This window comes from Phocaeicola barnesiae DSM 18169 = JCM 13652 (assembly GCF_000374585.1).
Classification (GTDB): Bacteria; Bacteroidota; Bacteroidia; order Bacteroidales; family Bacteroidaceae; genus Phocaeicola; species Phocaeicola barnesiae.
The window spans coordinates 1-57,671 of the sequence record NZ_KB894654.1 but is presented as its reverse complement, the minus strand read 5'-3'; the positions used below and the strand labels follow the sequence as shown (position 1 = coordinate 57,671).

At 49.9% G+C, this 57,671-nt stretch carries 48 protein-coding genes (1 of these 48 running past the window's edge); 32 read left to right on the top strand and 16 right to left on the bottom strand.

Going from position 1 to position 57,671, the window contains the following annotated elements; all coding sequences use genetic code 11:
- From C510_RS0112015 to C510_RS0112000, 4 genes are all read right to left on the bottom strand, one after another.
- On the bottom strand, window positions 1-1,867 hold the 5' portion of the coding sequence (locus C510_RS0112015; RefSeq protein WP_018711592.1) for a cytochrome c biogenesis protein CcsA. The gene continues 401 nt to the left of window position 1, outside the view; 1,867 of the gene's 2,268 nt are visible here — the first part of the coding sequence; it begins with the start codon at window positions 1,865-1,867; its stop codon lies beyond the left edge, outside the window.
- A gap of 169 nt (window positions 1,868-2,036) precedes the next feature.
- On the bottom strand, window positions 2,037-3,722 hold the full coding sequence (locus C510_RS0112010) for a di-heme oxidoredictase family protein (protein ID WP_018711591.1): 1,686 nt from the start codon (window positions 3,720-3,722) through the stop codon (window positions 2,037-2,039).
- Between the two features lie 64 nt (window positions 3,723-3,786).
- Window positions 3,787-4,986 carry an imelysin family protein gene (locus C510_RS0112005; protein WP_018711590.1) on the bottom strand — a complete coding sequence of 400 codons (1,200 nt, stop codon included), beginning with the start codon at window positions 4,984-4,986 and terminating at the stop codon, window positions 3,787-3,789.
- Window positions 4,987-5,040: 54 nt separating this feature from the next.
- Window positions 5,041-6,372 carry a hypothetical protein gene (locus tag C510_RS0112000; RefSeq protein WP_018711589.1) on the bottom strand — a complete coding sequence of 444 codons (1,332 nt, stop codon included), beginning with the start codon at window positions 6,370-6,372 and terminating at the stop codon, window positions 5,041-5,043.
- A 258-nt stretch (window positions 6,373-6,630) separates the two neighbouring features.
- Here C510_RS0112000 and C510_RS0111995 point away from each other — a divergent pair, with 258 nt between their 5' ends.
- On the top strand, window positions 6,631-7,203 hold the full coding sequence (locus C510_RS0111995) for an HdeD family acid-resistance protein (protein WP_018711588.1): 573 nt from the start codon (window positions 6,631-6,633) through the stop codon (window positions 7,201-7,203).
- Between the two features lie 78 nt (window positions 7,204-7,281).
- On the opposite strand, the gene C510_RS0111990 is transcribed toward C510_RS0111995, so the two are convergent.
- Window positions 7,282-8,130 carry a helix-turn-helix domain-containing protein gene (locus C510_RS0111990; RefSeq protein ID WP_025892964.1) on the bottom strand — a complete coding sequence of 283 codons (849 nt, stop codon included), beginning with the start codon at window positions 8,128-8,130 and terminating at the stop codon, window positions 7,282-7,284.
- A 324-nt stretch (window positions 8,131-8,454) separates the two neighbouring features.
- Here C510_RS0111990 and xylE point away from each other — a divergent pair, with 324 nt between their 5' ends.
- Window positions 8,455-9,837, top strand: coding sequence for a D-xylose transporter XylE (gene xylE / locus C510_RS0111985; RefSeq protein WP_373690398.1), 1,383 nt, complete (start codon window positions 8,455-8,457; stop codon window positions 9,835-9,837).
- 101 nt (window positions 9,838-9,938) lie between these two features.
- Here xylE and C510_RS0111980 read toward each other — a convergent pair whose 3' ends face one another.
- The 3 genes from C510_RS0111980 to C510_RS0111970 form a co-directional block, all read right to left on the bottom strand.
- Window positions 9,939-10,205: a hypothetical protein gene (locus tag C510_RS0111980; protein ID WP_018711585.1), complete on the bottom strand. Its 267-nt coding sequence runs from the start codon at window positions 10,203-10,205 to the stop codon at window positions 9,939-9,941.
- Window positions 10,206-10,213: 8 nt separating this feature from the next.
- Window positions 10,214-10,579: a phage holin family protein gene (locus C510_RS0111975; RefSeq protein WP_018711584.1), complete on the bottom strand. Its 366-nt coding sequence runs from the start codon at window positions 10,577-10,579 to the stop codon at window positions 10,214-10,216.
- Between the two features lie 77 nt (window positions 10,580-10,656).
- Window positions 10,657-10,860 carry a YtxH domain-containing protein gene (locus C510_RS0111970; protein ID WP_018711583.1) on the bottom strand — a complete coding sequence of 68 codons (204 nt, stop codon included), beginning with the start codon at window positions 10,858-10,860 and terminating at the stop codon, window positions 10,657-10,659.
- A 206-nt stretch (window positions 10,861-11,066) separates the two neighbouring features.
- Here C510_RS0111970 and C510_RS0111965 point away from each other — a divergent pair, with 206 nt between their 5' ends.
- From C510_RS0111965 to C510_RS0111915, 10 genes are all read left to right on the top strand, one after another.
- Window positions 11,067-11,573, top strand: a complete 507-nt coding sequence (locus tag C510_RS0111965) for an SPOR domain-containing protein (RefSeq protein WP_022339085.1) — start codon at window positions 11,067-11,069, stop codon at window positions 11,571-11,573.
- 131 nt (window positions 11,574-11,704) lie between these two features.
- The gene (locus C510_RS0111960; protein ID WP_018711581.1) at window positions 11,705-12,658 is read left to right on the top strand and encodes a PCMD domain-containing protein; all 954 of its coding nucleotides are present in this window, start codon (window positions 11,705-11,707) and stop codon (window positions 12,656-12,658) included.
- A 153-nt stretch (window positions 12,659-12,811) separates the two neighbouring features.
- Window positions 12,812-13,228 carry a Holliday junction resolvase RuvX gene (gene ruvX, locus C510_RS0111955; protein WP_025892967.1) on the top strand — a complete coding sequence of 139 codons (417 nt, stop codon included), beginning with the start codon at window positions 12,812-12,814 and terminating at the stop codon, window positions 13,226-13,228.
- Window positions 13,229-13,244: 16 nt separating this feature from the next.
- Entirely contained in the window at window positions 13,245-13,799 is a 555-nt protein-coding gene (gene def, locus C510_RS0111950; RefSeq protein WP_018711579.1) for a peptide deformylase, read from the top strand.
- Complete coding sequence (locus C510_RS0111945) at window positions 13,796-15,805, top strand: tetratricopeptide repeat protein (protein WP_018711578.1); 2,010 nt, start codon at window positions 13,796-13,798, stop codon at window positions 15,803-15,805. The genes def and C510_RS0111945 overlap by 4 nt, the downstream gene beginning before the upstream one ends.
- An 80-nt stretch (window positions 15,806-15,885) precedes the next feature.
- Entirely contained in the window at window positions 15,886-17,826 is a 1,941-nt protein-coding gene (gene thrS / locus C510_RS0111940) for a threonine--tRNA ligase (RefSeq protein ID WP_018711577.1), read from the top strand.
- Window positions 17,827-17,930: 104 nt separating this feature from the next.
- On the top strand, window positions 17,931-18,530 hold the full coding sequence (gene infC, locus C510_RS0111930; protein ID WP_018711576.1) for a translation initiation factor IF-3: 600 nt from the start codon (window positions 17,931-17,933) through the stop codon (window positions 18,528-18,530).
- A gap of 71 nt (window positions 18,531-18,601) precedes the next feature.
- A complete protein-coding gene (rpmI, locus tag C510_RS0111925; protein ID WP_018711575.1) occupies window positions 18,602-18,799 on the top strand; it encodes a 50S ribosomal protein L35 in 198 nt (65 codons plus the stop codon).
- 107 nt (window positions 18,800-18,906) lie between these two features.
- Window positions 18,907-19,257, top strand: coding sequence for a 50S ribosomal protein L20 (gene rplT, locus C510_RS0111920; RefSeq protein WP_007560377.1), 351 nt, complete (start codon window positions 18,907-18,909; stop codon window positions 19,255-19,257).
- Window positions 19,258-19,621: 364 nt separating this feature from the next.
- On the top strand, window positions 19,622-20,380 hold the full coding sequence (locus C510_RS0111915; RefSeq protein ID WP_022339082.1) for an EFR1 family ferrodoxin: 759 nt from the start codon (window positions 19,622-19,624) through the stop codon (window positions 20,378-20,380).
- Window positions 20,381-20,391: 11 nt separating this feature from the next.
- On the opposite strand, the gene C510_RS16505 is transcribed toward C510_RS0111915, so the two are convergent.
- From C510_RS16505 to C510_RS0111900, 3 genes are all read right to left on the bottom strand, one after another.
- Window positions 20,392-21,183: an SDR family NAD(P)-dependent oxidoreductase gene (locus C510_RS16505; protein ID WP_025892974.1), complete on the bottom strand. Its 792-nt coding sequence runs from the start codon at window positions 21,181-21,183 to the stop codon at window positions 20,392-20,394.
- A 132-nt stretch (window positions 21,184-21,315) separates the two neighbouring features.
- On the bottom strand, window positions 21,316-22,239 hold the full coding sequence (locus C510_RS0111905) for a DNA/RNA non-specific endonuclease (protein WP_018711571.1): 924 nt from the start codon (window positions 22,237-22,239) through the stop codon (window positions 21,316-21,318).
- An 8-nt stretch (window positions 22,240-22,247) separates the two neighbouring features.
- Window positions 22,248-22,709, bottom strand: a complete 462-nt coding sequence (locus tag C510_RS0111900; protein ID WP_018711570.1) for an alanyl-tRNA editing protein — start codon at window positions 22,707-22,709, stop codon at window positions 22,248-22,250.
- A 140-nt stretch (window positions 22,710-22,849) separates the two neighbouring features.
- On the opposite strand from C510_RS0111900, the gene lepA reads away from it, so the two are divergent.
- The 12 genes from lepA (at window position 22,850) to C510_RS0111840 (ending at window position 36,132) form a co-directional block, all read left to right on the top strand.
- Entirely contained in the window at window positions 22,850-24,631 is a 1,782-nt protein-coding gene (lepA, locus tag C510_RS0111895; protein WP_018711569.1) for a translation elongation factor 4, read from the top strand.
- A 71-nt stretch (window positions 24,632-24,702) separates the two neighbouring features.
- Entirely contained in the window at window positions 24,703-26,043 is a 1,341-nt protein-coding gene (gene nhaA / locus C510_RS0111890) for a Na+/H+ antiporter NhaA (protein WP_022339078.1), read from the top strand.
- Window positions 26,044-26,154: 111 nt separating this feature from the next.
- Entirely contained in the window at window positions 26,155-27,351 is a 1,197-nt protein-coding gene (ilvA, locus tag C510_RS0111885) for a threonine ammonia-lyase (RefSeq protein ID WP_018711567.1), read from the top strand.
- 207 nt (window positions 27,352-27,558) lie between these two features.
- Window positions 27,559-27,981 (top strand): SoxR reducing system RseC family protein, encoded by a 423-nt coding sequence (locus C510_RS0111880; RefSeq protein ID WP_018711566.1) that lies wholly within the window; start codon window positions 27,559-27,561, stop codon window positions 27,979-27,981.
- A gap of 18 nt (window positions 27,982-27,999) precedes the next feature.
- A complete protein-coding gene (locus C510_RS0111875; RefSeq protein WP_025892976.1) occupies window positions 28,000-28,962 on the top strand; it encodes a Fe-S cluster domain-containing protein in 963 nt (320 codons plus the stop codon).
- A 42-nt stretch (window positions 28,963-29,004) separates the two neighbouring features.
- Window positions 29,005-30,342 (top strand): electron transport complex subunit RsxC, encoded by a 1,338-nt coding sequence (gene rsxC / locus C510_RS0111870; protein ID WP_026320211.1) that lies wholly within the window; start codon window positions 29,005-29,007, stop codon window positions 30,340-30,342.
- A gap of 11 nt (window positions 30,343-30,353) precedes the next feature.
- Window positions 30,354-31,343, top strand: a complete 990-nt coding sequence (locus C510_RS0111865; protein WP_022339075.1) for an RnfABCDGE type electron transport complex subunit D — start codon at window positions 30,354-30,356, stop codon at window positions 31,341-31,343.
- Window positions 31,340-31,981, top strand: a complete 642-nt coding sequence (locus C510_RS0111860; protein ID WP_018711562.1) for an RnfABCDGE type electron transport complex subunit G — start codon at window positions 31,340-31,342, stop codon at window positions 31,979-31,981. Before C510_RS0111865 ends, C510_RS0111860 begins: the two co-directional genes overlap by 4 nt.
- A gap of 13 nt (window positions 31,982-31,994) precedes the next feature.
- Entirely contained in the window at window positions 31,995-32,579 is a 585-nt protein-coding gene (rsxE, locus tag C510_RS0111855) for an electron transport complex subunit RsxE (protein WP_022339073.1), read from the top strand.
- Between the two features lie 18 nt (window positions 32,580-32,597).
- Window positions 32,598-33,200: an electron transport complex subunit RsxA gene (gene rsxA, locus C510_RS0111850; RefSeq protein ID WP_018711560.1), complete on the top strand. Its 603-nt coding sequence runs from the start codon at window positions 32,598-32,600 to the stop codon at window positions 33,198-33,200.
- A 242-nt stretch (window positions 33,201-33,442) separates the two neighbouring features.
- Window positions 33,443-34,477: a UDP-glucose 4-epimerase GalE gene (gene galE / locus C510_RS0111845; RefSeq protein ID WP_018711559.1), complete on the top strand. Its 1,035-nt coding sequence runs from the start codon at window positions 33,443-33,445 to the stop codon at window positions 34,475-34,477.
- Window positions 34,478-34,773: 296 nt separating this feature from the next.
- Window positions 34,774-36,132 (top strand): MATE family efflux transporter, encoded by a 1,359-nt coding sequence (locus tag C510_RS0111840; protein ID WP_018711558.1) that lies wholly within the window; start codon window positions 34,774-34,776, stop codon window positions 36,130-36,132.
- Here the strand turns inward: C510_RS0111840 and C510_RS0111835 are convergent.
- The 4 genes from C510_RS0111835 to C510_RS0111820 form a co-directional block, all read right to left on the bottom strand.
- Window positions 36,122-36,862: an SDR family NAD(P)-dependent oxidoreductase gene (locus tag C510_RS0111835; RefSeq protein ID WP_018711557.1), complete on the bottom strand. Its 741-nt coding sequence runs from the start codon at window positions 36,860-36,862 to the stop codon at window positions 36,122-36,124. The genes C510_RS0111840 and C510_RS0111835 overlap by 11 nt on opposite strands.
- A 3-nt stretch (window positions 36,863-36,865) precedes the next feature.
- Window positions 36,866-41,158 (bottom strand): AAA domain-containing protein, encoded by a 4,293-nt coding sequence (locus C510_RS0111830; RefSeq protein ID WP_018711556.1) that lies wholly within the window; start codon window positions 41,156-41,158, stop codon window positions 36,866-36,868.
- Between the two features lie 96 nt (window positions 41,159-41,254).
- Window positions 41,255-42,064 (bottom strand): hypothetical protein, encoded by an 810-nt coding sequence (locus C510_RS0111825; RefSeq protein WP_018711555.1) that lies wholly within the window; start codon window positions 42,062-42,064, stop codon window positions 41,255-41,257.
- Between the two features lie 77 nt (window positions 42,065-42,141).
- The gene (locus C510_RS0111820; RefSeq protein ID WP_018711554.1) at window positions 42,142-44,685 is read right to left on the bottom strand and encodes a heavy metal translocating P-type ATPase; all 2,544 of its coding nucleotides are present in this window, start codon (window positions 44,683-44,685) and stop codon (window positions 42,142-42,144) included.
- A 550-nt stretch (window positions 44,686-45,235) separates the two neighbouring features.
- Here C510_RS0111820 and C510_RS0111815 point away from each other — a divergent pair.
- From C510_RS0111815 to C510_RS0111780, 8 genes are all read left to right on the top strand, one after another.
- Window positions 45,236-45,562 (top strand): hypothetical protein, encoded by a 327-nt coding sequence (locus C510_RS0111815; protein ID WP_025892984.1) that lies wholly within the window; start codon window positions 45,236-45,238, stop codon window positions 45,560-45,562.
- A 104-nt stretch (window positions 45,563-45,666) separates the two neighbouring features.
- The gene (locus tag C510_RS0111810) at window positions 45,667-46,815 is read left to right on the top strand and encodes an efflux RND transporter periplasmic adaptor subunit (protein ID WP_022339067.1); all 1,149 of its coding nucleotides are present in this window, start codon (window positions 45,667-45,669) and stop codon (window positions 46,813-46,815) included.
- 12 nt (window positions 46,816-46,827) lie between these two features.
- The gene (locus C510_RS0111805; RefSeq protein ID WP_026320210.1) at window positions 46,828-49,974 is read left to right on the top strand and encodes an efflux RND transporter permease subunit; all 3,147 of its coding nucleotides are present in this window, start codon (window positions 46,828-46,830) and stop codon (window positions 49,972-49,974) included.
- Window positions 49,964-51,403: an efflux transporter outer membrane subunit gene (locus tag C510_RS0111800; protein WP_034776517.1), complete on the top strand. Its 1,440-nt coding sequence runs from the start codon at window positions 49,964-49,966 to the stop codon at window positions 51,401-51,403. The genes C510_RS0111805 and C510_RS0111800 overlap by 11 nt, the downstream gene beginning before the upstream one ends.
- Window positions 51,404-51,580: 177 nt before the next feature.
- Window positions 51,581-52,666, top strand: a complete 1,086-nt coding sequence (locus tag C510_RS0111795) for an HpaII family restriction endonuclease (RefSeq protein WP_018711549.1) — start codon at window positions 51,581-51,583, stop codon at window positions 52,664-52,666.
- Window positions 52,663-53,871, top strand: a complete 1,209-nt coding sequence (locus tag C510_RS0111790; RefSeq protein WP_018711548.1) for an MFS transporter — start codon at window positions 52,663-52,665, stop codon at window positions 53,869-53,871. The genes C510_RS0111795 and C510_RS0111790 overlap by 4 nt, the downstream gene beginning before the upstream one ends.
- 147 nt (window positions 53,872-54,018) lie before the next feature.
- Complete coding sequence (aspS, locus tag C510_RS0111785) at window positions 54,019-55,782, top strand: aspartate--tRNA ligase (protein WP_026320209.1); 1,764 nt, start codon at window positions 54,019-54,021, stop codon at window positions 55,780-55,782.
- A gap of 118 nt (window positions 55,783-55,900) precedes the next feature.
- Complete coding sequence (locus C510_RS0111780; protein ID WP_018711546.1) at window positions 55,901-56,290, top strand: GtrA family protein; 390 nt, start codon at window positions 55,901-55,903, stop codon at window positions 56,288-56,290.
- Here C510_RS0111780 and C510_RS0111775 read toward each other — a convergent pair.
- Window positions 56,277-56,798 carry a UpxY family transcription antiterminator gene (locus tag C510_RS0111775; protein WP_018711545.1) on the bottom strand — a complete coding sequence of 174 codons (522 nt, stop codon included), beginning with the start codon at window positions 56,796-56,798 and terminating at the stop codon, window positions 56,277-56,279. The genes C510_RS0111780 and C510_RS0111775 overlap by 14 nt on opposite strands.
- Window positions 56,799-57,671 lie beyond the last annotated feature (873 nt).

Sequence of the window (57,671 nt, the reverse complement as noted above, 5' to 3'; positions counted from 1 at the left end):
CCATGATGCTGACTACATGCGAACTCAGCAGAGGAGAGGCCAGCACGGGCATCAACCGGGTGATGGGAGGATTGGCCTCGCCGAGCATGGCAACCAGCAAGGACAGGCCACAGGTGAGGTAACCGAAAGCGACCACTCCTTTCCATCGCCGGCAGAAACAGCAGGTGAGCAGGATGGCACAGGCTGCCATGAACTGCATGGTCTCGTAGCCGTTGGCCAGCGGAAGGTGGTGGCTGATGTATCCCCGTAAGGTGATGAGGAAAGCCAGGTAGACCAGTATTCCGACCAACAGGCTGAGGAAGGTGCCGTGAATGATACGGGCTGTCCGTCCGTTCCGGGGGCGGGACTGTATCATCCGACGGGTATAGTAAAAGAAGGCCAATATGCCGATTGTCAGGCAACCCATGGCCAACATCCGGGTATAGTTGAGCCGGTTGTAGAGTTTCTCCGCCCGGAAGCGGGCATCGGATGGCAAGTCGTGAGGGACGGTCTTCTGCTGATAGCTTCTGATTTTATAGATAAGACGGATGGCTTCTTCGGGATGTCCGGTCATCCATTGTTCGGCTACCAGCCCCATGCTGTTGCGGATGAAAAGCCACTGGTCGTCGGGCAGTTCTTTCGGGAGTTCATCGCTGAACGAAAACCAGCGGACAGGGGAACCGTCGGCCGGTCGGTACGGGTAGATGCGGAGGAGGCTGCCGGTGCTGACCATGCTGATCAGATTGAATTTCTCATTGGCTTCTTCGGCTCCCCGGCGGTCGGTCAAGGTATCGCCGTACAGTAGCCGGTCCAGCTTAAATCCGTTTCCATTCATGAAATCGGTCAGTGCGGCATATTCGCTGTCGATGCCGAGAAGTCGGCGGATCTCCCGGCTTTTGATGCGAATCATCGGCTCGGTTTTCCAGTCATCGTAATAGAAGAACCATCCGGCAAGTACCTGCTCGGGTGTCAATCCCTTGTAACGGGGCTGACCGTAAACCTTGACGGTAAAGTCTTTGGCGAGGGTCTGTAGCGGACAGACGCGGTCGTGGTAATACAGGTATAGATTTCCCAGCGCTCCTGCGGCTTCGCGGGATAAGGTCTGGGGAGGCTGCGAGGTAGAGGCTGCCCGGGCGAAAGCCGGAAGAAGGGCCAGCAGGCAGCACAGGGTGGTGTGACGCAGGGACGGATGGCGGAGTAAAAGCCGGAAACGGCTGTTCTTCTGGAAGAAGAAGCCGAGGAGGCTCACCAGCAACAGGCTGTAACCGGCATAAGTGATGCCGATTCCCCACGGGTCGTAGGCGATGGATAAGGTGGTACCTTGCCCGTCGGGGTCGTAGGCCGACTGGTAGAAACGGTAATGGCGGTACGTGAGAGGCCGGTTCATCGAAATTTCTCCGGCTGCCAGTGTTTGGCCGGCTTCATCGGTAAATTCTACAAGGCTTACAAAATCCATGACGGCTCCAGTACCCGGGTAATAATCGATGCGGAACGTGTTCAGCCTTACCTGAAAGGGAAAGGCTTCCAAGTGCATGTCCGGTTTGATATAGTCGTGTACGGGGGTGTCTCCGGTGCGTAGGTGCAGACTTCCCTGCCGGCCGAAAAGATAGGTGGTCAGCGCGCCGGCCAGAATCACCAGGAAAGAAAAGTGAAGGAGAAAAGTAAAGGATTTTTTCGGCATCCGGTGTCTCATCAGGTAGATAAAGGAACTGACTGCCACAACGGTCCAGGCGGCTACGAAGAAGGGGGAGCCGTAAATCTGTGAAAGGACGAAATCTGTTCCGTAGGCTTTTTCCAGGATTGTGGCTGTCATCATGGCAAGAACCAGCAGTCCGGTCAGTCCGAAACTTAGGTATTTCAGGGTATTCATGTCTTTGCTTGTCTGCATCTGTTTATCTACATGGTACAAAGATACGGAATGGTTGTTGATAGTTAACCATTGATCATTGAAAAAATGATGGCAGAGGACGAGGTGGCAGGATAACAGGTTGTCAGGAACTAAGAACAACCTGTATCCATTCACCTCGTCGCTGTCGGCCAAAGTTAAACTTGAAAGCTTAAATCGAATTGATGAATTTCACGATGGCTTCACGGTCTTCTTTGGAGAGTTTACGGAATTTCTCGATGGTGTAGCGTGCGTCGCTCTTGGAATTTCCGTGCCACATGATGGCTTCGATGACATTGCGGGCACGGTTGTCGTGCAGGCGGTCTTCGGTAGCCGAACCGGTACATTTCTGGTGGAGTCCGCGTCCCCACAACGGAGTGGTGCGGCACCATCCGTTCCGGATGTCGTTCTCCATGTGCAGTTTGTGCTGGACCATGTCGGAATACGGCCAGATTGTCTGATGCGGATAGCGGGGCAGACGGTTGTCACCCTTTTCGAAGAAACCGTTCGGGTCGTAATAATTGTCGTCACCGGTTGTCCAACTCGGGCGGTGGCAATAGGTACAGCCTATCTGTCCGAAGAGTTCCTTTCCTTTCAGTACCTGTTCGTCGGTCACGTTGCGGGCGGCGGGGACTGCCAGACCGCGGTGCCAGACCATGAAATCGATGAAATCCTGGTCGCTCATCTCTACATCCAGTTCCTTGGAAGTCAGATAAGCGGTGATGGCTTCCGCCACTTGAGCCTTGTCGGTATAATCGGCAGCATGCCAGGTGGGGTGATTCTTGGCGGGGTCGAGCGCTTCGATGTATGCCTGGTAACCGGCCTGTACATCCGGGTCGTTGGCAGAAGCCTTGACGTATGAACCGGCCGCATCGAAATAATGGTACCGGCGGTTGCTGCGGGTCACGTTGGTGATGTTCCACATGGCATTGGCGCCGGCGGCATCCTGCAGCGGTCCGCGGCTCAGGGCATAGGTGAAACGATAGGGATGCTGTTCGGGAGTCATTCCGGGTTTGATGTCTGTTTCCCGTGGGTTGCTGTACTGGCTTGTCCATTGTCCGTTGGCAAAGATGGCCGGATTCAGTCCGTTCGGCAGGTAGCCGTCGGCTTCCTGTTGGGCGTATTGGGCTTTCAGGTCGTTGTCATCGATGGCGTCCAGCAGGCCTGTCCCGTAAATACCGATGGTGGATTCCAGCCGGACTTCGTAATTACCCAAATCGGTGAGGACTCCCTGGTTGTAGGCATAGACGGCATCGGGGCTCAGGGTGACTTCCGGATATTCCAGATCGTAGGTCTCACCGTCCGGGAATTTGTTTCCCCATTCGTCGGTGTATTTCTTCCACGTGATTTTGACCTTGCTTTCATCCAGCGGTGCCTTGAACGGAGCGGTGGCGTGTCCCTGCGGCATACCTGCCAGCCAACTGACGTAGGCATTCGTTTCCGGATTGTAGACGACGAGCAGACAGCCGTTGCCCACAGCGTTGGTCTCGAAAGTACCGGCCGGATTCCGTTTTCCGTGGCCGTAGCCCGGATGACAGTGGATACAGGAACTGCGCACATAGGCCGGACCGAGTCCTTTGCGCTGTCCTTCGTTGTTCGACATGTAGGGATGCTCGAACAGGGATTCGCCGTTCTTGAACTCGGCTTCCAGCCCTTGGTTCTCTACAGCCGGTGTCGGTTGCTCGTAGGCGTTGAAGGTAGACAGGAAGGCGGTTCCAAGTTCGCCGCCGGTATAGTACCATTCCGGATATTCGGGGTCTGGTGTAGGTTGGGGGGACGGGGAATCCTTGACCTCGTCGCTGCATGCTGTCATACCGGTAAGCAGCATGGCTCCTGCCCAGTAATAGAGTTTCTTCATTTTTCAGAGGTTTTAAAGTGCAGGATACCCGTTGGCCAGAAACGGGTATCCGATGATTTGACAATCAATATTTGGATAAGGCCTGTGCCGCTTTTTCAAGTGCATTTACCAAGTCTGTACCTACGGCAGTTACTGCAGCCTGTGCTTCGGTTGAAGTAGCGTTTTTGGCGAACGGTTCCTTGATTTTCTGGATGGCTGCGATGGCATTGTCGATGGCTGCCTTCACTTCCTTGTCGGTTTCCGGTTCTACGGAAGCGATGTAGTCGCTGACAGATTTGTCGCCGTCGTTGCTGCCGGTATAGGCATTGCGGATGCTGATGATGTTATCGACAAAGTCGGTGATGGAGTTGAGGCTGTAAGGAGATTCGATATAGTTCTTGTCCTCCTCGGAGGTACCGGTTGCCGGACGACCGATTTTCTGTTGTCCGACTTCATCGGCAATGTCGATACATCCCTGGAGGAGTTCCTGAGCGGCATCTGTATAGTTGACATATTTACTGCCGGCAACTCCTGCATTCAACATACTTTCGCCATAATTGAAGCTAGGTTCCAGTTCAGCGTCGGTCAGGATGCCTTGTTTCTCGGAAGTTACATTGTCCATGCCTGCCCACGAGGCTTCCAGGCGGATGCACTGGTTGCGGAGGTCGCCGGCAATGGCTGCCAGGTAGATGGTCTCTTCCTGGGTGAACTTGCTGACATCACGTGGCTGGCTTTCTGTTTCACTGGCATTCAGTTGAAACAGCATGTATTCAATGGCATGAAATCCCAGCAGGCCGTAACCAAGGTTATTGCCTACATAGTCCGGGCTCATCTGTGCCATTTGCTGTGGGTTGCTCAGCATGGCCTCCATTGACGCTTTGTCCAACGGCCAGGAATCAATGTGTGGGTCGATGTTATAATCACCTGCCGCTCCGTACAGGAATGCCTCGCTCAGTTCCCAGTATTTGCGGGCGGCCTTCCAGGAATCGCCTGCTTCCTGTACTTGTGCGGTCGCCAGGCTACCGTCAGCAAAGGCCTGTTCGATAGCTTCACATTTTTCGCATAAATCAATGGTAGCATCTGCCAGATTTTTGTAGGTGGCAATGACCGTGTTGTTCACATAAGGTGTGATGGCTTCTTTCAGTGCCGTTTCTTTTTCGCTCAATGTTCCGGTTTGTGTTCCGTCATTGTTTTCATTGTTTTCATTGTCGCTACATGCTGTCAGACCAGTGGCCATTAGTGCCCCGAAAGCTACATAGAGAGGCATTTTCCAGAATTTTTTCATAATTTTCTTTTTTGTTTAATGAATATTAGTGTTGTTTTCAGTTTATACGGAGGTTTATCGGCTGAAGAAACCGGCATAGGCTACTCCCAGTGAGATGGAAGGTTCGTTATTATATTGGCTTTTCAGTAATCCGATGGAATATTCTCCTTTCAGGACAATGTCCTTGATGGGGAAGTAATTGATACCGGCAGCGATACGATGCCGTCCGCACCATTGATAATCCTGGATGGCCGCATCGGTCTTGTACATGGAGTCGTAGTAGTCATACCGGCTGAACAGGTAAAGCTTCTGTTGTTTGGCATTCAGTTTTTCTATTTGTGAGAAGAGGTTGTAGCCGGCTTCCAGGCCGATGGCGACAGCATCGGAGGCTATTCCTTGTTTTTTTGAAACCGAGTTTTTACTCATGTTGGCATTATATTGAGAAATCAGACGTGAGTCGGACAAGTGTCCATAGTCGAAATTTCCGCGAATAATCCAGTTATGTGCGTTGTAGGCAAAATCGAAAGCTCCGATGGATACTGTTCCTTTCACGTCTTTGTATTGGGCGCTTTCGGTACTGCTCAAGGTGTTCTTGAATGAATTTCCGATATAGCCGCTGACCGACATGCGTAGTCCGGGTACGGAAAAGTTATCTATGCGGAATGCTCCGGCAATATTATTCCCAATCTTGAATTCGTATGGACTTCCGGCTCCATCTTTAATCCAGTTCTGGCGTCCGAAGCGGTCGGAATCCAGTCCTGGCACAAGGATGGCTTCGTAGCGCCAGTCGCCGGCTTGTCCCCACAAGCTGATACCGGTTTCATGCCAAGTACAGGGAAGTATGGTATTTTCTCCTTCCGGACGGTAGACTCCGAAGAATTCGGTCGGCATGTGGTGCTGGTTGGTGGCACCTACCGGAATAATAATGTGTCCCAGACGAAGATTCAGTTCCGGACAGAAGGATTTCTGAATCCAGAATTGTTCCAGGGCCACTTCGCCGCCCCGTTCAATCTCACTCTCGTATTCTCCTCCTTCTTCCGTCTCTATCTCGATGGCACTTTCGGTACCTCCGTGCTCGAATTCGATTTCGGTACCCAGGGTCCAGCCTTTCCCGAAATCATATCCCAGGAAAAGCACGACATGCGGCAGGTCGAAACGGGCATGCTGCTGGTTCTGGTACTTTTCTACGTTCTGTCCCTGGTAACGCAGGTAGTTGTCGCTGTAGAAATTGTGGCTGTAAACCGCTTCTCCGTATCCGCCGATGGTGAATCGGGAGGGCTTTTCTGCCTGTTCGGCCTGTTCCTGCTTCTGCGGCAGGTCTCCGCCGTTTTCCTGTAGATTCACAGCCGGCACGTACGAGGTACTGGCGGCGAAAAGGAGGCTGCAGAGGAATACTTTTTCTTTCATCTTTCTTCTTGTCTTTTCATTATTTTTAACGAGGGCAAAGTTATAGGGAGAGAAAAAGGGCGACAATACCTACTTTTTAGTAAAAAAAAGATGAAAAATAGTAACATGTAGGTATGTTTGTCCGCTTTTTTTCGTGAAAGGAAAAGTGAAATGGATAAATGATTCAAATTTCCACGATTTTATGGGTAGGGCGATTTGATTATTCCCTACTTCTTCCTATCTTCGTGGTATAACTTTACAAAAACGAATAAGAATCGTATGAAATCATTTAATTATGCTGTATTGAGCAGTATCTGTGCGTTGATTATCGGTTTGCTGTTGGTTGTGTGGCCTGGGCAAGCGATTATTTATCTGGTACTGACCATTGGTGTTTTGTTTCTTCTGCCGGGATTGTTCGGGTTGGTGTCTTATGTGCTGACTGCACGAAAGCGTAAGGAGGCAGGTTATAGCGTTCCATTTCCGATAATAGCTTTAGGAAGTACTTTGTTCGGCATTTGGCTGATTGTTATGCCTGATTTCTTTGTTACTTCTCTGATGTATGTATTAGGAGTGTTGCTGGTATTGGCCGGAGTCAGTCAGTTGGCCAACCTGGTGGCGGCCCGCTCGTCGGTGCATGTACCCTGGGGAGTCTACATCGTGCCGCTGCTTGTATTGGCTGCGGGGATGGTTGTGCTATTCGATCCTTTCACGGCTGCCGAGGTACCCTTCATAATTCTGGGATGTTCTTCCATCGTTTATGCCTTGATGGACTTGTTCCGTTTGTTCAAATACCGTAGACGGGTAGCCAGCCAGATTCAGGACATTACCCCCATCGAAGAGATAAAGGACTGATACGGAATAAGCGTTTATAAAAGATAAGCCTCCCTGTTTCCAGTAAAACAGAGAGGCTTATCTTTTGGAAAGGGGATATCAGTTGGAATTCCGGAATTGTTTCGGCGACATGCCGGTATAGCGCTTGAAGTATTTCCCGAAGAAAGAGATGTCCGGGAAATTGAGGGAGTAGGCTATTTCCTGAATCGTCATCTCGCTGGAACGCAGCTTGGCCTGGGCGTCGTGAATGACCAGCGTGGAGATGATTTCGGTCAGTGTCTTGCCGGTTACCTTCTTGACGGTGGTACTCAGATGCTGGGGAGACAGGTGCAGCTTGTCTGCATAGAACGAGACGTTTCGTTCATGCCTGTAATTTTGTACGGCCATACGGAGCAGTTCCCGCACAATTTCATGGTTTCGGCTGTAGCGACTATTGGTCTCTACCTGAGGAATGATGGTCTTCCGTAACCCCAGAATAATCTGTGTAAATGACAGGCTTGCCTGAGCCCAGTCTATTATTGTGCGGGTGACATTCTGTGCCTTGATCAGTACTTGCAGGTAGTCTTGTAGAATTTCACTGACTTCGGGACGTAAGTCGATAACCGGTTGTTCGAAAATATAAGGAGTGTATTCAATGGTGTGGGTAAAGACATCTGCATGATTGACCAATTCTTTGGAGAAAACAGCATAAATGAACTGACAATCTTCACTGACCTGTTCCATTTTGCAGATGATTTCCGGAAAAATGACAGCTACACTGTTGGCCTTCAAGTTGTATTCCCTCAGATGGATGGTCAGGTGACAGTTGCCCTGCGTACACAGCATAATCATGCAGCCGGGCAGTTGTTTGGCCGTTTTGAAATATTGTTGTATGTCTCCCGTGTGGTCTGTTCCTACCAATAGCGTCGTGTCTTTCGAAAATGTTTCTAAACTTGGTATTTCTTTCATGGTTGTTTCCTTTCTAATCCAAACGAGTTTAGGAATTATAATCAGCAAATATAGTCTATTTCATTGATTCTTCAAAATTTGGGGTCTGAATGGAAAACTTAATTGCTCCGTTGCGTTTCATTTCCGTAAACCGGTTGATAATGAGGCGGCTATTTCCTGCGGGTCTCTTTCCGGATGGATGTGGACACGTTTTTTATTTGTACTTTTTTAAGAAGCTTAAACGTATCAGTAGCTTCCCTCTGCTATTTTATGTGAAAAAGATTTAATGGAGAATGCGACTGAAAAAAGAATTCGTATTTTCGTAATCAGTACGAAAACACTAAAATCAATATCGTGAAAAACAGTAATTTGTATCTTGTAAGTTTGGTCTCTGTGGCCATTCTGGGCGGCTTGTTGTTCGGTTATGATACGGCCGTTATCTCGGGCGCTGAACAGGCGCTTCAGCAACATTTGGGATTGGATGCCTTCTGGCATGGTGTGACAGCGTCGAGTGCGTTAATCGGGTGTGTCATCGGTGGAGCCATATCGGGAGTATGTGCTTCGCGGTTGGGACGGCGTGACTCCTTGCGTTTGGCGGCTGTCCTGTTCTTTGTATCGGCGCTGGGTTCTTATTATCCGGAGTTTTTGTTTTTTCCGAAAGGAGACACTTCGTTTGCGCTGATTATGGCATTCAATCTGTATCGTATCATCGGTGGTGTCGGTGTGGGGCTGGCTTCGGCTATCTGTCCGATGTATATCGCCGAGATTGCTCCTTCCGAAATCCGTGGAAAACTGGTGTCGTGTAATCAGTTCGCCATCATCTTCGGAATGCTGGTGGTGTATTTTGTGAATTATCTGATCAAGGACGGGATGTCGGACGAGGAACTGGTGGCCAACGGATGGCGTTACATGTTCGTTTCTGAAGCTATTCCTGCTGCCTTGTTCGGTATCTTGCTTTTTTTTGTGCCAAAGACACCCCGTTACCTGGTTATGGAAGGGAACGATGCGAAGGCGTGTCAGGTTCTGGAACGGATTAACGGTGCATTGAAGGCTCGTCAGATTCTGTCGGAAATCAAATCGGTGACCGCTGAAAAGACGGAAGGCCTGTTTACTTATGGGGTGGCTGTCATTGTCATCGGTATCCTGTTGTCTGTCTTCCAGCAGGCCATCGGCATCAATGCTGTGTTGTATTATGCGCCCCGTATCTTCGAGAGAATCGGTGGAGGGGGCGACGGTATGATGCAGACGGTAATCATGGGGGTGGTTAATATCATCTTTACCCTGGTGGCTATCTTTACGGTAGAAAAGATGGGACGGAAACCGTTGCTGATTATCGGTTCGTTGGGAATGGCTGTTGGCGCGCTGGGAACTGCTGCCTGCGATGAGTTCCAGGTAGGGGGACTGCTGCCTGTGCTTTGCATCATCGTCTACGCGGCTGCTTTCATGATGTCGTGGGGGCCGATATGTTGGGTGCTGATTGCTGAAATCTTTCCGAACACCATCCGCGGCAAGGCTGTGGCCATCGCGGTGGCTTTCCAGTGGATATTCAATTACCTGGTTTCTTCCACCTTCCCGGCCATGTATGAATTCAGCCCGTTCTTCGCTTATTCCATCTATGGAGTCATCTGCCTGATAGCGGCGGTCTTTGTCTGGAAGTGGGTACCCGAAACGAAGGGAAAGACACTGGAGGAAATGAACCAGCTGTGGCTGGAAAGAAACCGTAAATAACAGGTATCTCCGGATTACCGGAAAAAATAAAGGTCGTCTCGTAGGGAGGCGGCCTTTTCGTTTGTCTGCTTTATGCTGTAAGGGGTGTCTGCAGGCAGGGGTTACTTTTTCCGGCGGAAGAACTTGCGTAGTCGTTGGAAAATCTTGATGCCGGTCATCAGCCCGTCGTATGCGGCGATGCCCGCGTTGACCTGCTGCATGAGGTTATCGAATTTGGTCTTGCTCTGCTGGGGGGCAAACAGTTCTCTGCTGAATTCCATAATCTGCTCTTTAGAATTTCTCAGTTCAGCTTTTTTGGCCAGACGGCGCTGTGTAATCGTCTCCAGGGTATAGGTGGAAGGCGAAGAGGGTATCTGTTGTTCGTTCATAAGGCTTCTTATTTTTTATGTTGCTCGTCCAAAAAGAGTTTGGCAAGGAAATTCACCATTGGTTGGAATATCAGGGGCTTCCGGTAGTAGTAGATGATACCGGCTATCAGCAATACGAGTGCTCCGATAATGGCGTAGCTGGCGATGATGCTGCCTATGTAATCGGCCAGTACATAAACCAGCATGAAAGAAAAATAGAAAAAGGCCGTCATACAGAGAATAATCATCAGTAAGATAAGGATGAGGGTAGAAAGCAGGATGGTCAGTTTCTCGACCAGATCGAGCTTGATGTATTGCCCCTGCAATTCTACATATCTCTTGATTTCTTTGTAGAGGGAAGTGAGTGTATCGATACTTTTGTCGTTGGCAAACATAAAATTCAGCGGATTGGTTTAATAAAAAAGACAGACCTGCCCCCTGAGGAGCAAGCCTGTCCATCGTTTAACTAAAATTATTCAGCATCTTTTACTTCTGCAGCGATCTGGTCAACCAAATCGTTCATTTCCTGGTGATTCAGGCGAATGCCTTTTTCACGCAGAATGTCTGCAATTTTTTTACGAGTGTCTTCTCCCTTTTCCGGAGCAAACAAGAGACCTGCTGCTGCGCCCAGAGCCATACCGCCCAAGAATGCAGCTACGATGTTTAGTGCTTTCATAATTCAATCATTTTTTATGTTAAACAATTTATAGCTGTACAAAGCTAATAAAAAACTTGATAGTTTGCTCTTTTTTTAAAGAAAATAGTTGAAAAATGTTTGGGGAGGCATATTATTAACGAATTTTAATAATGCTAGACGTTATATATTACTATTTTTGCATCACATAAATCAACTTGAAGATTTAATTTAAACATTCAGATAATATGAAGAAAGTAGTTGTATTAGGAATGGGATTATGCGCCGCTCTGGCATTCTCTTCCTGTAAGTCGAGTGAAAGTGCATATAAGAAAGCTTACGAAAAGGCTAAACAGCAGGAATTGGCTGAAGCCGGTGGCCAGACAGAAGCTCCGGCAGTAGAAGAAGCCCCAGTGGCTGCGGTAACTCCGGTTGCTCCGGTGACTCCTCCTGTTTCTAACGCTCCTGTACGCGAAGAGAAAGTGGAACTGGTGTCTGGCGACGGCCTGAAGGCATACAGCGTGGTATGTGGCAGCTTCGGTGTGAAAGCGAACGCTGACGGTCTGAAGGATTTCCTGGACCGTGAAGGTTACAACGCAAAGGTCGTATACAATGCAGAACGGAACATGTACCGTGTGGTTGCCGAATCATTCGATACCCGCGACGCTGCAGCAGCTGCACGTGACAGCTTCAAGGCGAAATATCCGAACCGCGAAGACTTCCAGGGAGCATGGTTGCTGTATCGGGTATATTGATTATTAGTAAAAAGTAAGGAATAATTATTCTATATCTCGGATTGGAAGCGATAGTTTGATGGCTATCGCTTTTTTTATGTATTTTTGCAACCCGTAAAACCACGCATTATAGATCGTATAATATAAAAGGTATGAAAGGTAAAATAGGAATTGTTGCCTTAGCATTGTTTTCCAGCCTGACGCTGCAGGCTCAAGATAAGTTTGTTCCCCTTAAATATGGTGACATGGACCAGTGGGTGACCCGCCGGATTCATGAATCGGCCATTATCGGCGGAAAGACGAAGCTGTTGTATGAAATCGGTCCGAACAAGGAAGTGGACGGAAACGTCGCTTATGTCAATATGGGTGGTTCTCCGTGGGGGACCTCGAATGTAATGGCCAAGGTGGTGGGTATTGTCAAGACCAACACCAGTGTCTATCCCGAACGCCGGGGAAACGGGTATTGTGCCCGTCTGGAAACCCACATCGAAAGTGTGAAGGTACTGGGAATGGTCAATATCACGGTGCTGGCTTCCGGCTCCATGTTCCTGGGAGACATCAAAGAACCCATTACAAGTACCAAAAGCGGGGAGGAAGCCCTGAACTCCGGTATCCGTTTCACCGGACGTCCCAAGGCCGTGCGTTTCGACTACAAGGTCAAGATGTCGGGTGAGCCGAACCGTATCCGCCAGACAGGATTCAGCAAGAAGGAAGTGGTGCAGGGAAAGGACCGTGCCATTGCTGTCTGCTACCTGCAGAAGCGTACGGAGGATGCCAACGGAAACATCATCGCCAAACGGGTGGGAACGATGGCGGTCAGCTTCGACCGGACACAGGACTGGCAGAACGGGGCAACGTTCGAAATTCTGTATGGAGACATTACGCATAACCCCAAGTACGACGCGTCACTGATGGGACTGGGGGTAGGAAACTACCATGCCCGCAACAGTCGCGGTGAGAGCAAGTCCATCCAGGAAATCGGCTGGGCTTCGGCCGATGAGCAGCCGACTCATATCCTCCTGCAGTTCACATCCAGTTTCGGAGGTGCTTTTGTCGGCTCTCCGGGAAATACCATCTGGCTGGACAACGTAGGACTGGTGTATTGATATCCGGATAAGAAATAGGGAAGAGTGGAATGGAGTTCTTTCATTCCGCTCTTTTTTTATGCGCTTTTCGGCGGTAATCCCCTGGCTGTTGGAGTATATTTTAAGGTTTATATAGATATAGGAAAGGAATTAATTTGTACTTTTGTGGCGACTATGAGTAGAATATTAGCTATAGATTACGGAAGAAAACGTACCGGCATCGCTGTGACTGACCCGATGCAGATTATCGCCAACGGGCTGACTACTGTCTCCACCCATCAGCTGATGGATTTCCTGTTGAACTATATCAAGCAGGAACCGGTGGAACGGATCATTATCGGTCATCCCAAACAGATGAACAACGAGGATTCGGAGAATATGAAGAACATCATTCCTTTCATGAACCGGTTGAAGAAGCTGTTGCCGGATATGCCGGTGGAACTGGTGGATGAGCGCTTTACATCGGTATTGGCTCACCAGGCCATGCTGGCAGGGGGACTGAAGAAGAAGGACCGGCAGAACAAGGCACTGGTGGACGAAATCAGCGCTACCATTATCCTGCAGTCGTATTTGGAATCGAAAAAATATTAATAAAGCATATAGAACAATGATTTTACCTATTTATGTATACGGACAGCCTGTTCTGCGGGAAGAGGCAAAAGACATTACTCCGGACTATCCGGAATTGAAAGAACTGATTCAGAATATGTTTGAAACCATGGACCGTGCCGATGGCGTGGGCCTGGCAGCACCTCAGATAGGACTGGCCATCCGGGTGGTGGTCGTGAACCTGGATGTCTTGTCGGACGATATGCCTGAATTCAAGGGATTCCGTCGGGCTTACATTAACCCGCATATCCTGGAAGTGGGAGAGAACCTGGTGTCTATGGAAGAAGGCTGCCTGAGTCTGCCGGGTATCCACGAAAGCGTGAAACGTCCGGACAAGATTCATGTGACTTACCTGGACGAAGAGATGAACCCTCACGATGAATGGGTGGAAGGTTATCTGGCTCGGGTGATGCAGCATGAATTTGACCACCTGGACGGTACGATGTTCATCGACCATCTTTCGGGATTGCGCAAGCAGATGATACGTGGCAAGCTCAACAATATGCTGAAGGGAAAGGCCCGTTGCTCTTATAAGGTGAAAACAGTGAAATGATTCGGAAACTATTATATATCATCTGCATGGGATTGCTGTTCCCCGTGTCTGCCCTGTCCCAGATCAATACGGACAGGGTGATGACTATCGGGAAGAACGCGCTCTATTTTGAGGACTATGTCCTTTCCATTCAATATTTCAATCAGGTAATCAACGCAAAACCTTATCTGGCAGAACCTTATTTCTTCCGTGGACTGGCCAAGATGAACCTGGAGGATTTCCAGGGAGCGGAGGCCGACTGTACGGAAGCCCTGGTGCGCAACCCGTATGTGGTGAACGCTTATCAGGTGCGGGGAATCTCCCGCATCCGCCAGGAAAACTACAAGGGGGCCATCGAGGACTACCTGAAGGCCTTGAAGCTGGAGCCGGAAAATATCAGCCTGTGGCATAACCTGGCGTTGTGCCGTATGCGCGAAGAGGATTATCAGACGGCACGGGCCAATCTGGATACGTTGATTTCCATCTCTCCCCGTTACATCGACGCTTACCTGATGCGTACCGAGGTCTCTCTGAAACAGAAAGATACCCTGCAGGCGATGGCTGATGCCGACAAGGCCATTGAAATGGACCGCTACAACCCGGATACCTGGTCGTCGCGCGGCATGCTGTTCCTGCAACGTTCCAAATACAAGGATGCCGAATCTGACCTGACGGAAGCCATCCGGCTTTCGCTGCGCAATGCCGGAGCGTACATCAACCGTGCGCTGGCACGCTATCACCAGAATAACCTGCGGGGAGCCATGTCGGACTATGACCTGGCTCTGGAAGTGGACCGGAACAACTTTATCGGACATTACAACCGGGGACTGTTGCGCGCACAGGTGGGAGACGACAACCGGGCCATCGAGGACTTCAATTTCGTACTGGAGGTAGACCCTGAAAACATGATGGCTACTTTCAACCGGGGACTCTTGCTCGATAAGACGGGTGATTATGCCGGTGCGGCCAAGGATTACAGCGCGGTGCTGAAGGAATATCCGGATTTTCTGCTGGGGTACCAGTACCGGGCACAGGTGCGCCGGAAAATGGGTGACGTGAAAGGTGCCAGCGAAGACGAATTCAAGGTGCTGAAGGCACAGCTGGAGGCGCAGAACGGGAAGACGAATCCGAAAAAGGACCAGGCTTCTGACAAGACCCGCAAGCAGTCTGACAAGAATATGAACAATTTCCGTAAGATTGTGGTGGCGGATAATGACGATGACGACCAGAAATACAAGACCGAATACCGCGGACGGGTGCAGGACAAGAACGTGACAATCCTGCCGCAGCCTATGTTTGTCCTGAGCTACTACGAACGGGAGGAAGAGGTGAAACGCCAGATCAATTTCGCCAAATGCATCGATGAGGTAAACAGCAGGCATGTCTTGCCGCAGCGTCTGCTGATAACCAACAGCGAAGCATCCTTGAGTGAGGACCAGGTAAAGAAGCATTTCCGTTCCATCGATGATTTCTCGGCGAAGATTGAAGCCGATCCGGCCAATCCGTTGAATTATTATGCCCGTGCCATGGACTTCTACCTGGTACAGGACTTCGACAATGCCATCAAGGATCTGGACGAGACCTTGAAACGGGACTCTACGTTTGTTCCAGCCTATTTCAGTCGGGCGGTTATCTATTACAAACAGTTGGAATTCCGGAAACGAGATAAGACGTACGAACTGAATCCGGGGGATGCCCAGGCACAGAATCAGGTGCGGACCTTTGACTACAACCGGATTCGGGAGGACTTGGATGAGGTGATACGCCTGGCTCCTGATTTCGTGTTCGCTTATTACAACCGGGCCAACATCCTTTCGGTCATGAAGGACTATCGGGCGGCTCTGGCCGATTATAACAAGGCTATCGAACTGGATCCGAAGTTTGCGGAAGCTTATTACAACCGGGGGCTGACCAATATCTACCTGGGTAACAACCGCCAGGGTATTCAGGATTTGAGCAAGGCCGGTGAGCTGGGTCTTTTCTCGGCTTATAACATCATCAAGCGTTTTACGGCCCCGAATGAGTGATATTTTTCTCTGAAAAGGAAGGTTACTCAAAAGTTTTATATATTTTTGCGATTCAAAACAATGGATAAAAAATAAAGATTATGATTAAGATAACTTTTCCTGATGGCTCCGTTCGTGAGTATAACGAAGGAGTGACTGGTCTGCAGATTGCAGAAAGCATCAGTTCCCGCCTGGCACAGGATGTGCTGGCTTGCGGTGTGAACGGCGAAACGATGGATTTGAGCCGTCCGATTAACGAAGATGCCAACTTTGTACTTTATAAATGGGAAGACGAACAGGGTAAGCATGCCTTCTGGCATACCAGTGCCCACCTGTTGGCAGAAGCCTTGCAGGAACTGTATCCGGGCATCCAGTTCGGTATCGGTCCGGCTATCGAAAACGGCTTCTACTACGATGTCGATCCGGGAGAGGCTGTGATTAAGGAAAGCGACCTGCCGGTCATCGAGAAGAAGATGCAGGAACTGGCTGCCAAGAAAGAAGAACTGGTACGTCAGAGCATCGCCAAGGAAGACGCGTTGAAAATGTTCGGTGAAAGAGGCGAAACCTACAAATGTGAGCTGATTTCAGAACTGGAAGACGGTCATATCACAACCTATACCCAGGGTGCCTTCACGGACCTGTGCCGTGGCCCGCACTTGATTTCTACCGCTCCGATCAAGGCAATCAAGCTGTTGTCGGTAGCCGGTGCGTACTGGAGAGGACAGGAAGACCGTAAACAGCTGACCCGTATCTACGGTATCACCTTCCCGAAGAAGAAGATGCTGGATGAATACCTGGTGATGCTGGAAGAAGCCAAGAAACGTGACCACCGTAAAATCGGTAAGGAAATGGATCTGTTCATGTTCTCGGATACTGTCGGTAAGGGATTGCCGATGTGGCTGCCGAAAGGAACGGCCTTGCGTATCCGCCTGCAGGATTTCCTGCGCCGTATCCAGGCCCGTTACGATTACCAGGAAGTGATGTGTCCGCCTATCGGTAACAAGTTGCTGTACGTCACATCTGGTCACTATGCCAAATACGGTAAGGATGCGTTCCAGCCTATTCATACACCGGAAGAAGGCGAGGAATATTTCCTGAAACCGATGAACTGTCCGCACCACTGTATGATTTATAAGAATTCTCCGCGTTCTTACCGTGACCTGCCGCTGCGTATCGCTGAATTCGGTACGGTCTGCCGTTATGAACAGAGCGGTGAGCTGCACGGATTGACCCGTGTACGTAGCTTTACACAGGACGATGCCCACATCTTCTGCCGTCCGGATCAGGTGAAGGATGAATTCCTCCGTGTGATGGATATCATCTCTATCGTTTTTACTTCGATGGGACTGGAAAACTTCGAAGCACAGATTTCACTGCGTGACAAGGAAAACCGTGAAAAATACATCGGTAGCGACGAAAACTGGGAAAAGGCTGAACGTGCCATCGTGGAAGCTTGTGAAGAAAAGGGACTGAAGGCAAAGGTAGAATATGGTGAAGCCGCATTCTACGGACCGAAACTGGACTTCATGGTGAAGGATGCCATCGGACGTCGCTGGCAGTTGGGTACCATCCAGGTGGACTACAACCTGCCGGAACGCTTCCAGTTGGAATACATGGGTTCGGACAACCAGAAACACCGTCCGGTCATGATTCACCGTGCACCGTTCGGCTCCATGGAACGTTTCGTGGCTGTGCTGATTGAACATACAGCCGGTAAGTTCCCGTTGTGGTTGACACCGGACCAGGTAGCTATCCTTCCGATTTCAGAAAAATTCAATGACTATGCCGAAAAGGTACGTATGGAACTGAAGAAAAGCGATATCCGTGCCATCGTAGACGACCGTAACGAAAAAATCGGCCGTAAGATTCGTGACAACGAGATGAAACGTATTCCGTACATGCTGATTGTCGGCGAAAAAGAGGCTGAAAACGGTGAAGTTTCTGTCCGTAAACAGGGCGAAGGTGACCAGGGAAGCCTGAAAATTGAAGATTTTGCGAAAAATATTTCGGAAGAAGTTCATAATATGATAAATAAATGGTAACTTTGCAGCCGCTTGCAGGGAAAGATGGGTTTTCCCTGCAACCTGACAAAGCGAACAACGTAATAATTTATAACTAAAAAACAAACAGGAAGAAACAATTTTTGATGAAGAATGACAGTTTAAAAGGGCAACACCGAATCAATGAACAGATTCGTGCCAAAGAAGTCCGTATCGTGGGAGACAATATAGAATCTGCCGTATATCCGATTGCTCAGGCCTTGAAGCTGGCCGAAGAACATGAGGCTGACCTGGTAGAGATTTCACCCAACGCTGTACCTCCGGTTTGTAGAATTATAGATTATTCTAAGTTCCTGTATCAATTGAAGAAACGTGCCAAGGAACAGAAGGCCAAACAGGTAAAGGTGAACGTGAAGGAAATCCGTTTCGGGCCTCAGACCGATGAGCACGATTATAACTTCAAACTGAAACATGCCATCGGTTTTCTGGAAGATGGCGATAAGGTAAAGGCCTATGTGTTTTTCAAGGGACGTTCCATCCTGTTCAAGGAACAAGGCGAAGTGTTGCTGCTCCGTTTTGCAAACGACCTGGAAGAATATGCCAAGGTAGAGCAGATGCCGCTCCTGGAAGGTAAGCGCATGACAATCGCGCTGGCTCCGAAGAAGGCAGGCGCTCCGAAAAAGGCCGCTGCACCCAAACCGGCCGCTAAGCCGGAACCGGCAGAAGCCGAAGAAAAGGAAGAATAAAGGCGTGTGTAACGTGCCGGTATAGTACGTTGCCACCCATTGAATACTAATTAATTAAAAATTTAAACAAGATGCCAAAGATCAAGACTAACTCCGGTTCTAAAAAAAGATTCGCTCTTACCGGAACAGGTAAAATCAAAAGACAGCACGCTTATCACAGTCACATTTTGACTAAGAAAACTAAAAAGCAGAAAAGAAATCTGTGCCACTCAGGTCTGGTTGACAATGCTAACTTGAGCCAGGTTCGCGAACTTCTTTGCTTGAAGTAATTTTAAACAAAGCGTAAAGTAGTATCATTTAAATTATTAACCGAATGCATTAGCCTCAAGTCCGGTTGTGAAATATCGGCGCTATCATTCAAAAAAGAATTAAAACTATGCCAAGATCAGTAAATCACGTTGCTTCAAGAGCAAGAAGAAAGAAAATTTTAGGTTTGACCAGAGGTTACTTTGGTGCAAGAAAGAACGTTTGGACCGTTGCTAAAAACACATGGGAAAAAGGTTTGACTTATGCTTACCGTGACCGTAAGAACAAAAAACGTAACTTCCGTGCTTTGTGGATTCAGCGTATCAACGCTGCAGCACGTCTGGAAGGTATGTCTTACTCTAAGTTGATGGGTGCACTGCACAAAGCAGGTATCGAAATCAACCGTAAGGTGTTGGCCGATTTGGCTATGAACCATCCGGAAGCATTCAAGGCTGTTGTTGCAAAAGCAAAAGCTGCTTAATCCCGGTTTTTACACCAAGATATAAAAAAAGGACGCTATCTGAAAATAGCGTCCTTTTTTTATGCATTTTATTTGGTACATTCAGAGAAAAGCATTACATTTGTAATACAAAAATGGAGCCGCACTTGCAGAATCGGGAAACTCATCAAATTAATAGAAATACCGAGACAAGCTTCATCTTCCAATGGCGGGCCACGCCTTCGGGTAGCATTTATGCCGGTGGATTACAAAGGAAATGGGCACTCAAATCATGTCATTCGGAGTTTCGTCACGCCTCGGGTGCGGCTTTTCATTTTTCTCAATCGAATAAGGGATCTGTATCATCACGATGTGCGGGTCCCTTATTTCATCTATTGCGTATGTTATGATTTTCTATTTTTCTGGAACCGGAAATTCCCGCTGGGTGGCGGAGCAGTTGTCGACCGCAGGAGCGGAAGAGTTAGTAGCCATAGCCGATGTCTATGCATCGGACCGGCGTTTTGTCCTTCGTCCCGATGAAAAGGTGGGGTTCGTCTTTCCGGTCTATTCCTGGGGCCCCCCTTCCATTGTCCTTCAACTGATTGCTTCCGTACAGTTTTCGGAAAAGCCTGCTTATCTGTATTTTGTCTGTACCTGTGGAGACGATACGGGCAAGACGGCCGAGATCTTCTGCAAGGCTGTCGGCCGGCGTGGCTGGAAGTGTCAGGCCGGTTTCTCGGTGATAATGCCGAATACGTATGTCTGTCTTCCGGGCTTTGATATCGACTGGCGGGATGTGGCTGAAACCAAATGTCAGGAAGCGGAAGTACGTGTGGCGGAGATTGCACGGCTCGTGGCGGAGCGTGTGCAGCGGATGGATTGTTATCCGGGGCGGTTCCCGGCCTTGAAGTCTTATCTCCTCCGGCCGCTGTTCAACCGTTTCTGGTCTTCTCCCCGGCGGTTCCGCGTGGAAGACACCTGTGTCTCTTGCGGCCGGTGTGAGCAGGTGTGTCCTTTGCACAACATCCGGCTGGTTGACGGTAAACCGGTATGGGGGAAGGAGTGTGTGGCTTGTCTGGCTTGCTACCATCATTGTCCCAAGCATGCCATCGCGTATGGCAAGTATACCCGTGGCAAGGGACAGTATACGTTTCCGCTCCGGTAATTCCCCGAAGGTCAGACCTTGTCGAGCAGCCGCTTCAGTACAGGAATCTGTAGTACCGGCAGCAGTGCCCAAGCGGGGGCTGCCGCACATAGGCCGACCGTCAGTTTCGTGAAGAAGCCCGGTATGCAGCGGTGCTTTTTCCGGAACATGGAGTGCAGGGCAGCCGAGACGGTCTGCTGCGGAGTTTGCATCATGCCTACTTTCCGGAACCAGTACCGTTTCCGGTCGTCCAGCTGGTACAAGGGGGTGTCTACCGCTCCTGGAAACAAGGTCGTTACGCTGACGCCGTACCGCCGGAACTCATACCATACGGACCGTGAGAAAGATTTCAGGAAAGCCTTGGTCGCGGCATAGTGTGAAATCGTCGGATAAGCCATCCAGGCGGTAGAGGAAGAGGTTACCAGTATGTATCCGTGCCGGCGTTTCAGCATGTCTTCGCCGAACAGGTGGATTAATTTGATCGGAGTGGTGCAATGCAGCGCGACAATCCGGTCCAGCTGTTCCAGCGGCGTCCGTGCCAGGGTCGAGAAAAGCAGCATTCCGGCATTACTCACCAGAATTTCCACTTCCAGTTTCCAGGTAACGACCTGCTGATAAACCGTTTCTGCCGCTTCGGGCAGCGTCAGATCAATGTCGATCGTCAGGACATCGGTAGTATAGGTGGTACGAATCATCTCCGCTGCCTGTCTGTTTTCTTCCGGACGGTTGCTGATGAGGACGATTCCATATCCCCGCTCTGCCAGCTGTCGGGAGAATTCGAGTCCCATTCCCGACGAGGCTCCTGTGATTACTGCGTATTTCATGACACAAATGTATGAAAAAATGATGTATGAGAAAACGTCCGTTCGTTTCAAGTAAAACGTCTAGGCGATTTAAATGAAACGAACGGACGTGTTGAGCAAGACGTCTAGACGTTTTTAAGGTTATCTCAATGATTATTTCGTATCGGGTAGAGCCGGAATCGCGGCTTCGATGCGGTTCTCGATGCTGTCCGGCAGTTTGGCGAAGAAATCAAGTCCCGTTACAGTCTCTACCGAGTCTACCGGAACCTGATATTTCTCCAGGGCCTGATGGTGTGCGGCATTGTTGAACAGGAAGCCCATGGCTATCGGGTTCTTCCGGTTTTCGATCAGTACTACCTTGAAGAAACGGTCTGGTACCGCTACCTGATGTTTTCCGATGCGTTTCGGATGTTTCTTGTCGTATATCGGGCCGCATACGATGTATACCCTGCCGTATTTACGGGCCCAGCCCCGGCACGCTTCTTCCAGGTCACCCCAGTCATCCCGGTTCAGTTTCTGGTTCTGCGGGCAGATGTTGCTCATGTAGAAGGATTGTGCCATAGCCTCTTCGCTCCATTTCATGTCGGCGGCAGGAGCCATGTGCCCACGGTCGTAACCGGAGCGGGTGTAGTCGGCGTGTTCCACCCGGGGCTCCGGCAAGTCAGGGTCTGGAACGAACCTGTCTTTCCGGTCTTCTTTCCCTCGGGTCTCTTCGCGGGCCAGTTCCCATCCCACCCAGTTGGGAGTTTTGTACGTAGAGTTATAGGACAGGGTATAGCCGATTCGCTTCAGGATGATTTCATCCCGTTTCTCCAGAGTAACAGGTATTTCCAAGTGGGTGGCGTAGCTGCTTCCCGCCGGGGTTGAGGAGGATGCTTTCGTATCCTGCTGTATACCGCTTATCTTTTGTTGGATTCCATCGACGGCGGTTTCCAGTTTCTCCTGGGCAGTTTCCAGTGAGAAGTGTTCACCCCGTTCATTGGTCTGGTGCAGGAAGAGGGCAATGCCTATCAGACAGAGCAGACCGATGAAGCCTTTGATGGAACCGGTTCCTTTCTTTCTTTTCTTGGTACTCATATCCGGTATCAGACTAATTTGAAACGCATACGGAAAATTCCGTCCTTGTAGTCGGAACTGATGATTTTGAAGGTTCCTATCTCGGAAGTGTTGGCCACGTGCTGACCGATGCAGAGACATTCGTCGTAATCGCCTACTTTGACGATGCGTACGGTGTCGGACGCTCCTTCGGGCAGCCGTTTCATGTCGAACCGGTCGACTGCCTCGGCCTGGGTAATGTACTCCGTGGTTACTTCCAGGTTCCGGCTGATGACCTCATTCACGGCATTTTCTATGCGGGTGATGTCTTCGTCGGTAGGAGCTGCCGGCAACGCATAGTCCAGCTTGCTCTTTTTCCGTTCGATGTGTGCCGACACAGACCGTCCGCAGTGGAAGAGGCGTATCATGGTTTGGTTGATAATGTGTTCGCAGGTGTGCATGGGCGGGTATTCCTGCTTGTTGTGTGCATTGAGTTGTACTTCTGTTTCCATCTTGTTGTATTTTTGCTGGGGCAAAGATAGGAAAAATTAAGTTTTGTTCTTCTGTCTAAACTTCTTTGTGTGAAATACCGCTTATTTCGTGACTTCTCCGTATATTTGTAGCATAAATGCATTATACGACAATTTAGCAAATGAAGAATATCCGTAATTTCTGTATCATAGCTCACATCGACCATGGAAAATCGACCCTGGCCGACCGCTTGTTGGAATATACTCAGACAATTAAAGTAACAGAAGGACAGATGCTGGACGACATGGACCTGGAACGCGAACGCGGTATCACCATCAAGAGTCATGCCATCCAGATGGAATATACCTATCAGGGGGAGAAATACATCCTCAACCTGATTGACACTCCGGGACACGTAGACTTTTCTTACGAAGTATCCCGTTCCATTGCTGCCTGTGAGGGAGCCCTGCTGGTAGTGGATGCTTCGCAGGGAGTGCAGGCACAGACCATCTCGAACCTGTATATGGCCCTGGAGCATGACCTGGAAATCATTCCTGTCATGAACAAATGTGATATGGCGAGTGCCATGCCCGAAGAAGTAGAGGATGAAATTATCGATCTGTTGGGATGTAAACGGGAAGACATTATCCGGGCTTCCGGAAAAACCGGTCAGGGTGTGGAAGAAATTCTTCAGGCTGTGGTAGAACGGATTCCCTGTCCGACAGGCGATGAGGAAGCGCCTCTGCAGGCTTTGATTTTTGACTCTGTGTTCAATTCTTTCCGGGGTATCATTGCCTATTTCAAGGTAGAGAACGGAATTATCCGTACCGGTGACAAGGTGAAGTTCTTCAATACCGGCAAGGAATACGATGCCGATGAAGTGGGAGTACTGAAAATGGATATGGTACCTCGTAAGGAGCTTCGTACGGGGGATGTAGGCTATATCATCTCCGGTATCAAGACATCGAAGGAAGTGAAGGTGGGCGATACCATTACGCACATAGACCGTCCGTGCGAAAAAGCCATCGATGGTTTTGAAGAAGTCAAACCGATGGTGTTTGCCGGAGTCTATCCCATCGAGGCCGAAGATTATGAGAACCTGCGTGCCTCGCTGGAAAAACTGCAATTGAACGATGCGTCACTGACCTTCCAGCCGGAATCATCGCTGGCTTTGGGTTTCGGATTCCGATGTGGTTTCCTGGGGCTGCTGCACATGGAAATCGTACAGGAACGTCTGGACCGCGAATTCGATATGAATGTCATCACGACTGTGCCGAACGTATCTTATATGGTGTACGACAAGCAGGGCGGTGTACAGGAGGTACATAACCCGGGCGGTATGCCGGACCCTACCTTGATAGACCACATCGAGGAACCGTATATCGATGCGTCCATCATCACCACCACCGATTACATCGGCCCTATCATGACGCTCTGTCTGGGCAAGCGTGGGGAACTGGTTCGTCAGGACTACATTTCCGGCAACCGGGTGGAACTGCATTACAAGATGCCGTTGGGCGAAATCGTCATCGATTTCTATGACAAGCTGAAGAGTATTTCGAAGGGGTATGCCTCCTTTGACTACCATCAGTCGGGATTCCGCCCGTCCAAGTTGGTGAAACTGGATATTCTGCTGAACGGTGAATCGGTGGATGCGCTTTCTACACTGACCCATTTTGACAACGCATACGATTTGGGTCGCCGCATGTGCGAGAAACTGAAGGAACTGATTCCGCGCCAACAGTTCGAAATTGCCATCCAGGCTGCCATCGGAGCGAAAATCATTGCCCGTGAAACCATCAAGGCTGTACGTAAGGATGTGACTGCCAAGTGTTACGGTGGCGACGTGAGCCGTAAGCGTAAGCTGTTGGAAAAACAGAAACGCGGTAAGAAGCGTATGAAGCAGATCGGTACGGTGGAGGTGCCGCAGAAGGCCTTCCTGGCAGTATTGAAACTGGATTGATGTGTTAGACAGAAGATTCTTCTGACAGAAGGACCTTCTGTCTCAAGTTTTATTATAACCTTCATTGTACTATGACAGAGGAAACCAAGAAACAATTGCTCCATTTCCCCTTCATGCACATCCTGCGTTTCCACGTAAACGGAGGTATGTTGCTGATGGTAACGGCACTGGCTGCTATCTTTATCGCAAATTCTCCGTGGAGTGAAGCTTATCAGAATCTGTGGACACACGAAATCCGTCTGCAGATAGGCGATTTCAACCTGTTCAATCACGGCGGGCATCCGCTGACACTGATGGGGTTCATCAACGATGTACTGATGGCGGTCTTCTTCTTTGCCGTGGGGCTGGAAATCAAACGGGAAATCCTGGTGGGAGAGTTGTCTTCGTTCAAGCAGGCCATGCTACCCATCATCGCTGCCTGTGGCGGAATGATTATGCCGGTGGTTATCTATTACTTGATTACCCGCGATACACCGGCGGTAGACGGACTGGCGATTCCGATGGCTACGGATATCGCTTTTTCGCTGGGAGTGTTGAGCCTTTTCGGTAAGCGGGTCCCCCTGAGTCTGAAGATTTTCCTGACTGCCTTTGCCGTAGTGGATGATATCGGAGGTATTCTGGTCATTGCCCTTTTCTACAGTTCCCATTGCGACGTGAACTACCTGATGTATGCGTTGCTGATACTGGGTATCCTGCTGATAGGTAACCAGATGCGGGTGTCTTCCAGTTCGTTTTACCTGGTGTTGGGTATCGGAATCTGGTATTGTTTCATGCAGAGTGGGGTACACGCTACCATTGCCGGAGTGATTGTAGCCTTTACTGTACCTGCCAGACCGAAGCTGCGCATCGGAAAATACATCAACCGCATGCACGATTTGATTGTGGATTTTCCTCCCGAACCGGAAAAGATTATTCTGGGAAAGGAGCAGATCTGTGCGTTGAAGACCATTGAAGCAGATACCAGACAGGTGGTTTCTCCGTTGCAGTTTATGGAAGACGCTTTGCATTGGATGGTCAATTATTTGATTATGCCGTTGTTTGCCTTTGCCAATGCGGGAGTCGTATTGACGGCTTCGCACGGTGGACTGGAACTGGGACTGCCTACGTTTGCCATTATTCTGGGACTGGTGGTCGGTAAATTTGTGGGTATCTATCTGTTCTCGTGGGGAACACTGAAACTGAAACTGGCCGATATGCCGAACGGGATGACATGGAAGAATCTTTCGGGTATCTGTCTGTTGGGCGGTATCGGTTTTACGGTATCGCTGTTCATTGCGAACCTTTCTTTCGGCGAGGAACCTCATTTATTGAACCAGGCCAAGATGGGCGTAGTGGCCGGTACGGTACTGGCCGGTATCCTGGGTTACATCGTCCTGCATTTTACCTTGCCGAAGAAGGCTGTGGAGGAATGACGCTTATTTTTATCAGAAAACAAAGATTATTTCAGACAGAAGCATCGATGGGTGTTCTTTTTTAAGTGGGAGTGTCTCTTGGGGGGTTCTGTCAGATAAAGTGAAGACAATATGCTTACATTGGATTGTATCTATCGGGCTTCTTTTGCCTTGAAGGACGTGATACGGCGTACAGACTTGATCTATGCGCCTCAGATTAATCCGGAAAGTCAGGTGTATCTGAAACCGGAGAATCTGCAATATACCGGTTCGTTCAAGTTGAGAGGTGCCTGCTATAAGATTTCCCGGCTGACCGATGAGGAGAAGGAGCGGGGAGTCATTGCCTGTTCGGCCGGTAACCATGCGCAGGGAGTTGCTTTGGGAGCGACCAAACACGGTATCAAGTCACTGATTTGTTTGCCCGCCGGAGCCCCTATCTCGAAAGTGGAGGCTACCAAACGCTACGGTGCTGAGGTCTGCCTGGTACCGGGCGTATACGATGATGCCTATCGGCGGGCACTGGAACTGAAGGAAGAGAAAGGATATACGTTCATCCATCCCTTCGACGACGAGTATGTAATAGCCGGTCAGGGAACCATCGGACTGGAACTGCTTGACCAGCTGCCGGATATCGAGGCGGTGATTGTGCCCATTGGGGGTGGGGGACTGATTTCGGGGATTGCCTATGCCTTGAAATCACTGGAGCCTTCGGTCAAGGTCTATGGCGTACAGGCCGAAGGAGCTGCCAGCATGCAGCGGTCCATTGCGCGCGGATATCGGGAATGCCTGAGTACCGTTTCGACTGTGGCCGACGGTATCGCCGTCAAGGAACCGGGGGAACATACCTTCGACCTTTGTTCCAAATACGTAGACGATATCGTAACCGTGACCGAAGATGAAATCTGTGCGGCTATTCTGGCACTGATGGAACAGCAGAAACTGATAGCCGAAGGGGCAGGTGCCGTAGCGGTAGCCGCGGCCATGTTCAACAAAGTCCCCATCGCCGGGAAGAAGGTGGCTTGCATCGTTTCGGGTGGAAACATCGACGTGACCATACTGAACCGGGTAATCAGCCGCGGTCTGGACATGTCCGGACGCTCGTATACCGTTACCCTCGATTTGCACGACAAACCGGGGGAACTGATGGGAGTCTCTGCCGTCATTGCCCGCCTGGGAGGAAATATCATATCGGTACTGCACGAGCGGAATACGACCAACAGTAACATCAACGCCTGTTTCCTGCGGCTGGTCATGGAAACCCGAAACGCAGAACACGTGGCGATGATACGCAATGCATTGCTGGAAGCCGGTTACATCCTTGTAGAATGATAAATTGTTCAGAATGAACCGGAGAATGACCGTCATAAGCTCCGGCTGTTGACGGTCATTGGCTTTCAAGTGGCAGTGTACGGAAGCGGAATGTTAGTTTGATACACTTTTTTTAACTTTTTTAAGGAGAAAAACAGGAGTCCTGCTATAAACTAACTGAATTTTATCGTACATTTGCCACATATTTGTAAAGTATAGTTTGCAAAAATGAGCGATACTATCAAACACCTCGGTATTGTGGAAAACATCAATGGTCCGTATGTACAGGTACGGATTCTTCAGACTTCAGCCTGCGCTTCCTGCAGTGTAAAAGGGCATTGTAATGCCTCTGAAACCAAAGAGAAATTGATTGATGTTTATAATGGTAAGGATATTCATTGCCAGGTAGGACAGCGCGTCCTGATTTGTGGCGCGACTTCGATGGGGATGAAGGCAGTATGGTTGGCTTTCTGCATCCCTTTCCTGCTGTTGATGGGAGCCTTGTTTCTCTTTATGGCCCTGACGGGTGGGGATGAAGCGAAGGCTGCCTTGTTTTCATTGGCTACACTGGTACCCTATTACCTTATATTATATGTGTGCCGGCAACGTCTGAAACGCACATTTACATTTACCTTAGAATCTATTAATTAACTAACTAACTTAAAATTTATGAGCTTAATTTTAGTGGCAGTAATTTCGTTGGGAGCCATCGGGTTGGTCGCTGCAATCATCTTGTACGTGGCGTCCAAGAAATTTGCTGTGTATGAAGATCCTCGGATTGGTCAGGTGGCCGAAGTGCTACCCCAGGCCAACTGTGGTGGATGCGGCTACCCCGGATGTGGGGGATTTGCTGCGGCATGTGTAAAAGCCGGCTCGCTGGATGGCAAATTCTGTCCGGTAGGTGGTCAGCCTGTAATGGACAAAGTGGCCGGAATTCTGGGGTTGGAGGCTACTGCTGCCGAACCGAAGGTAGCGGTGGTCCGCTGTAACGGAACCTGTGAGAACCGTCCGCGTACGACACAGTACGACGGTGTACGTTCCTGTGCCATTGCCCATGCAACGTATGGCGGTGAAACCGGTTGTACATTCGGCTGTCTGGGATGTGGCGACTGTGTGTCTGCCTGTAAGTTCGGTGCGCTGCACATGAACCCGGAAACAGGACTTCCTGAAGTGGACGAAGAGAAATGTACCGCCTGCGGTGCCTGTGTCAAGGCTTGTCCGCGGAACATCATCGAGCTGCGTCCGAAGGGTAAGAACAACCGCCGTGTGTATGTGCAGTGTGTCAACAAGGACAAGGGCGCCGTTGCCCGCAAGGCTTGTACGGCTGCCTGTATCGGTTGCGGAAAATGTGTGAAGGTTTGTCCGTTCGAGGCTATTACGCTGGAAAACAACCTGGCCTATATTGACCCGGCTAAATGTAAGTCTTGCCGCAAGTGTGAAATGGAATGTCCGCAAGGAGCCATCATTGCCAAGAACTTCCCTCCACGGAAGGCGAAACCGGCTGAAGCCCCTGCCGCACAACCGGCTCCGGCTGCCAAATCTGCTGAAGCTAAACCTGCCGCTGCACAACCGGTTCCGGCTGCTTCAAAGGCTGAGGCCCCGGCTGCTGATGCTCCGAAGGCAGAAGCTTGATAATAATCTCTTATTCAGTAAATCTAAAAAAACGAAATAACAGTGAAGACATTTAGAATTGGTGGAGTTCATCCAGCAGAAAATAAATTGTCGGCCGGCAAAGCCATCGAGACTCTTGCACTTCCTAAACAAGCGGTCTTTCCTTTGTCACAGCATATCGGAGCCCCTGCCACTGCCATTGTAAAGAAAGGTGATGTGGTGAAAGTAGGTACTAAAATTGCTGAAGCAGGTGGTTTTGTATCGGCAGCTATCTTCTCTTCCGTTTCCGGTAAGGTAAACAAGATAGATAGCATCATAGATGCCAGCGGCTATCGGAAGCCGGCTATTTTTATCGATGTAGAAGGCGATGAATGGGAAGAGTCCATCGACCGTAGTGAGACTCTGGTAAGAGCCTGTGAGCTGACTCCGGAGGAGATTGTAGCGAAAATCAAGAATGCCGGCGTGGTAGGTATGGGTGGAGCCTGTTTCCCGACCCATGTGAAGTTGACCCCTCCGCCGGGATGCAAGGCCGAATGTGTCATCATCAATGCCGTAGAATGTGAACCTTATCTGACTGCCGACCACCGGCTGATGCTGGAAAAGGCAGATGAGATTCTGGTGGGTGTACAGATTCTGATGAAGGCGGCCAAGGTGACCAAGGGATATATCGGTATCGAGAACAACAAGCCGGATGCCATCAAGCTGATGACCGAAAAGGCTGCCAATTATGCCGGTATCGAAGTGGTTCCCTTGAAGGTAAAATATCCGCAGGGCGGTGAAAAACAGCTGATCGATGCTGTTATCGGCCGTCAGGTTCCGGCTCCTCCTGCTATCCCTATCAACGTGGGCGCTGTGGTACAGAATGTAGGTACTGCCTACGCTGTATACGAAGCGGTACAGAAAAACAAACCGTTGTTTGAACGTATCGTGACCGTGACCGGTAAGTCGGTAAAGAATCCGTCGAATTTCCTGACCCGTATGGGTACACCGATGAGCCAGCTGATAGAAGCTGCCGGCGGTCTGCCGGAAGATACCGGTAAGGTTATCGGTGGTGGTCCGATGATGGGTAAGGCTTTGGCCAATACGGAAGTGCCTATCTGTAAGGGTAGTTCCGGAGTCCTGATTATGAATGAGAAGGAAGCACGCCGTGCAGAGCCTCAGCCATGTATCCGCTGTGCGAAGTGTGTAAGTGCCTGTCCGATGGGACTGGAACCCTTCCTGCTGGCTACCTGCTCGGCTCATGGCGATTGGGAACGGGTAGAGCATGAGATGATTATGTCCTGTATCGAGTGCGGCTCGTGTCAGTTCACCTGTCCGTCACACCGCCCGATATTGGATTACATTCGTTTAGGTAAAGGTAAGGTGGGCGGTATCATCCGTGCACGTAACGCTAAAAAATAATTCATAAGATTATGGCAAACAAATTCATTGTATCTTTATCCCCCCACGTGCATAGCGGCGATAGCGTACAGAAAAACATGTACGGTGTAATCATCGCCCTGATACCTGCCTTGCTTGTATCTTTCTACATGTTCGGTCTGGGGGCCGTTATCGTGACACTGACTTCGGTCATTGCATGTCTTTTCTTTGAATGGGCTATCACCAAGTTCATTCTGAAACGTGAACATTCCACCATCATGGACGGTTCGGCTGCGCTGACCGGTCTGTTGCTGGCTTTCAACCTTCCGTCTAACCTGCCGTTGTGGATTATCGTCATCGGTGCGCTGGTAGCTATCGGTATCGGTAAGATGACTTTCGGCGGACTGGGCTGCAACCCGTTCAACCCGGCACTGGTAGGACGTATCTTCCTGTTGATTTCTTTCCCTGTACAGATGACTTCCTGGCCGGTTGTCGGACAGCTGACCAGCTATACGGACGCTGAAACCGCGGCGACTCCGCTGGCACTGATGAAGATGGCTGTACACGGTGACACTGCTGCCTTGAGTCAGCTGCCTGATACGATGACCCTGTTCCTGGGTAACAATCCGGGATGTATCGGTGAGGTCAGTGCCTTGGCGCTGCTTATCGGTCTGGCATACATGCTTTGGAAGAAAATCATCAGCTGGCACATTCCGGTATCTATTCTGGTTACCGTATTCGTATTCTCCGGTCTGATGCATCTGGCCAATCCGGAAGCCTATGCTTCTCCATTTGTACACCTGTTTACCGGTGGTCTGATGTTGGGAGCTATCTTTATGGCTACCGATTATGTGACATCGCCGATGACTCACAAAGGTATGGTCATCTACGGTATTGCCATCGGTTTCCTGACTGTTGTCATCCGTCAGTTCGGTGCTTATCCGGAAGGTATGTCGTTCGCGATCTTCATCATGAACGCATTCACTCCGCTCATCAACACCTATTGTAAACCTAAACGTTTTGGGGAGGTAGTGAAGAAATGAAAAAGTTGGAATCATCTTTGAAGAATATGGCTTTGGCACTGACCGGTTTCTCGGTGGTGGCTGGAGCGTTGCTGGGATGGGTGAACGACGTGACTGCCGAACCTATTGCCCAGGCGAATGCGAAGACCTTGAGCGATGCCATCGCGGTGGTCGTTCCGGGATTCGACAATAATCCGGCGGAAGCTCCTGAAGTGATTGAGGTAAACGGAGCTTCGTATAAAATCTATAAGGCTACGAAAGGTGGCAAGTTTGTAGGTGCCGCCGTGGAATCGTCTTCCAACGGATTCGGTGGCGCACTGACCGTCCTGGTAGGTTTCGACCCGGAAGGGAACATCATCGACTATTCCCTGCTGAGTCATGCCGAGACTCCGGGATTGGGCTCTAAGGCTGCCGACTGGTTCAAGAAAGGAGCCAAGGGAGACATCACCGGTAAGAATCCGGGTGAGCAGCCGTTGGTTGTCAGCAAGGACGGCGGACAGATTGATGCCATTACCGCATCTACCATTACTACACGTGCATTCCTGCTGGCTGTCAACAACGCTTATGCAGCATACAAGAACCAGAATGTAGATTCTACAACGGGAGCTACCCAGCAGGCCGCTCCGGCAGATTCTACCCAAGTTGAAACTAATAATTAAGGAGGAGCAGACTATGAATAATTTTAAAGTATTGATGAACGGGATTGTGAAGGAAAATCCTACGTTCGTACTCCTTTTAGGTATGTGTCCTACGCTGGGTACTACTTCTTCGGCCATCAACGGTATGGGTATGGGACTGGCCACCATGTTCGTGCTTATCTGTTCGAACGTGGTGATTTCACTCATCAAGAACCTGGTGCCTGATATGGTACGTATCCCTATCTTCGTAGTTGTCATCGCTTCGTTTGTAACTTTGCTGCAGATGTTGATGCAGGCGTATGTTCCGGCCCTGTATGCTACGTTGGGACTTTTCATCCCGTTGATTGTGGTGAACTGTATCTTGCTGGGCCGTGCGGAAGCCTTTGCCGCTAAGAACAATCCGTTGTCGTCTTTCTTTGACGGTCTGGGTATGGGACTTGGCTTTACCATCGCTCTGACGCTGCTCGGTGGTGTCCGTGAATTCCTGGGAACCGGTAAAATCTTCAACCTGGCTGTAATGCCTGAAGAATATGGAATGCTGATTTTCGTGTTGGCTCCGGGAGCATTCATCGTACTGGGTTATCTGATTGCTATCGTGAATCGTCTGAAGAAGGCATAACCTCTAAAAAGAATAGATATGGAATATATACTGATATTTATCACCGCTATCTTTGTGAACAACATCGTGTTGTCACAGTTCCTCGGTATCTGTCCGTTCCTGGGTGTATCTAAAAAGGTGGATACAGCCATGGGTATGGGTGCTGCCGTCGCTTTCGTACTGGTGCTGGCTACCATCGTAACCTACCTGATCCAGAAATTTGTATTGGATGCTTTCGGACTGGCTTACCTGCAGACTATCGCTTTCATTCTGGTGATCGCCGCACTGGTGCAGATGGTAGAGATTATCCTGAAGAAGGTTTCTCCGTCGTTGTATCAGGCACTGGGCGTGTTCCTGCCGCTGATTACCACCAACTGCTGTATTCTGGGTGTGACTATCCTGGTTATCCAGAAGGATTATGATTTGTTGACCGGTGTGGTTTATGCTTTTTCTACTGCATTGGGTTTTGCTTTGGCACTGATAGTTTTTGCCGGTATCCGCGAGCAGTTGAGTCTGGTCAATATTCCGAAAGGAATGCGGGGCATGTCTATCGCACTGGTGACAGCTGGTTTGCTGGCCATGGCTTTCATGGGATTCTCAGGAGTTGATAAAGGATTGGCAACTTTATTCGGACTGAACTGATTGTTGGAAACTTTCTGATTTTCTTAGGATGGAAGCACATGACCATTCTTTGGAAAGGTAAGTTTTTCAAAGATAACTGTAAGATTACTTGCTGTAAAGTATGGGCGTATGTAAATATGACCCTTACTTTACAGCTTTTTTTTGTTTTTTTTCTTTGAACGATTCCCTATTTCAATAATTATGCATATATTTGTATGTATAATTAACCTAGCTCGTTTGAGATATTAAAATACCTTATTATTATGAAACAAAGAATTCTTGTTACTGGTGGTACAGGATATATCGGTTCTCATACCGTAGTTGAGTTGCAGAACAGTGGCTATGAAGTCGTTATCGTTGATAATCTGTCTAATTCACGTGCAGATGTAGTCGATCATATCGAACAGATTTCAGGCATCCGTCCGGCATTCGAAAAAGTGGATTGTTTGGATTTTGAAGGAATGGACGCTGTATTCGCCAAATATCCAGGTATCAAAGGTATTATCCATTTTGCAGCCAGCAAAGCTGTAGGTGAGTCAGTACAGAAACCGTTGATGTACTACCGTAACAATCTGGTTTCATTGATTAATCTTTTGGAATTGATGCCGAAGCATGGTGTAGAAGGTATCATTTTCTCTTCATCATGTACAGTATATGGCCAGCCGGATCATTTGCCTGTAACCGAAGCTGCTCCTATCAAGAAAGCAGAATCTCCTTACGGAAATACGAAGCAGATTAACGAAGAGATTATCCGTGATACAGTGGCTTCCGGTTCGCCGATTCATGCCATCCTGTTGCGTTACTTCAATCCGATCGGTGCACATCCTACCGCTTTGATCGGTGAATTGCCGAACGGTGTTCCGCAGAACCTGATTCCTTACCTGACTCAGACAGCCATGGGTATCCGCGAAAAACTGAGCGTATTCGGTGATGACTACAATACTCCTGACGGTTCTTGTATCCGTGACTATATTTATGTAGTCGATCTGGCAAAGGCTCACGTAATCGCTATGGACCGTATCTTGAACGGTAAGCAGAAAGATAAAGTGGAAGTCTTCAATATCGGTACCGGACGTGGTCTGTCAGTATTGGAACTGATCAATGCGTTCGAAGCCGCTACCGGTGTGAAACTGAATTATCAGATTGTAGGTCGCCGTGCCGGTGATATCGAACAGGTATGGGCAGACCCAAGTTATGCCAACAATGAATTGGGTTGGAAAGCAGATACTTCGATTGAAGAAACTTTACGCTCAGCCTGGAAATGGCAGTTGCATCTGCGTGAAGAAGGTATCATGTAATCCGAACCTGATTGAAAAAATATTAAAATATTGAACAAATAACATCTATGGAGTGTTATTACAATGCAAGTACTTTAACACTGACGCCGTATGTGAATATAGGTCCGTGTCTCCATTCCATAGGGAATGGAAGGGTGCTAATTGCATAGTAGTTTTGTCGTGTTTTATTTTGTGTTTGTGTTGTGGCTGTTCTCCGACGAGAGTCGGGGAACAGTTTTTTTATGCGGGTGTTTCGGAAAAAACAGGTCAAGGTTGAGGCTTTTTCATTACCTTTGCAGGCGCAAAACTAGAAGTGTATGAGTCAGTCGAAAGATATGACGGTGGGAGCTATTCTGCCGTTGTTGTTCAATTTTACGATGCCGCTCCTGCTCGGGAACCTGCTTCAGCAGACCTATTCGCTGGTGGATGCGGCGATTGTCGGAAAGTTTTTAGGTATCAATGCTTTGGCTTCGGTGGGGGCCAGTACATCGGTGGTTTTTCTGATTTTGGGTTTCTGTAACGGGTGTTGCGGAGGGTTTGGCATTCCCGTAGCCCAGAAATTTGGGGCTCATGATTATCGGACGATGCGACGACTGGTTGCCGTCAGCCTGAAACTGGCCGGTATCATGTCGGTAGCGATCACCTTGGTTACCTGCCTGCTCTGTTCGTTCATCCTGGAATGGATGCAGACACCGGACAATATTTTCGAGGATGCCTATTATTACCTGCTGATTACTTTTATCGGTATTCCCTGTACGTTTTATTACAACCTGCTGTCCAGTATTCTTCGGGCGTTGGGCGACAGCAAGACCCCTTTCTGGTTCCTGCTGTTTTCTACGGTGCTGAACATCCTGTTGGATTTGTTGTGTATCGTCGTCCTGAAATGGGGAGTGGCGGGAGCAGCCATCGCTACGGTTTTCTCGCAAGGGGTATCGGCTGTGCTGTGCTATTTATATATGTACCTGAAATTCGAGATTCTGCGGACGACACCTGCCGACCGGCGTTTCCGTCCGGAACTGGCCCGACAATTGATTTATATCGGTGCGCCGATGGGGCTCCAGTTCTCGATTACGGCCATCGGCAGCATCATGCTCCAAAGTTCCAACAATGCATTGGGTACGGCGTGTGTGGCAGCCTTTACGGCGGCGATGCGTATCAAGATGTTCTTCCTCTGTATGCTGGAAAGCCTGGGTATCGCCATGGCTACCTACTGTGGGCAGAACTATGGCGCCGGGAAACCGCTTCGAATCTGGCAGGGAGTGAAGGTGGCTTCGGGAATGATGGTGGTGTATGTATTGTTGGTCAACCTGATTCTGTGGACTTCTTCGGAGAAATTCGCCTTACTCTTTGTGGACCCTGCCGAAACTGAAATCATTGCCGATACGGCGTTGTTCCTGCATGTGTCTGCGTCGTTCTTCCCGGTATTGGGTCTGTTGTGTATCTTGAGGTATTCCATCCAGGGAGCCGGGTATACCCGGTTGGCCATGTTCTCCGGTGTTTCGGAAATGATTGCCCGTATCCTGGTCAGTCTGGTAGCTGTTCCCATGTGGGGATTCTGGGCTGTATGTTTCGGCGACCCCACAGCCTGGGTCTTTGCCGATCTTTTCCTGATACCGGCTTTCATCTATGTATATCGCCGGCTGTGTGGTATCGTGGTGCGGGAGACTAATTCCTGACAGGTAGCCGTTTCCAGAGCCAGGCAGGTATCAGGCGCCAGAAAAAGACCAGTATCCGGTAGCGCCAGTCGATGACGGCTATCCGTTTTTTCCGGTGCAGGGCGGAAACAATCTTGCGGGCGGCATAGGCAGGCGGCATGAGCAGCGGGTAGTGTTTCCCGTCGTTGAGCAGTCCGGTAGCCACGAATCCCGGCCGGATGTCGGTAAAACGAATGGGCACCTTGTGCATCCGGGCCAGTTGCTCAAGGGCATCGAGATAGGTGTTCTGGAAACGTTTGGTGGCGGAATAAGCCGGTGCGATACCCAACCCTTTGGTGCCGGCTATGGAACTGATGACGGCCAGGTGTCCGCTTCCCTTTTGAAGGAAATAGCGGAATGCATGGGTCACCATCCGGGCAAAGCCGGTGCCGTTTGTTTCCAACGTGTTCAGTTCAATTTCTGGGTCCAGGGCGTAATTCTGGAAACCGATGCCTGAGCTTTGCAGGAAGAGGTCCATACCTCCCAGTTCATCAATGAGGGCTTCCAGTTCCTTTTCTGCTCCGGATTGCCGGATATCAAAGGCCCGTATGCAGATTTGGTCGGGGTACTGGGCCTGCAGAGCTTCCAGGTTTTCTTTTCTTCGTCCGGCTATACCCAGTCGCCATCCTTCCTGAACCAGGAGTAAGGCGATTTCGTAGCCGATACCTGAAGTGGCGCCTACAATGACGGCGCGTCGAGGGGTTTTCTTCATCGTTTATAGATTGCTTTTAAGTTCGTAAACAAATGCTCCGGTAGCCGGATGAGGGTCAGTTCCGCCGGCGTAATAGAATTTGCCGCTAAAAGGCATCTGTTCGTTCAACGGCCGGAGTTCGGTACAGAGCTGGTTGCAGAATGCGGTATACGGGCGGTTGTTTCCACGTTCACCGGTATCGTCGCGGAAAATGGTCAGGTACCGGTTCTGCGGATAGGCATGTACCAGTTGGTTGATTTGCTGAGCCAGGTCGCGGGCTTCCTGGGGCGTAATCCGGTCGAAAAGGCTGGACAGATTGAAGACTATCAGTTCGGACAGTACGGCATGGGCCTTCCAGAAGCGGAGGGGAACAGCCGATAGGTTGGGACTGCACAGATAGGTGGCTGTGCGGTAGGGCGGAAGACGGAAGAATGCTTCGCCCAGTTCCTTCAGGGAATCCGAAGGATGGATAGCCAGGTGGGCAATGTCTGTGTGCGGAAACCGTCGGCAATACTCCAGAAAGGCGAGAGCCGAAGCGCCTGATTCGGTGGACAAGTCGCAGTATACTATCCGGCCGCTGGCGGAGGTAATGGCATCGCGTAGCCAGCTTCCGCAGGTTTCCAACAGGGCCTGGGCCGCCATGTACTGTTTGCGGAAGTAATAGGCATTGTACAGCAGTGCCCGTTCGTGGGTAGGAATGCCGGAGGCTTCGAGGGTCCGGAAATTGATCCGTCCATAGGCTAGCAGCTCCCGGTAGTAGGGTTCGTTCTGTGTCAGCCCCTCTTTGCCTAACTGTTGCTCCAGTGGGGTGTATACGAGGGTCTGTAGCGCTTCTTCCAGTGCTTCGGGCAAGTTATATGCCGTAGCCTGGGTGTCCCATCCCTGCCGGTAAGCGGGGATAGCGAACTCGCCCCGACAAAAAGCGTCTACGCCGGCATCGATGTATCCGTTGTGCAGGCGGATGTATTCCATCAATTTGTAGAAGGTGAGGTTGGCTCCCAGTATACTCGGGTTTCCGGTGAGAAGCAGTTGCTTCCGTGCACGGGTAATGGCTACGTTCAGTTTCCGGTCTATCAGAAATTCGCCTTCCTGGAACGTATTGGCCGTCAGGAAATTCAACTGGTTGTAATCGTGTACGGTAAAGGAATAGATGATGACATCCCGCTGACTACCCTGGTAGCGCTCCACGGTATCGATGGAGATGTCCGACAGCACCGGAATATCCAGCCGGGCGATTTCTTTCCGTATCATGGCAATCTGGTTGCGGTAGGGTACAATGACTCCTACCGTGTGATTCGGATTGAAGGCATCTCCCGTCAGCCGGTAGATGTGTTTCAGCAAGGTGGCGACAATACGGGCTTCGCTCAGGTTGGTCTTGTCGGAGAAACCGGAAGGAAGTGGTTCGTCGGCGGGGATGAAGACCATGCGCCGTTCCAGCAGGAGGCTGTCGATGGTATCTGCCGCAGCGGGGGCATCCGGGTAGGGGCAGGATTCTTCCTGATGGGGAAGTGGTACGGATTCCAGTTGCTCCCGATAATAGAAGGCATGATTCGGAAATTCGGCGACAGCCGGATGCATTCTCCCTTGCTTGTGGAGGATGCTCCGGACCGAAGCGTCGCATTGCTTGTAGAGGCGTTCGAAGAGGGAATTCCGGCAGTCGGTCAGACCGATGGCCTGCAGCAGCGGATGATGGATGGCCGCCTCTTCCGGACTTTGCTGCGCGATGGCCGGTAATTGCTTGTAGTCGCCGATGAGGATGAACTTTCCGATGGCGTTCTGTGTCTGGTACCGGGCAGACAGGATACCGATCAGGTCGGGCTCCAGGATCTGTGAGGCTTCGTCGATGATGGCCAGGCTGAAAGGTTTCAGCGAGAAGAGGTTCAACCGGTTGTTGATGGCGGTGGTGGTTCCCACAAAGATACGTGTTTCAAGGATGCGTTGCCGGATGTCCTTCAGTTTCGGACAATCGTCCAGGCTGTGCTTCAGCAGGTACGGTACATAGCGGGTATCGCAGGAGAGTTCGTTGCCGATGCGGATGAAGGGGGTACGGGCCGCAATGCCGGAACTGACCAGCATGTGGCAGATTTCGTCGACAGCCCGGTTGGTATAGGACAGCAGCAGGATGGAGGTGTCCGGTTCGGTCAAGGCTTCTTCCACCATGTAGCGTAAGGCACACGAAGTCTTTCCGGTTCCCGGAGGGCCTACCAGCAGGAAGTAGTCGCTGGCCTGTTTCTCTTTCAGTATCAGTTCGTCGAATCTTCCGTAGGAACCGTTCAGCCGGAGTTCCAGGTTTCTGGAAGGGGGGCGTACACCCAGCAGCAGTTCTTTCCGGTCTGTCCGTGCCGCAAGAAAAGCATAAAGCCCGCGCATCCCACTGGTGGCAGATACATCCGAGCTGTCATGTTCGATGGCAAAGACTTCGTCCGCTCCTCCGATGATTTCCTTGTTCTGCTGTCCGTTCCGTAACAGGACAGTCAGCCGGTCCGGGAAGATGGATACAATGTTGCCTTTCATGAGAATTTCCTTGCGTACATCCGGCTCTCCGTGATAGGCGTAACAGATGACGATGTCGCCTGTGCGGAAATTCGGCAGGAAATCCTCATCCTGTTGGGGAATGGCCAGTTCTATCAGGTCGTAGCCTTTGTTCGGGGCACTTTGCTGCTTGTTGCGGATGGTCAGTCCCAACAGGATGTTTCCAGCTTCCAGTTTCTCTGGCAGGGGCAGATGCCATAAGCCTGCAAAGCCGTGGCTGGGGTCGGTGTTTCCTCCGGTCTTGCTCAGAATCTGCTCTTTGGAGACAAAGGTGAAGAAGCGTTCGAAATAGGCCCGTTCGAAAGGGGTGACATGCTTCAGGGTCTGGATGGCCTCCTGGAGTTGGGGTTCCTGGAAATCGTCCCACAGGCGGTTGTGAACCTGGTATTCGTTCAGTACATCCGTATCCAGGGCCTCAATGACCTGGCCGATATTCCCTTCCCCCAGTTTCATCTCTTCGGCTACAATGAAGTTGCGCAGACGGATGCTTTCGCGGAACAAGGTTTCGGAGAAGTGTTCCAGCATCAGTCCGTCCGGGTATTTGGAATAAAGCAGGAAGGTCTGCAGTTCTTCGGTTTCCCGACCGAAGTTGTACATCAAGACGCCCTGGTACAGCATCATCTGGATGAAATGGTCTTCTTTGTGCTTACGCTGCCATTCATCGCGTTTCCCTGATTTTTGCTCTATCAGAATCTTGAAGTCTTTTTGGAGCATATCTACACGTCCCTGCAAACCGAGTTTCTCGCAGATGAACGAGGCTTCGAGCAAGGTTTTCCGGCGGTCGAAGGCTTGAAGATTGTGAGGAAGGATGTCGTGTACAAACGAACGGAGGTTCATTAGCTGCGATTGGGCCTGCGCATGGAAAGTCTCGGGGAGCGGACAGGTACAGAATTCCAGCGCTGAGGAGGCGAAAAATTTCTTGAAGGATTCGGCGTAGGAAACGGGAGCCTCTGCCTGTTCGTTGATGTAGTCGTCCAGGAACTGGCTGGCCAGGTTTCCCAACAGGATGGGAGCCGTATTCGGCCGTGGTTTGATTTTGTTGAGGAAATAGTTGTATGGATGGTGTCCGTATTCACGGAAGCAGGCTGCCAGCGAACTGATATCAATCAGGTAGTCCGGATGGATGACAACGAGTTTCGGGATATAATGGTTTTCTTCGTCTACCCGTACATCCAGTAAATTGATGGGGAGGTTCTCGGTGAGCAGTTCCTTCAGGTAAAGCAAATCGCCGTTGTAACCGCCTTTGGCATAGTTGATGATGATGAACGGGTCTTCGTCGCTGTCGGTCGCGGCATAAATCTGGCTGTCGGTCCAGCTGGTGACCGATGCGCGGACATAAGGAATGTGGGATAGGCGGGTGCCTTTGTACGGGCGGTTGGAGTGGGGAAGCTCCGGAAGCAGCGTAGCAGGTACATCGGCTTCAAACCCCAGGGCAATGAAACGCACCAGGGCGCGGAGGTCGAACAGGTATTCCTGCATGTCCGCTTGAAACCTTTCCCCTAAAGCCGCATTGCAGTTACGGCGTAAGGTCTGGACGGCATAGCGGTCCGAAGGAGTCATCTTCTTTTCTTTGCCGATGTAGTCCAGCCGTGAGAAGAGGTTGGCAAATGTCAGGGTAGCAGTGGCTGTCAGTTCATAGCTGGCTTGTTCCAGTACCTTGTAGAACAGGACATACTTGGCACGTAGATTCTCTAAAGCCGGTTGCGGCGACCGGTGTATCTGCTCTATCCGTTGAAACAGGTCGGAGGCCTGCAATTCGATGTGTCGGAAATCGGAAGTGGGCATGGGCGGTACAATGACTGATAAAGAAGGCCTGTCTCTCTGTCCTTGTCCGGGGAGGGACGGGCAGAGAGACGGGCCTGTGGATTGATTCGAATCGGTTTATTCGGTAGCCGGAATGCTGGAAGTCTTTTCCAGATACTGGTAGGTAACTGCCTTTTCCAGCAACGGGTAGGAACCCTTGTAGTCGGCCGTGACATCTGCTGTCAGGTAAATTTCGGAAGTTCCGCTCTCTTCTTTTTCCACCAGCGAATAAATCAGGTTTTCTCCCGTTGTCAGGGTGATGTTCAGGGAGTAGTAATGGAAACCTGCGGCACTCTCTTTTTCTGTTCGGTAGAAGATTCCCTGTCTCTGTAGAGTGGAAGCAGACGAACGGATGGTGATGCTACCTTGGGTATAGGTGTCGTTGGTGTATTGGAGGGTGTAAGAACCGTCCTTCTGTACCGGTATGTCATTGATGATGATTTCCTTCAACGCACGTTGTTCTCCTACCTGCATCTTGTCGCCTTCCACTTCTGCGCTTACGGAAGTTACCGTGTAGGTAATGCTTTCGTAACGGACCTGCAAGCGAAGGATATAGGAATTTCCGGAATGGTCGGTTATGGTGATGTCTGTATCACCTGTCTTCAGCGGTTTGAATTGCACGGTCTCTCCGTTGTAGATGACCAGTGCAACTTCCTCGTTGCTGTTGCTGATGACATAGGAACCGTCTCCTCCGATGATGTACAGAGCCTGTGTATCGGTAAAAGGTGCAATGGTCAGGGTATTTCCCACGGCCTGTGTGTGATTATCGGCATATATCAGTTCAATGGCGGGGTAATCGTCGTCGCCGCAGGAAATTGTTCCCAAGGAGAAGCATGCGCAAAGGAGGCTCGCTCCAATCAGTTTGGTCAGTTTTATTCGGGTTTTCATACGTCTTATGTTCTTAAATGAGTAATAAATCCTTTCAAATTGTAACTTATACAACTAGTAACACATCAAAGATACAATTATTTTTCGTAAATCTGATAATCTCCCGCTTTTTCTGTCAGTATATTTTGTAATTCTTCAATACTTTTTTCTTTGTTTGAGAAAGAAATGACAGCCTCGGGAGGGTCGAGGGTGACTGTGGCAGACATCTCGCCAGGCATATTGAGGGCTTTCTCCACGTGCATCCGGCAATGGTTACACATCATCCCTTCTATCCGGTAAGTCTGGGTGAGGGCATCGGTTGTTTCGGGGGCTGTTTCCTTCGCTTCTTCAGCAGAAGGTGTATCAGCCATCGGCTGTGTTTCTACCGGCATCGTTTCGTAAACGGCGGGGGTGTCCGCATGGGACGTATGCATCCGTTTACGCTTCAGACGGAGGCTGTTGGTGACGACACTGACACTGCTCATGGCCATGGCCGCTCCGGCTATCATGGGGTTCAGCAGGAATCCGTTGATGGGATAAAGGATTCCTGCCGCGATAGGAACGCCTATCAGGTTATAGATGAATGCCCAGAACAGGTTCTCGCGGATGGTGCGGACGGTCTGAGCAGACAATTCGATGGCATCGGCTATTTTTCTCAGGTCGGAAGAAATGATGGTCATTTTGGCTACATCCATGGCGATGTCGCTTCCTTTTCCCATGGCGATACTTAAATCGGCTTGGGCCAGTGCGGCACTGTCATTGATACCGTCGCCTACCATGGCGACATGCTTTCCTGCTTGCTGCAAGGACTGGATGAAACGTGCCTTTTCTTCCGGAAGAACACCGGCCCGATAATGTTGGATACCGGCCTTTTCGGAGATGGCACGGGCTGTCGCTTCGTTGTCTCCAGTGAGCATGTAGACATCTATTCCCCGTTTCTGTAGCAGGTGGATGGCTTCGGAAGAGGTCGGCTTGAGGGTATCGCTGATAGCCGTCAGGGCCAATACCTGTCTGTCGTCCGCCAGCCAGATGACTGTCTTGGCTTCGGTGGTAAGCTCCTGCGCTTTCGTGAGGACGGCTTCCGGAATGATAATTCCTTTTTCTTTCAGCAGGGAGGTGTTTCCGGCATAGTAGGTGGTTCCTGCAATCCTTCCCTGGATGCCTTTTCCGGTCAGACTCTCGAAGTTGTCGACCGGCAACGTTTTTCCGTTCAGGTAACGGGTGACCGCTTCTGCCAGAGGATGTTCCGACAGCTGTTCCAGGCTAAAGAACAGGTCACGGGTGTCTGTGCCGGCTATTTCGTGGTAATCGGTTACTTTCGGATTTCCTTCGGTAATGGTTCCGGTCTTATCCAATACGATGGCATTGATGCGTTGGGCGCTTTCCAGGCTCTCGGCATCTTTGATAAGGATACCCATCTCGGCACCTTTTCCGATACCGACCATGATGGCGGTCGGTGTGGCCAGTCCCAAAGCACACGGACAGGCGATAATCAGAACGGTAACGGCAGCCAGCAATCCCTGGGTAAATCCGTTGTTCCCTCCAAAGACCATCCAAAGCACGAAGGATAGCAGGGCGATTCCCATAATCGTCGGTACGAAGACGGCGGCTATCCGGTCTACCAGCTTCTGGACGGGAGCCTTACTGCCTTGCGCGTCCTGTACCAGGTGGATGATATGGGCCAACAAGGTGTCTGTCCCGACTTTGTCTGCGGTGAACCGGAAACTTCCCTTCTGGTTGATGGTCCCGGCAAAAACCGAGGCGCCCTTTTCTTTCAGTACGGGAACAGGTTCTCCGCTCAGCATGCTTTCATCGACGTAAGAGCTTCCTTGGTTTACCGTTCCGTCGACGGCTACCCGTTCTCCGGGACGGACCAACAGGCAATCGCCCGGTTGAACCTGCCGGATGTGGATGGTTTCTTCCGTTCCGTTGGTTGTGATGCGGGTGACGTTTTGTGGCTGGAGCCCCATCAGTTTCTTGATGGCTTCCGATGTATTTCCTTTGGCCCGTTCTTCCAGCAACCGTCCCAGTAGGATGAATGCGATGATGACACTGGCCGCTTCGAAGTAGACATGCGGATGAATGCCGCGGCTCAGCCAGAATTCCGGGAAGAAGAGGTTGAAGAGACTGAACAGGTAGGCGATGCCCGTACTGTTCGCTACCAGGGTATCCATGTTGGCCGTCTTGTGTTTGAGTTGCCTCCAGGCGTTGCGGTAAAAGTCACGTCCCAACCAGCAGACTACCGGTGTAGAGAGTATCCAGGTAATGTAGTTGGCGTATGGCAGGCCCATCAGGAACATGCTGATGACGATGATGGGGATGCTCAGGATAATGGCCCAGGTGGTACGGAACTTCAGTTGACGGTAACGTAGTTGGTGGGCTTCTTCGGCTTTCTGTTCACTGAGGTCAGGGTCGGATTCAATGACCAGGTCATAGCCGGCATCTTGAATGGCTTTCTTCAGGGAGTCAGGAGTACAGCATGTCGGGTCGTATACGACGGTGGCCGTAGCGGCCGCATAGTTGACACTGGCTTCCGTTACACCGTTCTGTTGGTTCAAGGTCTTGTCAACGCGGGCTGCACAGGCTGCACAACTCATGCCTAAAATAGGGAATGTCTGTTTCTGTGAAATATGTTCTTGCATAAAATCTGAGTTTTTTGAATCTTTCATTTACCAGAGATGAATTGCCGGTAAATGTGTATAAAAATGAATTGAATCGGATACAATGTCTTTATCTTCCATATAGACATAAAAAAAGGAGTACCGCTGTACTCCAACCTTTGTTAACCTTAAATCTAATACTATGAAAAACACATTGCAAAGGTACGGACTTTAGGGAAACCTGCAAATTATTTGGCCAAAAAATTCTGCCATATAACATATATTAAGTTTCGTATAGATTTGATTGCTGTTTCAAGCGGCTTGCGCATCGGTCGGGGTTGTGTGAAGGTCTGGGAGCGGAAGGTAAACTGGCGAGAAAAATGTTTGAAGTACCGGTGGCAGCAGGTGGATAAAACCGGGAATCCGCATGCATTTATGGTTTTTTGAAGAAGTTAAAACTTTTTAAATGTTCGTCCGCGACTGTTTTGGTAACAGAAATTGGAGTTATTTTTGCATAGAAATCTATACATTTTTCATGTTATCTCATAATAGGCAGAAAAGAAAAGCGATATTCCGGACAATTTGTATGGTCATGTTGATGCTCATACAGTTCGACGCGTATATTTATGAGATGGCAGAAAGTTTCCGGATGAACCAGGCAGTATCCATGGCTACCTTGCCTTCGGAGGCTTCTCAAATGGCGGAAGACAATGAAACCGTCGATGCATGGTCTGATCCTTATTACCGGAATGCCAATCTCCGGCACAGACTGTTGACGGAAGTGACGCCTGTATTGTTGGCTTTTTTCTTTTTTATTCCTGTCGGAATTGTCCCGATGCGCCAGCATCGGAAGATAGACCTGGCGGGGGGAAAGTGTCTCCTTTCATCCTGTCTGGTATTTTGTGTCCTGCTGATTTAGCATTTGGGGATTTTTTGGTACCGCAGCTTGTATGGTGATGCAGGCAGGCGGTAGTGTATCTCTATTTCTAGTACCCACATAGTAATCTTTATTTTTAGTATCTTATGAAATTTACTTTTCACAAGGTAGTTGTCTTGTCATGTATGGCAGGGCTGCTTCCTGCTTGCCAGTCGGCAGATGAAAATCAAGTCCGGAGCGATAATTCCATACCCGTAACGCTCCTTCAACCGGCAACGATTGATTTGCCCCGTTCGTATGTAGCCGATGTGCAGGCTATCCAGTTTGTAGAAATCAAACCCAAAGTAGAAGGCTTCGTTCAGGATGTACTGGTGGACGAAGGTCAGTTGGTAAAGGCCGGACAACCTTTGTTCCGCTTGAGTTCTGAGAATTATGCCGAAGCACTGAAAGAAGCGGAAGCCAATTTCAAACAGGCTCAGGTTGAGCTGGAAATGGCCAATTATGAGACGGAACGTGTACAGCGGTTGGTGGAGAAACAGATTTTCTCGTCCATCCGGTTAGACCAGGTAAGACGGGAACGGGAGGTGGTCCGCATGAAGGTAGAACAGGCCCGTGCCCAGATGCAGCGTGCCCAGATGGATTATTCGTATACGACGATTACTTCTCCGTTTACCGGATACGTAGACCGTATTCCGTATAAGGCCGGTAGTCTGGTGAATCCGGAAAGTTTGTTGACAACGGTGAGTGACATCTCGGAGGTTTTTGCCTATTACAAGGTGAACGAGAGCGAATACTTACGTTTCAAGCGGGCACAGCTGAAAGGGGAGAACCTGCAGCAGATGGACAATGTAGAGCTGATTCTTCCGGACGGTTCCGTTTATGCCCATAAGGGAAAACAGGAAACCGTAGAAGGTGATTTCGAACGGGGAACCGGGTCTATCGCTTTCCGTGTCCGTTTCCCGAATCCGGATGGATTGCTGAAACATGGGGTGACCGGTAAGGTACGGATGATGACGCGTATGGAAGATGTTTGTCTGGTCCCTCAGAAGTCTACGTTCGAAATCCAGGATTTCACGTATGTGTATGTAGTGGACAGTACCCATACGGCCAAAGTCAGAAGTTTCCATCCGATAGAACGTTATCAGAACTATTACATCACACAAGATCTGGAACCTCATACAGCCATTGTGTACGAGGGTGTCCAGATGATTAAGGACGGTATGCAAATAGAAACCGATACCATTTCCTTCGAAGATGTGAAGAAAGAATTGAAGTTGAACAACCTTGCCAAGTAATACCTGACAGCCATGTTTAAGATGTTTATTCGCCGACCCATTCTGTCGGCAGTCATTTCTGTGATATTCGTCTGTCTGGGTGCGTTGGCAATTGTTTCGCTGCCAATTACTCAGTTTCCGGATATCGTACCTCCTTCGGTGACGGTGACCGCCCGTTATACGGGTGCGAGTGCCGATGTGATGTCGAAGACGGTGGCTACTCCCCTGGAACGGGCCATCAACGGTGTTTCCGGTATGACGTATATGACGACGGTATGTACCAATGACGGTATGTCATTGACCACCATTTATTTCAAGGTAGGAACGGACCCGGATGTAGCGGCGGTCAACGTCCAGAACCGTGTGACGACAGTGCTCGACGAGCTTCCCGAAGAGGTAATCCGTGCCGGTGTAGTGACCGAAAAAGAGGTGAACAGTATGCTGATGTACCTGAACGTGTTCAGTACCGACAGTACACATACCGAGAAGTTCGTGTATAACTTTACCGATATCAATATCCTGCGTGAGCTGAAACGTATCGACGGGGTGGGACTCGTGGAAATCATGGGTAGCCGAGACTATGCGATGCGTGTGTGGCTGAATCCGAGCCGTCTGGCCGCATATAACATGGTTCCGCAGGATGTGACCGAGGCTATTCGCCGGCAGAACATCGAGGCGGCTCCGGGAAAAACGGGTATCAGTTCCGACAAGCTTCCGCAACAGTTGCAGTACGTATTGCAATATACCGGTAAGTTCAGTACCCCCGAAGAATACGGGGAGATTGTCTTGAAAGCCATGCCGGACGGTTCTCTGCTGAGGCTGAAGGATGTGGCTACCATTGAATTCGACTCGGAAGACTACAACATGATTTCGATGACTGACGGGCGTCCGTCGGCTTCCATCATGATCAAGCAGCGACCGGGTTCGAATGCCCGCGAGGTTATCCAGAACATCAAGCAGCGTATGGAAGAAATCAAGGAGAGCAGTTTTGCGCCGGGCATGGACTATAACATTGCGTACGACGTTTCCCGTTTCCTCGATGCTTCCATTAAATCGGTGCTGAAGACCCTGTTGGAAGCCTTCCTGTTGGTGTTCATTGTCGTGTATATCTTCCTTCAGGATTTCCGTTCGACGCTGATTCCGGCCATAGCCGTACCGGTTTCGCTGGTCGGTACCTTCTTCTTCATGCAGATGCTGGGCTTCTCCATCAATATGTTGACGCTCTTTGCGCTGGTATTGGCCATCGGTATTGTGGTCGATAATGCGATTGTCGTGGTGGAAGCGGTGCATGTGAAGATGCATGAACAGAAACTTTCGCCCTACAAGGCATCCGTGGCTGCCATGAAAGAAATCGGTGGTGCCATTGTTGCCATTACGCTGGTCATGTCGGCGGTATTCGTGCCGGTAGGCTTCATGCAGGGAACGGTCGGTATTTTCTATCGTCAGTTCTCTTTGACGCTGGCTGTAGCCATCGTTATCTCGGGTGTCAACGCGTTGACGTTGTCGCCGGCCTTGTGCGCCTTGCTGTTGAAGCCGGCTGGTGAAGGCAAGAAGAAATCCACCTGGTTGCGCAAGTTCTTTGTGGTGTTCAACCGCGGATACAACCGTTTCGAACGTCGTTATCATCTGGGATTGCATAAGTATTTGAGTCGGAAATCGCTGACTTACATTACTTTGGTGCTTTTCTTCCTGGCTACTTACGGCATCAATTTCGTATTGCCTACCGGATTCATTCCGAACGAAGACCAGGGTATGATTTATGTAAATGTGGATGCACCTCCGGGAGCTACCGTAGAGCGTAGCGAGAAGGTGTTGAACGAGATACAGGCGGCTTTGCTTCCGTTCGATGAAATTGAAAGTATTTCTACACTGGCCGGTTACAGTCTGATGACAGAAACGGAAGGAGCCAGCTACGGTATGGGGATGATTAACCTGAAGCCGTGGAGCGAACGTGACCAGAGTGTGGACGAACTGATGCAGGTCTATAAGGACCGTACTTCTTATATCAAGGATGCGGATATTCAGTTCTTCCTGCCTCCTTCGGTTCCAGGTTTCGGTAATGCCAGTGGCTTTGAGTTGCGTCTGCAGGACAAGACGGCGGGCGATTTCCATGATTTTGCCGAAGTGGCGGACAACCTGGTGGAGAAACTCAATGCCGACCCGCGTCTGCAGGGAGTGACCTCCGGTTTCAATCCGAACTTCCCGCAATACCTGTTGAAGGTCGATTTGGCCAAGGCGGCCAAACTGGGTGTGGATTTGGACAAGGCGATGGAAACCCTGCAGGCTTACATCGGTAGTTTCTATTCGTCCAACTTCATCCGTTTCGGTCAGATGTATAAGGTGATGATTCAGGCATCGCCGGAATACCGTATGAATCCTGAGGACTTGTACCGCCTCTATGCCAAGAATAATGATGGAAATGTGGTGCCCTATTCCAACTTTATGACGATGGACCGTGTGTACGGACCGAGTCAGATTACCCGTTACAACATGTTTACTTCGGCGCTGATAACCGGTGAAGGAACCAGTGGGGTCAGTTCGGGTGAAGTAATCAAGACGGTGGAAAGTATCTGTAAGGAAGTGCTTCCACGCGGTTACGATGTGGAATGGTCGGGTGTAACCCGTGAAGAGAAGGAATCGGGAGGACAGACCGTATTGATTTTCGGTATCTGTCTGCTTTTCGTGTACCTGCTGTTGGCTGCCCAGTATGAAAGTTTGTTGTTGCCGTTCCCGGTTATCCTGTCGCTTCCGGCGGGTATCTTCGGTTCTTACCTGTTCCTCGTACTGGTGGGTCTGGAAAACAACATCTATGCCCAGGTGGCTCTGGTCATGCTGATTGGATTGCTGGGGAAGAACGCTATTTTGATTGTAGAAATGGCCAACCAGTTCCGGAAAGAGGGGCTGTCAGTCCTCGATGCAGCCATTAAGGGAGCCGTGAGCCGTTTGCGTCCTATCCTGATGACCTCGTTTGCCTTTATCTGCGGTCTGATTCCGTTGGTGATGGCCAGCGGTGCCGGTGCCTTGGGTAACCGTTCCATCGGTACGGCAGCTGCGGGAGGTATGTTTATCGGAACTTTTGTCGGTATCTTTCTGGTGCCAGGCCTTTATGTAATTTTTGAAACCTTGTCGGCCCGTCTGAGCCGAAATAAATCACGTTATGACGATGAAGATGATGAATAAGATACAATACCTGATGGTGGGAGGGGTGGTGCTGCTGGCGGTAGGCTGTAAAGCACCTGCCTTGACGGCGGAAGAGCAGGTCAAACTTCCGGAAACATTTGCTGCTGGAGCGGACGCGGACACGGTGACCATCGCTTCGATGGCATGGCAGGACTTTTTCCCGGATGCATACCTGAAGGAATACATTGATACGGCGCTGGTGCGCAACCATTCGTTCCTGCAGACATTGGAGCAGGTATCGATAGCCCGTTCGCAGCTGCGGATGAAAAAAGGAAGCCTCTTGCCCGAAGTGGCCCTCGAAATCGGTGGAGGAATCGAACGTTTCGGTGAATATACCATGGACGGCGTGGGAAACAGTACCACGAATACACCGGATTTGGTTAAAGAAAAACACATTCCGGACCCGTATAAAGAACTGAATCTGGGACTCGGTTTCCAGTGGGAGGCCGATATCTGGGGAAAACTGACCGACCAGAAGCGGGCGGCAGTCTCCCGTTGGATGAAATCGGTGGAAGCCAGCCGGTTGGCACGTACACTGCTGATTTCGGAAGTGGCTTCGCAATATTATGACCTGGTGGGGCTGGATAAGCAGCGCCAGATTCTGGTGGAGGCTATCAACAAGGCACGCGATTCCTATAACCTGACCAATGAGTTGATGAAGGAAGGAGAAGTTTCCCGGTTGTCTGTCGACCAGTTCCGTTCCCGCCGCTTGAAGCTGGACGAGATGTTGCTCGATACGGAGCAGCAGATAGGCGATGCGGAGCGAGCATTGGCCTTGCTTTTGGGTAAGCTGCCGTTTGAAATCCGTCGTTCCAGTTTCGAAGAGGTCAGCCGTTCTTTCTTCCCTTCGGACGCCGGTATTCCGGCACAATGGATTCAGAACCGTCCGGACATTCAGGCAGCGGAACAGGAGTTGCTGACCAGTAAACTGGATGTATCGGCTGCACGGAAAAGTTTCTTCCCGTCGCTGGTCATCGGAGGCGGGGCCGGATTCAATGCCTTCAGTTTCGATAAATGGTTCTCTTCGCCCGCTTCGATGGTATATAACCTGGCGGCAGGAATCACGGCGCCTATCTTCAAGCGGCATGAGATACGTTCCTTGTGGGAAGAGGCCAAGAGCCGTCAGCGTATCGCATTGCTGGAGTATCATCAGACAGTGCTGAAATCTTATCAGGAGGTGGTCGGTCTGATTTCGGCTACCGAGCAGATGCAGAAACGGAAAGCGTTGAAAGAGGAGGAAAGCCGCATCCATCACCGTTCCATCTATAATGCCAATGAACTGTTCAAGACTGGTTTCGTGGGATATCTGGATGTACTTTCGGCCGATGAACGATACCTGGACTGTGAATTGGAACGCATCCGGCTGAATATCTCTTATTGCAAGATGCACGTCATGCTTTACCGTTCGTTGGGTGGCGGACAGCTCTGATACGTACATTTGTCTTTTGTTCAATAGTTCATCCCCGGAATAGGGCAGTCCCGATGACTGGTCCTTTTTCCGGGGATTTTTATCGTTTGCCGGAGAGGGCTATCTGTGGGCCGGTTGGAGGTGTTTTCACTTTTTTGTCGTATCTTTGCCGCATCGATTAACAAAAGAGAACAAGTTATGGCATTTGAAGCAACGAAAAGAGAGTGGGGCGAACTGTATGCATTCTTTCGCCTGCTGGCCGATGGATATGTGCAGGCTGGTACACCGGACGCTAAGGCCGATGAGACAGTCCGCTTTCCTGTGGCGATGATACAGCGTGAAGAGCACGATGGTACACGTCGGTATACGATAGAAAAGGAGATGATTCATATCCAGGGGGAAGACATGGATAAACGGGTTCCCCGGGAAGATTTTGAGACCGTTGCCGATTTGATTCTGGAGGGTATCCGTCAGGCGGACACGGACGAGGTGACTTCGCCGGATGGTGTTGAAGAGTTCCTGGATGAAGTGGCTATCTTCAACCTGGAGGCGCAGACGGACGACCGGACCGATTTCAGCGTAGCTTTCTACCAGCCCGATGCTCCTTTGACCGGTTTCTGCGTGCGCTCCCGTTTCGGTAAGATGTTTCCGTTGATGGACGGGGGGCGTGCCGCCAACTTCAAGTTCGAGCAGACTGGGGTGAAGTTCGCAGTTCCTACGGTCAATAAAATCAATGCGGAAGGTGCCGAGGACGATGTAATCAGCCGGATGCTGATGATAGAACGTCTGGGGGGAGTCCTGAAATACAACGATGTGGCCGACAAGATTTTCCGGAGCAACCTGTCGATGATAGATTTGCACATGGGACGTCTGTTGGGTGAAATGACGCGTCTGATGTGGTTGGACGGCATTACCAAGGTCTCTGAGCTGACAGAAGAAATCAAGAAGTTGAATCCACTCAAAATCAAGGATGAACTGATTTCCAAACATGGTTTCTATGAATATAAGATTAAGGAATTCCTGTTGGCGTTGGCCGGTGGCATGCGTCCGGCCAAACTGTACAACGGAAAAGATTCGGCCATTGCCGGATTCCTGTTCGTAACGGCCGACGGTCAGGTATTGTGCTACCAGCGTGCTTACCGTCAGACCTTCGCTGAGTTCCTGTTCCAGAATACCCGGTTGGAGAAAGGTTCCACGGAAAAAGACAAATATGGTTTTCTGGAACGCGAGAACGGGGTTTATTACTTGAAGTTGAACCTGAAAATAGGCTTGTTGAAACGATGAGTATCACAGCATCCGATAAGAAGAATACCGGGAGTTTTGCTCTCGGTATTTTGTTTGCCTTGAGTTTGTCGCATTGCACCAACGATATGCTGCAATCTGTCATCATGGCGGTATATCCTTTGGTGAAGAGCGAGCTGGCTTTGAGTTTTGCCCAGGTGGGACTGATTACCATGGTGTATCAGATTTCGGCTTCGGTGTTCCAGCCGGTCATGGGTATGGTGATGGACCGTCATCAGAAACCCTGGTCATTGCCCATGGGGATGGGCTTTACATTTACGGGACTGATGTTGTTGGCTTTTGTGCATCAGTTCTGGCTGGTGCTGGTATCGGTGGCACTGGTGGGTATCGGCTCGTCCATTTTCCATCCGGAGGCTGCCCGTCTGACGGCTCTGGCTTCAGGGGGCAAGCGTGGACTGGCGCAATCATTGTTTCAGGTGGGCGGAAACCTGGGCGGTTCTTTCGGACCGCTGTTGGCTGCTTTGGTCATCGCCCCTTACGGGCGGCAGAATGTCGGACTGATTGCCCTGTTGGCCCTGGTAGGGATGTGTATCATGCTTCCGGTATGCCGCTGGTACCGGGCACGTCTGAAGGAATGGGACGAACGTCGCCGTCAGCGTGGGGAAGGGTTACGGCATGAAATGCCTTATTCGGTTCCGAAGACGGTCTTTATCATCGGGGTTATCATTGTCCTGATATTCTCGAAATACATTTACATGGCCAGCTTGAACAGTTATTATACCTTTTACCTGATTCATAAATTCGGAGTGTCGGTACAGGACTCGCAGTTCTATCTGTTCATCTTCCTGTTCGCAACGGCTGCCGGTACCCTGTTGGGAGGTCCAATCGGCGACCGCATCGGAAGGAAATACGTCATCTGGGGCTCTATTTTGGGGACGGCTCCCTTCAGTCTGCTGATGCCGCATGTGGGGCTGGTACCGACGGTGATATTGAGTTTCCTCATCGGTTTTATCCTTTCATCGGCTTTCCCGGCTATTCTGGTCTATGCTCAGGAACTGCTGCCTTATAAGATTGGGCTGATTTCGGGTATCTTTTATGGCTTTGCTTTCGGTATTGCCGGTATCGCATCTGCCGTACTCGGGAATTTCGCCGATGAATATGGGATAGAGTATGTCTATCAGGTGGTGGCTTTCACTCCTCTGTTGGGGCTGGTGGCTTGTCTGCTGCCGAATCTGAAGGAGAAATGATGGCTGCACGGTCTTTGCGGATGGTCTTTTGAGGAAGACTGTCCGTTTCTTTTTTCTTGACTTTTTGATGAGGCTTGAATTTTATTGCATAAATCAAAAACATGTGCTACCTTTGTCATTCAAAAGAACCAAAATATTTAAATAAATATGTTCAGAAGTCATACTTGCGGTGAGTTGAGACTCGCCGATGCAGGCAAAAACGTAACGTTGTCCGGATGGGTGCAGCGTACACGTAAGATGGGTGGAATGACATTTGTCGACCTCCGCGACCGCTACGGCATTACACAGTTGGTTTTCAATACAGATGTGAACGCCGAACTTTGTGAACGTGCCAATCATTTGGGCCGTGAGTTTGTCATCCAGGTAAAAGGAACGGTAAGCGAACGTTCCAGCAAGAACAGCAATCTTCCTACCGGTGACATTGAAATCATCGTGTCCGAACTGAATATCCTGAATACCGCGCAGACTCCGCCGTTTACCATCGAAGACAATACCGATGGTGGCGATGATTTGCGTATGAAATACCGTTACCTGGATTTGCGCCGTACCGCTGTGCGTAAAAACCTGGAACTCCGTCACCGTATGACGATGGAAGTACGTCGTTACCTGGACAGCAAAGGCTTCCTGGAAGTAGAAACTCCGATGCTTATCGGCTCTACTCCGGAAGGTGCACGTGACTTTGTGGTTCCTTCACGCATGAATCCGGGACAGTTCTATGCATTGCCTCAGTCTCCGCAGACATTGAAGCAGTTGCTGATGGTTTCCGGTTTCGACCGCTACTTCCAGATTGTGAAGTGCTTCCGTGATGAAGACCTGCGTGCCGACCGTCAGCCGGAATTTACACAGATCGACTGTGAAATGAGTTTCGTAGAGCAGGAAGACATCATCAATATGTTCGAGGGTATGGCGAAACACCTGTTCAAGGAATTGCGTGGTGTGGAACTGACAGAGCCGTTCCAGCGAATGCCTTGGTCTGATGCCATGAAGTATTACGGAAGCGACAAACCGGATTTGCGTTTCGGCATGAAATTCGTAGAATTGATGGATATCCTGAAGGGTTATGGCTTCTCGGTATTCGATGGCGCGGCTTATATTGGTGGTATCTGTGCCGAAGGTGCTGCTCACTATACCCGTAAGCAGATTGACCAGCTGACCGATTTCGTGAAACGTCCTCAGATTGGTGCCAAAGGACTGGTTTACGCCCGTGTGGAAGAAGACGGTCACGTGAAGTCTAGCGTAGATAAATTCTATAGCCAGGAAGTACTGCAGCAGATGAAGGAAGCATTCGGAGCAAAACCGGGTGACCTGATTCTGATTCTGAGCGGCGACGACGCCATGAAGACCCGGAAACAGTTGTGCGAGCTGCGTCTGGAAATGGGTAACCAATTGGGATTGCGTGACAAGAACAAGTTCGCTTGCTTGTGGGTCGTAGACTTCCCGATGTTCGAATGGAGCGAAGAGGAAGGCCGTCTGATGGCTATGCACCATCCGTTCACTCACCCGAAAGACGAAGATATTCCTTTGTTGGATACCGATCCGGCAGCAGTGCGTGCCGATGCATACGATATGGTCGTTAACGGTGTGGAAGTTGGCGGTGGTTCTATCCGTATCCACGATTCACAGTTGCAGGCCAAGATGTTCGAAATTCTGGGCTTCACTCCGGAAAAGGCTCAGGAACAGTTCGGCTTCCTGATGAATGCCTTCAAGTTCGGTGCTCCTCCTCACGGTGGTCTGGCCTATGGTCTTGACCGTTGGGTTTCTTTGTTTGCCGGTCTGGATTCTATCCGCGACTGCATCGCCTTCCCGAAGAACAATTCAGGACGCGATGTCATGCTGGATGCTCCGGGCTATCTGGACCAGAAACAGTTGGATGAACTGAATCTGGTGGTTGACATCAAAGAAGGTAAATAACTGGTTTCCTGTTATTGACGAAAACTTGCTTATAACATAAAGGGAAGCGAAGATTCCTTGACTCCTCCAGTTTCGGAGAAGAGGATTTCTTCGCTTTTACTTTGTTTTCTGTAAAAACATGAAAGAATCTGTCCGTATATTTCGTTTTACAGTTGTGGGTACGCTGAATGCGTTGATAACCGCTCTGGTAGTTTGGCTGATGATGCATATTCATGAGCAGGACTATCTGTTGGCCAATGTGGTAGCGTACATCGTGGCACAGATTCATAATTTCATCTGGAGCAAATATTGGATATTCCCCTTGGATACAGATGCGAAAAAAAACAGCATCTGGCATCAGATACTGTTTTTTGTATGTGCTTTCGCTATGGCATATACGGCTCAATTCCTCTTTCTCCTCCTGCTGGTCGAGGTGTTCCATTGCAATGAATACCTGGCTCAGTTCCTCGGACTTTTTGTTTACGGCGCCGTCAATTTTATTGCTAACCGCCGCATTACTTTCCGTTAGCGGAAAGTTTCTGTACGAAGCCGACAGGCATTTCTACAGTGGCATATCCCAGCTGCTCCAGTCGGACAGTTATCTGTGTCTTGCCATTGAGGGTGACCAGTTGTCCTACCAGACCATTCAACGGCCCTTTGATTACAATGACGTCTTCGCCAGGTTTCATCGACTCGTTGGAGAAATGAATGCTTTCTTCCGAGTAATCCAGCATGAACATGAACCGCTCCATCTCTTCTTGCCGGATGATGGCCGGCCTTCGTGTGCATCGGTCCATTAGCGTACCTGACAACGAAGGTATCTGCTTCAATAGTTCAATCCGTCGTTTTTCTGTGACATGTACAAAGATGAGCATCGGAATGACCACTACGGTCATTTTCTTTTTCCGGTCGCTCCATTGCCTGACGACCTCTTGTACGGGTAGGAAATGTTCTACTCCCAATGCCTTGAACTGCTCTGCTGTTTTCTTTTCGTGGTGCATACGTACGTACAATGCATACCAGTGAATTTCTTCCATGTGTTATGAAATTAGTTGAATGCTACGGGTTTTGTTTCTCGATTCGTTGGGTAAGACCTGTGTGCTGCTGGTACTTTATACAGGTGGCTGAATTGGTATATGGGCAGACGGTTGGGTGGAGAATAATATGTTTTTTTCATGGAAAATCATTAATTTGTTTTTATTAGTGAAAAGCAAACGTAATGAAAAAAAACTGGATGGCCAAATATTTCATGGCTTAGAACAGATTTAATTTCGTTCGTTGATGTTTGGAATTCATTTCTGGGGGGCGATGGTTTGTATATGGGGGAGAAAACATCCGTTTGTTTGGGGTAAGATATGCTCGTGTTTTGTTTAAAACGAACGGACAAATGGATTAAAACGTCCGTTCGTTTTTGTCTGCCGGCTTTTGTCATGGATATTTCTATAATATAAGGTGTAATCTTTTTACAGTTTTTACACTGCCGCATCTGATTGTCCGTTTTATCTTTTTGAAAAACAGTCTTTTGGGGATGTCTCGATAAAAATGTTATAAAAAAGTGTTGTAAAACACTTGCAGGTTTCGGAAAAGTCTGTATCTTTGCAACCGCTTTCGAGAGGGAAACGCACTGAAGAAATGAAATTCTGATGACAGAGTGTAAGCCGGATGCCTTTCCGGAGGCGCTGCACCGAGTATCTTACCTTGCATGCTGCAAGGGAGCGAGAAAGGGTAAGCCCGGAGGGGGACGCGTTTCGGACCGCCGCTGAAAAATCTTTTCTGAAAAAAACTTTCCGAAAAATTTGGTGGTTACGAAAATACGACTTACCTTTGCAACCGTTTTCAACGCAAGATTTGAAGGCAAGTTCTTTGAAAAGCTTTAGATAAACAAACAGAGATGTAGTACAAGAAGTAGT

Bases quoted from the DNA above. Each gene is read 5' to 3' on its own strand.
- C510_RS0112005 (WP_018711590.1), bottom strand. From the start codon at position 4,986: ATGAAAAAATTCTGGAAAATGCCTCTCTATGTAGCTTTCGGGGCACTA.
- aspS (WP_026320209.1), top strand. From the start codon at position 54,019: ATGTTCAGAAGTCATACTTGCGGTGAGTTGAGACTCGCCGATGCAGGC.
- C510_RS0111825 (WP_018711555.1), bottom strand. From the start codon at position 42,064: ATGAAAACCCGAATAAAACTGACCAAACTGATTGGAGCGAGCCTCCTT.
- C510_RS0111830 (WP_018711556.1), bottom strand. From the start codon at position 41,158: ATGCCCACTTCCGATTTCCGACACATCGAATTGCAGGCCTCCGACCTG.
- C510_RS0111810 (WP_022339067.1), top strand. From the start codon at position 45,667: ATGAAATTTACTTTTCACAAGGTAGTTGTCTTGTCATGTATGGCAGGG.
- rpmI (WP_018711575.1), top strand. From the start codon at position 18,602: ATGCCAAAGATCAAGACTAACTCCGGTTCTAAAAAAAGATTCGCTCTT.
- C510_RS0111790 (WP_018711548.1), top strand. From the start codon at position 52,663: ATGAGTATCACAGCATCCGATAAGAAGAATACCGGGAGTTTTGCTCTC.
- C510_RS0111905 (WP_018711571.1), bottom strand. From the start codon at position 22,239: ATGAGTACCAAGAAAAGAAAGAAAGGAACCGGTTCCATCAAAGGCTTC.
- ilvA (WP_018711567.1), top strand. From the start codon at position 26,155: ATGCTTACATTGGATTGTATCTATCGGGCTTCTTTTGCCTTGAAGGAC.
- C510_RS0111820 (WP_018711554.1), bottom strand. From the start codon at position 44,685: ATGCAAGAACATATTTCACAGAAACAGACATTCCCTATTTTAGGCATG.
- C510_RS0111875 (WP_025892976.1), top strand. From the start codon at position 28,000: ATGAGCTTAATTTTAGTGGCAGTAATTTCGTTGGGAGCCATCGGGTTG.
- C510_RS16505 (WP_025892974.1), bottom strand. From the start codon at position 21,183: ATGAAATACGCAGTAATCACAGGAGCCTCGTCGGGAATGGGACTCGAA.
- C510_RS0111945 (WP_018711578.1), top strand. From the start codon at position 13,796: ATGATTCGGAAACTATTATATATCATCTGCATGGGATTGCTGTTCCCC.
- C510_RS0111965 (WP_022339085.1), top strand. From the start codon at position 11,067: ATGAAGAAAGTAGTTGTATTAGGAATGGGATTATGCGCCGCTCTGGCA.
- C510_RS0111915 (WP_022339082.1), top strand. From the start codon at position 19,622: ATGATTTTCTATTTTTCTGGAACCGGAAATTCCCGCTGGGTGGCGGAG.
- C510_RS0111805 (WP_026320210.1), top strand. From the start codon at position 46,828: ATGTTTAAGATGTTTATTCGCCGACCCATTCTGTCGGCAGTCATTTCT.
- C510_RS0111960 (WP_018711581.1), top strand. From the start codon at position 11,705: ATGAAAGGTAAAATAGGAATTGTTGCCTTAGCATTGTTTTCCAGCCTG.
- C510_RS0111775 (WP_018711545.1), bottom strand. From the start codon at position 56,798: ATGGAAGAAATTCACTGGTATGCATTGTACGTACGTATGCACCACGAA.
- rsxE (WP_022339073.1), top strand. From the start codon at position 31,995: ATGAATAATTTTAAAGTATTGATGAACGGGATTGTGAAGGAAAATCCT.
- C510_RS0112000 (WP_018711589.1), bottom strand. From the start codon at position 6,372: ATGAAAGAAAAAGTATTCCTCTGCAGCCTCCTTTTCGCCGCCAGTACC.
- C510_RS0111880 (WP_018711566.1), top strand. From the start codon at position 27,559: ATGAGCGATACTATCAAACACCTCGGTATTGTGGAAAACATCAATGGT.
- infC (WP_018711576.1), top strand. From the start codon at position 17,931: ATGAAGAATGACAGTTTAAAAGGGCAACACCGAATCAATGAACAGATT.
- def (WP_018711579.1), top strand. From the start codon at position 13,245: ATGATTTTACCTATTTATGTATACGGACAGCCTGTTCTGCGGGAAGAG.
- C510_RS0111840 (WP_018711558.1), top strand. From the start codon at position 34,774: ATGAGTCAGTCGAAAGATATGACGGTGGGAGCTATTCTGCCGTTGTTG.
- C510_RS0111865 (WP_022339075.1), top strand. From the start codon at position 30,354: ATGGCAAACAAATTCATTGTATCTTTATCCCCCCACGTGCATAGCGGC.
- thrS (WP_018711577.1), top strand. From the start codon at position 15,886: ATGATTAAGATAACTTTTCCTGATGGCTCCGTTCGTGAGTATAACGAA.
- rplT (WP_007560377.1), top strand. From the start codon at position 18,907: ATGCCAAGATCAGTAAATCACGTTGCTTCAAGAGCAAGAAGAAAGAAA.
- C510_RS0111970 (WP_018711583.1), bottom strand. From the start codon at position 10,860: ATGAAAGCACTAAACATCGTAGCTGCATTCTTGGGCGGTATGGCTCTG.
- C510_RS0111900 (WP_018711570.1), bottom strand. From the start codon at position 22,709: ATGGAAACAGAAGTACAACTCAATGCACACAACAAGCAGGAATACCCG.
- C510_RS0112010 (WP_018711591.1), bottom strand. From the start codon at position 3,722: ATGAAGAAACTCTATTACTGGGCAGGAGCCATGCTGCTTACCGGTATG.
- C510_RS0111860 (WP_018711562.1), top strand. From the start codon at position 31,340: ATGAAAAAGTTGGAATCATCTTTGAAGAATATGGCTTTGGCACTGACC.
- C510_RS0111995 (WP_018711588.1), top strand. From the start codon at position 6,631: ATGAAATCATTTAATTATGCTGTATTGAGCAGTATCTGTGCGTTGATT.
- C510_RS0111815 (WP_025892984.1), top strand. From the start codon at position 45,236: ATGTTGATGCTCATACAGTTCGACGCGTATATTTATGAGATGGCAGAA.
- C510_RS0111975 (WP_018711584.1), bottom strand. From the start codon at position 10,579: ATGTTTGCCAACGACAAAAGTATCGATACACTCACTTCCCTCTACAAA.
- galE (WP_018711559.1), top strand. From the start codon at position 33,443: ATGAAACAAAGAATTCTTGTTACTGGTGGTACAGGATATATCGGTTCT.
- C510_RS0111795 (WP_018711549.1), top strand. From the start codon at position 51,581: ATGGCATTTGAAGCAACGAAAAGAGAGTGGGGCGAACTGTATGCATTC.
- C510_RS0111835 (WP_018711557.1), bottom strand. From the start codon at position 36,862: ATGAAGAAAACCCCTCGACGCGCCGTCATTGTAGGCGCCACTTCAGGT.
- rsxA (WP_018711560.1), top strand. From the start codon at position 32,598: ATGGAATATATACTGATATTTATCACCGCTATCTTTGTGAACAACATC.
- lepA (WP_018711569.1), top strand. From the start codon at position 22,850: ATGAAGAATATCCGTAATTTCTGTATCATAGCTCACATCGACCATGGA.
- C510_RS0111990 (WP_025892964.1), bottom strand. From the start codon at position 8,130: ATGAAAGAAATACCAAGTTTAGAAACATTTTCGAAAGACACGACGCTA.
- C510_RS0111980 (WP_018711585.1), bottom strand. From the start codon at position 10,205: ATGAACGAACAACAGATACCCTCTTCGCCTTCCACCTATACCCTGGAG.
- nhaA (WP_022339078.1), top strand. From the start codon at position 24,703: ATGACAGAGGAAACCAAGAAACAATTGCTCCATTTCCCCTTCATGCAC.
- ruvX (WP_025892967.1), top strand. From the start codon at position 12,812: ATGAGTAGAATATTAGCTATAGATTACGGAAGAAAACGTACCGGCATC.
- C510_RS0111780 (WP_018711546.1), top strand. From the start codon at position 55,901: ATGAAAGAATCTGTCCGTATATTTCGTTTTACAGTTGTGGGTACGCTG.
- C510_RS0111800 (WP_034776517.1), top strand. From the start codon at position 49,964: ATGATGAATAAGATACAATACCTGATGGTGGGAGGGGTGGTGCTGCTG.